This is a genomic window from Loktanella sp. F6476L, from assembly GCF_023015725.1.
In the GTDB taxonomy this organism is placed as follows: Bacteria; Pseudomonadota; Alphaproteobacteria; order Rhodobacterales; family Rhodobacteraceae; genus Yoonia.
Genome location: NZ_JALKAR010000007.1, coordinates 1 through 57,671, shown reverse-complemented (window position 1 = coordinate 57,671; position 57,671 = coordinate 1). Strand labels below are relative to the sequence as shown.

52 protein-coding genes and 2 tRNA genes (1 of these 54 running past the window's edge) are annotated in these 57,671 nt (G+C 54.6%); 33 read left to right on the top strand and 21 right to left on the bottom strand.

Annotation, left to right across the window (positions count from 1 at the left end):
* Both MWU61_RS14315 and MWU61_RS14310 read left to right on the top strand, forming a co-directional pair.
* A protein-coding gene (locus tag MWU61_RS14315) for a TolC family outer membrane protein (protein WP_247129064.1) crosses the window boundary here: on the top strand, positions 1-122 show its final stretch. The gene continues 1,240 nt to the left of window position 1, outside the view; only the last 122 of its 1,362 coding nucleotides appear in the window; its start codon lies off the left edge, out of view; its stop codon occupies positions 120-122.
* A 77-nt stretch (positions 123-199) separates the two neighbouring features.
* Entirely contained in the window at positions 200-1,129 is a 930-nt protein-coding gene (locus tag MWU61_RS14310) for a hypothetical protein (RefSeq protein ID WP_247129063.1), read from the top strand.
* On the opposite strand, the gene MWU61_RS14305 is transcribed toward MWU61_RS14310, so the two are convergent.
* Positions 1,130-2,581 carry a cobyric acid synthase gene (locus MWU61_RS14305; protein WP_247129062.1) on the bottom strand — a complete coding sequence of 484 codons (1,452 nt, stop codon included), beginning with the start codon at positions 2,579-2,581 and terminating at the stop codon, positions 1,130-1,132.
* Between the two features lie 52 nt (positions 2,582-2,633).
* Between MWU61_RS14305 and MWU61_RS14300 the strand changes: the two genes are divergently transcribed.
* A complete protein-coding gene (locus MWU61_RS14300; RefSeq protein ID WP_247129061.1) occupies positions 2,634-3,221 on the top strand; it encodes a cobalamin biosynthesis protein CobQ in 588 nt (195 codons plus the stop codon).
* 78 nt (positions 3,222-3,299) lie between these two features.
* On the opposite strand, the gene MWU61_RS14295 is transcribed toward MWU61_RS14300, so the two are convergent.
* Entirely contained in the window at positions 3,300-3,623 is a 324-nt protein-coding gene (locus tag MWU61_RS14295; protein ID WP_045998630.1) for a DUF6280 family protein, read from the bottom strand.
* 226 nt (positions 3,624-3,849) lie between these two features.
* On the opposite strand from MWU61_RS14295, the gene efp reads away from it, so the two are divergent.
* Positions 3,850-4,413: an elongation factor P gene (efp, locus tag MWU61_RS14290; RefSeq protein ID WP_247129060.1), complete on the top strand. Its 564-nt coding sequence runs from the start codon at positions 3,850-3,852 to the stop codon at positions 4,411-4,413.
* A gap of 71 nt (positions 4,414-4,484) precedes the next feature.
* On the opposite strand, the gene MWU61_RS14285 is transcribed toward efp, so the two are convergent.
* Both MWU61_RS14285 and MWU61_RS14280 read right to left on the bottom strand, forming a co-directional pair.
* Entirely contained in the window at positions 4,485-5,240 is a 756-nt protein-coding gene (locus tag MWU61_RS14285) for a folate-binding protein (protein WP_247129059.1), read from the bottom strand.
* Positions 5,237-6,991 carry an ABC transporter ATP-binding protein gene (locus MWU61_RS14280; RefSeq protein ID WP_247129058.1) on the bottom strand — a complete coding sequence of 585 codons (1,755 nt, stop codon included), beginning with the start codon at positions 6,989-6,991 and terminating at the stop codon, positions 5,237-5,239. The genes MWU61_RS14285 and MWU61_RS14280 overlap by 4 nt, the downstream gene beginning before the upstream one ends.
* 126 nt (positions 6,992-7,117) lie before the next feature.
* Between MWU61_RS14280 and MWU61_RS14275 the strand changes: the two genes are divergently transcribed.
* Entirely contained in the window at positions 7,118-8,308 is a 1,191-nt protein-coding gene (locus tag MWU61_RS14275; RefSeq protein ID WP_247129057.1) for an aminotransferase class V-fold PLP-dependent enzyme, read from the top strand.
* A gap of 159 nt (positions 8,309-8,467) precedes the next feature.
* Here the strand turns inward: MWU61_RS14275 and MWU61_RS14270 are convergent, their stop codons facing one another.
* On the bottom strand, positions 8,468-9,589 hold the full coding sequence (locus MWU61_RS14270) for a pyridoxal phosphate-dependent aminotransferase (RefSeq protein ID WP_247129056.1): 1,122 nt from the start codon (positions 9,587-9,589) through the stop codon (positions 8,468-8,470).
* 90 nt (positions 9,590-9,679) lie between these two features.
* Here MWU61_RS14270 and MWU61_RS14265 point away from each other — a divergent pair, with 90 nt between their 5' ends.
* Positions 9,680-9,838 (top strand): Tat pathway signal protein, encoded by a 159-nt coding sequence (locus tag MWU61_RS14265; RefSeq protein ID WP_247129055.1) that lies wholly within the window; start codon positions 9,680-9,682, stop codon positions 9,836-9,838.
* A 67-nt stretch (positions 9,839-9,905) separates the two neighbouring features.
* Here MWU61_RS14265 and MWU61_RS14260 read toward each other — a convergent pair whose 3' ends face one another.
* A complete protein-coding gene (locus MWU61_RS14260) occupies positions 9,906-12,923 on the bottom strand; it encodes a valine--tRNA ligase (RefSeq protein ID WP_247129054.1) in 3,018 nt (1,005 codons plus the stop codon).
* Positions 12,924-13,101: 178 nt separating this feature from the next.
* Between MWU61_RS14260 and MWU61_RS14255 the strand changes: the two genes are divergently transcribed.
* Positions 13,102-15,402: a xanthine dehydrogenase family protein molybdopterin-binding subunit gene (locus MWU61_RS14255; protein WP_247129053.1), complete on the top strand. Its 2,301-nt coding sequence runs from the start codon at positions 13,102-13,104 to the stop codon at positions 15,400-15,402.
* Positions 15,389-16,483 (top strand): DUF2235 domain-containing protein, encoded by a 1,095-nt coding sequence (locus MWU61_RS14250; protein ID WP_247129052.1) that lies wholly within the window; start codon positions 15,389-15,391, stop codon positions 16,481-16,483. Before MWU61_RS14255 ends, MWU61_RS14250 begins: the two co-directional genes overlap by 14 nt.
* On the opposite strand, the gene MWU61_RS14245 is transcribed toward MWU61_RS14250, so the two are convergent.
* Entirely contained in the window at positions 16,464-16,946 is a 483-nt protein-coding gene (locus MWU61_RS14245) for a PaaI family thioesterase (RefSeq protein WP_247129051.1), read from the bottom strand. The two genes, MWU61_RS14250 and MWU61_RS14245, sit on opposite strands and share 20 nt — an antisense overlap.
* 39 nt (positions 16,947-16,985) lie before the next feature.
* A complete protein-coding gene (metF, locus tag MWU61_RS14240) occupies positions 16,986-17,852 on the bottom strand; it encodes a methylenetetrahydrofolate reductase [NAD(P)H] (RefSeq protein ID WP_247129050.1) in 867 nt (288 codons plus the stop codon).
* A gap of 92 nt (positions 17,853-17,944) precedes the next feature.
* Here metF and MWU61_RS14235 point away from each other — a divergent pair, with 92 nt between their 5' ends.
* Positions 17,945-18,850, top strand: a complete 906-nt coding sequence (locus MWU61_RS14235; RefSeq protein ID WP_247129049.1) for a LysR family transcriptional regulator — start codon at positions 17,945-17,947, stop codon at positions 18,848-18,850.
* Here the strand turns inward: MWU61_RS14235 and MWU61_RS14230 are convergent.
* Positions 18,847-20,826: an EAL domain-containing protein gene (locus tag MWU61_RS14230; protein WP_247129048.1), complete on the bottom strand. Its 1,980-nt coding sequence runs from the start codon at positions 20,824-20,826 to the stop codon at positions 18,847-18,849. The genes MWU61_RS14235 and MWU61_RS14230 overlap by 4 nt on opposite strands.
* 143 nt (positions 20,827-20,969) lie before the next feature.
* Here MWU61_RS14230 and MWU61_RS14225 point away from each other — a divergent pair, with 143 nt between their 5' ends.
* Complete coding sequence (locus MWU61_RS14225; RefSeq protein ID WP_247129047.1) at positions 20,970-21,758, top strand: inositol monophosphatase family protein; 789 nt, start codon at positions 20,970-20,972, stop codon at positions 21,756-21,758.
* Here the strand turns inward: MWU61_RS14225 and MWU61_RS14220 are convergent, their stop codons facing one another.
* On the bottom strand, positions 21,759-22,502 hold the full coding sequence (locus MWU61_RS14220; RefSeq protein WP_247129171.1) for a rhomboid family intramembrane serine protease: 744 nt from the start codon (positions 22,500-22,502) through the stop codon (positions 21,759-21,761).
* Between the two features lie 85 nt (positions 22,503-22,587).
* Here MWU61_RS14220 and MWU61_RS14215 point away from each other — a divergent pair, with 85 nt between their 5' ends.
* Positions 22,588-23,127, top strand: coding sequence for a tetratricopeptide repeat protein (locus tag MWU61_RS14215; RefSeq protein WP_247129046.1), 540 nt, complete (start codon positions 22,588-22,590; stop codon positions 23,125-23,127).
* A 57-nt stretch (positions 23,128-23,184) separates the two neighbouring features.
* Positions 23,185-23,270 (top strand) — tRNA-Leu (locus MWU61_RS14210).
* Positions 23,271-23,281: 11 nt separating this feature from the next.
* On the opposite strand, the gene MWU61_RS14205 is transcribed toward MWU61_RS14210, so the two are convergent.
* The 3 genes from MWU61_RS14205 to MWU61_RS14195 are packed head-to-tail and all read right to left on the bottom strand — an operon-like array spanning position 23,282 to position 27,572.
* Positions 23,282-24,229: a hypothetical protein gene (locus tag MWU61_RS14205; RefSeq protein ID WP_247129045.1), complete on the bottom strand. Its 948-nt coding sequence runs from the start codon at positions 24,227-24,229 to the stop codon at positions 23,282-23,284.
* Positions 24,226-24,750, bottom strand: a complete 525-nt coding sequence (locus MWU61_RS14200) for a 2Fe-2S iron-sulfur cluster-binding protein (RefSeq protein ID WP_247129044.1) — start codon at positions 24,748-24,750, stop codon at positions 24,226-24,228. Before MWU61_RS14200 ends, MWU61_RS14205 begins: the two co-directional genes overlap by 4 nt.
* On the bottom strand, positions 24,747-27,572 hold the full coding sequence (locus tag MWU61_RS14195) for a molybdopterin cofactor-binding domain-containing protein (protein WP_247129043.1): 2,826 nt from the start codon (positions 27,570-27,572) through the stop codon (positions 24,747-24,749). The genes MWU61_RS14200 and MWU61_RS14195 overlap by 4 nt, the downstream gene beginning before the upstream one ends.
* A 453-nt stretch (positions 27,573-28,025) precedes the next feature.
* Between MWU61_RS14195 and MWU61_RS14190 the strand changes: the two genes are divergently transcribed.
* A complete protein-coding gene (locus MWU61_RS14190) occupies positions 28,026-29,615 on the top strand; it encodes a phosphate ABC transporter substrate-binding/OmpA family protein (protein WP_247129042.1) in 1,590 nt (529 codons plus the stop codon).
* Between the two features lie 77 nt (positions 29,616-29,692).
* A complete protein-coding gene (locus tag MWU61_RS14185) occupies positions 29,693-30,628 on the top strand; it encodes a type IV pili methyl-accepting chemotaxis transducer N-terminal domain-containing protein (RefSeq protein ID WP_247129041.1) in 936 nt (311 codons plus the stop codon).
* Between the two features lie 70 nt (positions 30,629-30,698).
* Here the strand turns inward: MWU61_RS14185 and MWU61_RS14180 are convergent, their stop codons facing one another.
* Together MWU61_RS14180 and metG are read right to left on the bottom strand one after the other, a co-directional pair.
* Positions 30,699-31,499, bottom strand: coding sequence for a lytic murein transglycosylase (locus MWU61_RS14180; protein ID WP_247129040.1), 801 nt, complete (start codon positions 31,497-31,499; stop codon positions 30,699-30,701).
* Positions 31,500-31,587: 88 nt separating this feature from the next.
* The gene (metG, locus tag MWU61_RS14175; protein ID WP_247129039.1) at positions 31,588-33,300 is read right to left on the bottom strand and encodes a methionine--tRNA ligase; all 1,713 of its coding nucleotides are present in this window, start codon (positions 33,298-33,300) and stop codon (positions 31,588-31,590) included.
* Positions 33,301-33,463: 163 nt separating this feature from the next.
* Between metG and MWU61_RS14170 the strand changes: the two genes are divergently transcribed.
* The 6 genes from MWU61_RS14170 to MWU61_RS14145 all read left to right on the top strand — a co-directional run bounded on the left by MWU61_RS14170 (position 33,464) and on the right by MWU61_RS14145 (position 38,992).
* Complete coding sequence (locus MWU61_RS14170) at positions 33,464-33,931, top strand: hypothetical protein (protein WP_247129038.1); 468 nt, start codon at positions 33,464-33,466, stop codon at positions 33,929-33,931.
* A 30-nt stretch (positions 33,932-33,961) separates the two neighbouring features.
* Entirely contained in the window at positions 33,962-35,005 is a 1,044-nt protein-coding gene (locus MWU61_RS14165; protein WP_247129037.1) for an aldo/keto reductase, read from the top strand.
* Between the two features lie 119 nt (positions 35,006-35,124).
* Positions 35,125-36,036: a 3-keto-5-aminohexanoate cleavage protein gene (locus MWU61_RS14160; RefSeq protein ID WP_247129036.1), complete on the top strand. Its 912-nt coding sequence runs from the start codon at positions 35,125-35,127 to the stop codon at positions 36,034-36,036.
* Positions 36,033-36,590: a lipocalin family protein gene (locus MWU61_RS14155; protein ID WP_247129035.1), complete on the top strand. Its 558-nt coding sequence runs from the start codon at positions 36,033-36,035 to the stop codon at positions 36,588-36,590. The genes MWU61_RS14160 and MWU61_RS14155 overlap by 4 nt, the downstream gene beginning before the upstream one ends.
* A complete protein-coding gene (locus MWU61_RS14150; RefSeq protein WP_247129034.1) occupies positions 36,587-38,050 on the top strand; it encodes a carnitine 3-dehydrogenase in 1,464 nt (487 codons plus the stop codon). The genes MWU61_RS14155 and MWU61_RS14150 overlap by 4 nt, the downstream gene beginning before the upstream one ends.
* A 36-nt stretch (positions 38,051-38,086) precedes the next feature.
* Positions 38,087-38,992: an EamA family transporter gene (locus tag MWU61_RS14145; RefSeq protein WP_348645586.1), complete on the top strand. Its 906-nt coding sequence runs from the start codon at positions 38,087-38,089 to the stop codon at positions 38,990-38,992.
* Here MWU61_RS14145 and MWU61_RS14140 read toward each other — a convergent pair.
* Both MWU61_RS14140 and MWU61_RS14135 read right to left on the bottom strand, forming a co-directional pair.
* Positions 38,989-39,660, bottom strand: a complete 672-nt coding sequence (locus MWU61_RS14140; protein WP_247129033.1) for an NUDIX hydrolase — start codon at positions 39,658-39,660, stop codon at positions 38,989-38,991. The two genes, MWU61_RS14145 and MWU61_RS14140, sit on opposite strands and share 4 nt — an antisense overlap.
* Positions 39,661-40,056 carry a DUF983 domain-containing protein gene (locus MWU61_RS14135; RefSeq protein ID WP_247129032.1) on the bottom strand — a complete coding sequence of 132 codons (396 nt, stop codon included), beginning with the start codon at positions 40,054-40,056 and terminating at the stop codon, positions 39,661-39,663.
* Positions 40,057-40,240: 184 nt separating this feature from the next.
* Here MWU61_RS14135 and MWU61_RS14130 point away from each other — a divergent pair, with 184 nt between their 5' ends.
* The 4 genes from MWU61_RS14130 to MWU61_RS14115 are packed head-to-tail and all read left to right on the top strand — an operon-like array spanning position 40,241 to position 42,217.
* Entirely contained in the window at positions 40,241-40,732 is a 492-nt protein-coding gene (locus tag MWU61_RS14130) for an EF-hand domain-containing protein (protein ID WP_247129031.1), read from the top strand.
* 55 nt (positions 40,733-40,787) lie between these two features.
* The gene (locus MWU61_RS14125; RefSeq protein ID WP_247129030.1) at positions 40,788-41,375 is read left to right on the top strand and encodes an RNA polymerase sigma factor; all 588 of its coding nucleotides are present in this window, start codon (positions 40,788-40,790) and stop codon (positions 41,373-41,375) included.
* Positions 41,368-41,718: a hypothetical protein gene (locus MWU61_RS14120; protein WP_247129029.1), complete on the top strand. Its 351-nt coding sequence runs from the start codon at positions 41,368-41,370 to the stop codon at positions 41,716-41,718. Before MWU61_RS14125 ends, MWU61_RS14120 begins: the two co-directional genes overlap by 8 nt.
* Positions 41,702-42,217: a periplasmic heavy metal sensor gene (locus MWU61_RS14115; RefSeq protein WP_247129169.1), complete on the top strand. Its 516-nt coding sequence runs from the start codon at positions 41,702-41,704 to the stop codon at positions 42,215-42,217. Before MWU61_RS14120 ends, MWU61_RS14115 begins: the two co-directional genes overlap by 17 nt.
* On the opposite strand, the gene MWU61_RS19790 is transcribed toward MWU61_RS14115, so the two are convergent.
* The gene (locus MWU61_RS19790; RefSeq protein ID WP_281502125.1) at positions 42,206-43,597 is read right to left on the bottom strand and encodes a diguanylate cyclase; all 1,392 of its coding nucleotides are present in this window, start codon (positions 43,595-43,597) and stop codon (positions 42,206-42,208) included. The genes MWU61_RS14115 and MWU61_RS19790 overlap by 12 nt on opposite strands.
* Before the next feature lie 98 nt (positions 43,598-43,695).
* Between MWU61_RS19790 and MWU61_RS14105 the strand changes: the two genes are divergently transcribed.
* Entirely contained in the window at positions 43,696-43,974 is a 279-nt protein-coding gene (locus MWU61_RS14105) for a DUF3572 domain-containing protein (RefSeq protein WP_247129028.1), read from the top strand.
* The gene (locus MWU61_RS14100) at positions 43,965-44,672 is read left to right on the top strand and encodes an HAD family hydrolase (protein WP_247129027.1); all 708 of its coding nucleotides are present in this window, start codon (positions 43,965-43,967) and stop codon (positions 44,670-44,672) included. The genes MWU61_RS14105 and MWU61_RS14100 overlap by 10 nt, the downstream gene beginning before the upstream one ends.
* Here MWU61_RS14100 and MWU61_RS14095 read toward each other — a convergent pair whose 3' ends face one another.
* Positions 44,673-45,722, bottom strand: a complete 1,050-nt coding sequence (locus tag MWU61_RS14095) for a quinone-dependent dihydroorotate dehydrogenase (protein ID WP_247129026.1) — start codon at positions 45,720-45,722, stop codon at positions 44,673-44,675. It lies immediately after the preceding gene.
* A complete protein-coding gene (locus MWU61_RS14090; RefSeq protein ID WP_247129025.1) occupies positions 45,719-46,051 on the bottom strand; it encodes a DUF952 domain-containing protein in 333 nt (110 codons plus the stop codon). The genes MWU61_RS14095 and MWU61_RS14090 overlap by 4 nt, the downstream gene beginning before the upstream one ends.
* 150 nt (positions 46,052-46,201) lie before the next feature.
* On the opposite strand from MWU61_RS14090, the gene MWU61_RS14085 reads away from it, so the two are divergent.
* Positions 46,202-47,764, top strand: a complete 1,563-nt coding sequence (locus MWU61_RS14085) for a bifunctional UDP-sugar hydrolase/5'-nucleotidase (RefSeq protein ID WP_247129024.1) — start codon at positions 46,202-46,204, stop codon at positions 47,762-47,764.
* 114 nt (positions 47,765-47,878) lie between these two features.
* Positions 47,879-48,541 carry an SOS response-associated peptidase gene (locus MWU61_RS14080; protein ID WP_247129023.1) on the top strand — a complete coding sequence of 221 codons (663 nt, stop codon included), beginning with the start codon at positions 47,879-47,881 and terminating at the stop codon, positions 48,539-48,541.
* Here MWU61_RS14080 and MWU61_RS14075 read toward each other — a convergent pair.
* Positions 48,538-48,897, bottom strand: coding sequence for a hypothetical protein (locus MWU61_RS14075; protein ID WP_247129022.1), 360 nt, complete (start codon positions 48,895-48,897; stop codon positions 48,538-48,540). The genes MWU61_RS14080 and MWU61_RS14075 overlap by 4 nt on opposite strands.
* 131 nt (positions 48,898-49,028) lie before the next feature.
* Between MWU61_RS14075 and MWU61_RS14070 the strand changes: the two genes are divergently transcribed.
* The 5 genes from MWU61_RS14070 to MWU61_RS14050 all read left to right on the top strand — a co-directional run bounded on the left by MWU61_RS14070 (position 49,029) and on the right by MWU61_RS14050 (position 57,272).
* Positions 49,029-49,102 (top strand) — tRNA-Gly (locus MWU61_RS14070).
* An 88-nt stretch (positions 49,103-49,190) separates the two neighbouring features.
* On the top strand, positions 49,191-50,984 hold the full coding sequence (locus MWU61_RS14065; protein WP_247129021.1) for an ABC transporter transmembrane domain-containing protein: 1,794 nt from the start codon (positions 49,191-49,193) through the stop codon (positions 50,982-50,984).
* Between the two features lie 115 nt (positions 50,985-51,099).
* Complete coding sequence (locus tag MWU61_RS14060) at positions 51,100-53,034, top strand: acyl-CoA synthetase (RefSeq protein WP_247129020.1); 1,935 nt, start codon at positions 51,100-51,102, stop codon at positions 53,032-53,034.
* A gap of 144 nt (positions 53,035-53,178) precedes the next feature.
* Positions 53,179-53,610: a hypothetical protein gene (locus MWU61_RS14055; RefSeq protein ID WP_247129019.1), complete on the top strand. Its 432-nt coding sequence runs from the start codon at positions 53,179-53,181 to the stop codon at positions 53,608-53,610.
* Between the two features lie 254 nt (positions 53,611-53,864).
* The gene (locus MWU61_RS14050; RefSeq protein WP_247129018.1) at positions 53,865-57,272 is read left to right on the top strand and encodes an ExeM/NucH family extracellular endonuclease; all 3,408 of its coding nucleotides are present in this window, start codon (positions 53,865-53,867) and stop codon (positions 57,270-57,272) included.
* Positions 57,273-57,671: the final 399 nt, after the last annotated feature.

The window sequence follows — 57,671 nt, the reverse complement described above, 5'->3', positions numbered from 1 at the left end:
TGCGCTTGCCTGTGCAGCAGTATGACCCTGCAGCATACTACAATCTGGTCAAGGACGCGCCGACGTCGACATCTGATCAAGGTGCTGCATTGGATCGTGTTTTGCGGGCTATCGGCGATTAACGTCGAGTCTATCCAACATGTTGTTTGATCGGGCCTGAGTGGTTACACTGTGGCTGAGGCGAAAACAGGAACTTTCAATGTCCGATCCGGTCAGCAATCACGATATCGAGGATGTACTTTCCTCCATCCGCAGGCTTGTTGCGCAAGGCAATCAAGAGATTAAGCCGGAAATAGTTGAAAAAACGCTGCGTGCGGTCGAATCCGAACCGATCGATCGGTTGGTTTTGACCCCGGCATTCCGCGTGCCTGACACGGTTACCGATTCGCCAGAATCCGACGTTTTGAAGATGCCGCCCGATTTCACACCGCAGGACGACACACAGAACGACAAAACCGTGCCGGGTTTAAGCACGCTAGATTTTCCAACAGCGCCCCAGCCAAGCATGCACGCTGAAGACACCGTTGACCGTGCAAGTTTGGAAGCAACAATTGCCGAACTCGAAGCCGCCGTCACCGAAGCCGAAGACGAATGGGAACCCGACGGAAGCGAAACGCTGATGGAAAGTAGCGTGACATCTGCGTTTCTGCACAAACTCGACGCGCGACAGTCCAAATCGCCAGAGGACACCGTCGCGGATGCAGTTGCCGATCACATCGCAGACACGATCGTGGATGAAGTGGCGCAAGGACTAGCCGAACAAGCGGAGCCGGTTGAAGCGACGGTCGATGCCGTTGAAGATGTGGCCGTCGCGGAGGACGATGTGGCTTTTAGTCATACGCGTTTTGACGAAGTCTACGATCCGGTCGCAGAAGCGACAGCAGATGCTGCCGAAAAAGAACCTGGTGATGTGTTCGGGGATGAATTGGTCCCAGACGTTGATCCGACTTTTGGTGCGGTCGCGACGCCTGCAAACGGTCAGTTGGTTGATCCTGACGCATTACGCGCGTTGGTCGGTGAAATGATCCGCGAAGAATTGCAGGGCGAGATGGGCGAACGCATCACGCGTAATGTACGCAAACTGGTGCGCCGTGAAATCAACCGCGTGATTACCGAACAAGACGTCTGACTAGACCTCAGCGGCGCAGCTCAGAATCGTATCGACATCCATGTGTGCCTCTAGATGATCGGCAAGCGCGTCTAACGTGCGCTCAACGCTGTCTTCGTAGCCATACGCTGCAGGCGCTGCACCCAAAGTGGTTAGGAATGCGGTGCGAAACGCATCTGCGCTGAACAATCCGTGCAAATAACACCCTTGAATGCGCCCGTCGGCGCTTGCTGCACCTTCGCGACGGCCCGCAACGTCAAGCCATGCGTTGTCGGTATCCGGACCATCAGTGACACCGATGTGGATTTCGTAACCTTGCAGCGACGATCCTGTGTCCAAATGCGTTGCGGTCACTTCGGTTAATCGTTTGTCATCTTGCATGGTTGTGACGACATTCAGTAGGCCAAGACCAGCGACACGGCTGGGCGGGCCTTCGATCCCTTCATCATCAATGATTTCAGTGCCAAGCATCTGATAACCGCCACAAATCCCCAATACACGTCCACCGCGTCTGACGTGCGCCAACAGGTCAATATCCCAGCCCTGCGCCCTGAAATGCGCAAGGTCCGCGATTGTAGATTTTGATCCTGGGATCAGGACCAAATCCGCGTCAGCGGGTAAAGGACGGCCCGCTTGCACGATTTCGACGGTCACTTCCGGTGTTGCAGAAAGCGGGTCAAGATCGTCAAAATTGGCAATTCGATTGAGTTTTGGCACCGCGATCTTGATTGAGCCGCCCTTACGGGATGCGATGTCCATCACATCTTCGGCCGGTAAGCGCCACGCATCTGCGAACCAAGGGATAATGCCGCAGGGCGCCCATCCTGTTTTGTCCGCAATGATGTCCATACCTTCTGAGAAAAGCGTCGTATCACCGCGAAATTTGTTGATTGCGAAGGCTTTAATCAGTGCATTGTCGTCGTCGGGCAAGACCGCATGCGTACCCACCAATTGTGCGATGACGCCGCCACGGTCGATATCACCGATCAGCGCGACAGGGACACCAGCGGCAGCGGCAAATCCCATGTTCGCGATGTCACCAGTGCGCAAGTTAACCTCGGCAGGGCTGCCGGCACCTTCGACAATGATCAGGTCTGCTTGTGTTTTCAAACGATCAAAGCTTTCCAAAACGGCGGGAAGCAAGGTGGCTTTCATCTTGCCGTAGTCGCGGGCTTTCATCGTTGTCAGTCTTTTGCCGTGCACAACGACTTGGGCGCCAACTTCGGATTCCGGCTTGAGGAGAACGGGATTCATATCGGTGTGTGGTTGAAGCCCGCAGGCCCGGGCTTGTAGCGCCTGCGCACGCCCGATTTCACCGCCGTCGCGTGTAACGGCCGCGTTGTTCGACATGTTCTGGGGTTTGAACGGAGCGACGGACAAGCCGCGACGGGTCGCGGCGCGTGCGAGACCCGCTACCAAAATGGATTTGCCAACGTTAGAGCCAGCCCCTTGGATCATGATCGCCTTGGTCATCGCGTCCTCCTGCGCTACGTGTCTAGAAGTACTTGTGGTGCAGGGGAAGAGCATGAACACACCAGCCCATTTGATTTTTGGCTTGACCGCGTTCGGGCGGGCGAATAGACCGGCTGTCACCTGCGCTGCCTTGGCTGGTGCGATCATCCCTGACCTGTCATTGTATCTGATGGCTGGCGCACATCTCATTGTGCTTGGGACTGATCCCCAGATCGTTTTTGGTCAACTTTACTATTCAGACGCGTGGCAAAGCATATTCCGGATCGATAATTCGATGATCTTATGGGGCATCGCGCTGGTTCTTGGGATTATGGCGCGATCACAGGTGGTTATCGCCTTGTGTGGGGCGGCCTTGTTGCACTTGGTTCTCGATTTTGCCTTCCATCACAATGACGGGCGTGCGCATTTTTGGCCTATCTCAAATTGGATATTTGAAAGTCCGCTTAGCTACTGGGACCCAAGCCATTACGGTAATCTCGTTGGTCCGATTGAAGTCTTGGCGTCGTTGGCATGCTGCATTGTACTGTGGCGGCGGTTCGTTGGAAAATGGATGCGCATCTTCATCGTCGCCTTGGCTGGTATGGAAGCACTGCCGGGGATCGTTTTTGCAGTCATGTTTGCCACAAACGGATCGCCATGAAAAAACGCCGCCCCGAGCAGAGGGCGGCGTTCTGAAAAGTCGGCCTGGCAGGGCCAACATAACTTTTGGTCTGGTCGCTTAAGCGGCGCGTGCTTCTTGCTCGGCTGCGTTGCGACGTTCGCTTTCCTCGCGGGAGAGCGCGACAGAGGTGCGGACACCTTTGCCAACAAATTCCATCAAGCCTTCGACCACACGTTCGTTCGGGTCGATGCCAGCGCATGACAACACTTCGCGCCCATCGCGCGAACGTGCCCAGCGTGCGATTTGTTCAGGACCGTTACCATACTTCTTATCGTCCGCGATAGCGTCGTCCAAAGCGGCGAGGACGACTGCAGCAAATAACTTGCGGGCGCGGTTGCCCTGTTCGTTGTTAAAAGCTGTTCCGTCGACAAAATCACGCATCGTGCATCCTTTTGGTTTTTGGTCTTGTAGTTCTCGCGTTCGACTGGTTATGCCCGATTGAATCCGATTCGGGTGGTCTCTTTTGGAATGGCAGTCATGCAATATCCGCATGGCTGAAACAATCAATTGGGCTTATGTAGTCGTCTTGCAAGGGTTCCTTCACCCAGATATAGGGTCCTTCAAGGTTTCATCAACCTTTTGCCGCAATTCTGACACGAAGAGAATCATGCCAAAAATTAACGGAAACGAAATTCGTCCAAGCAACGTATTGGAACATGATGGCGGTCTTTGGGCAGCTGTGAAGGTAGATCACGTGAAACCGGGCAAAGGTGGGGCATTTGCGCAGGTTGAGCTTAAAAACCTACGTGATGGTCGCAAACTGAACGAACGGTTCCGGTCTGCCGATAAAGTAGAACGCGTGCGCTTGGAACAGAAGGATCAACAGTTCCTGTTCGAAGCAGACGATATGCTCACTTTCATGGACAATGAAACTTACGACCAGATCGCACTTCCTGCTGACATCTTGGGCGATCTGCGTCCGTTCTTGCAGGACGGCATGATCGTAAAGATCGAATACTACGAAGAAGAAGCGCTGAACGTGACGCTGCCGACCCGCGTTATTTGCAAAGTCGCCGAGACTGAGCCTGTTGTGAAGGGCCAGACCGCCGCGAACAGCTTTAAGCCTGCGACATTGGATAACGGCGTTCGCGTCATGATCCCACCGTTTGTTGGGCAAGACGAAGATATCGTCGTGAGCACGGAAACGATGGAATACGTCGAACGCGCGTAAACGAGTTTTAGAATTAGAAAAGCCGGCCCACCGTGGCCGGCTTTTGTGTGTCTGGTCGTCGGGTTGGTATTTTAGGCCGACGAAACGGGCGCGGTGTCCAGTAGAGTGAGCGTCGCGTTCTGCGTTGCCATGTCCTTTGCGCGGTCAAACCGCAAATAAGCCAAGCCAGTATCGCCTGCCACGCTATGAAGCGTTCCGGCGGGTTTGCCGTTGCTCGTGATTTCATCGCCGGGCTGCGCGGATCCGTCAATTGTGACCCGCGCCAGCCCCTTTTTCAATTCGGTTTTATGTTTCATGCGAGCCGCGATTTCTTGGCCGACGTAGCATCCTTTTTTGAAATCGATGCCGTTCAGCCGTTCAAACCCCGCCTCAAGAATATAGCTATCGGGCAGCAGTTCGACGCCGGTTTCTGGGACCATGTTTTCAACCCGCAGTGTGGTCCAGTCTGTTTCATCGCTGACATCCGCGTCGCTGTAGACCCGCCAGCCTAGGTCTGGGTGACGCGGATCGGGCAGGGCACCATCTGGTTCAGCTGTCGTCCCTGTTGAAACGACCAATGGCGTTTCGGTCAACTGCACATCCGCGCGTAGCCGATACATGTTTAGTCGTTGCGAAAGTGCTGCCGCATGGCTGGTCGCGACATCAATCAACAGCTCCTCGGCGCGGCCAATGACAAAGAAGTCAGCGATAAATTTGCCTTGGGGGGTCAAGAGAGCGGCGTAAACGATCCCGTTTTGCGCTTTATCGACGTCATTGGTGATCAATCCTTGCAGGAATGAAACGCGGTCCGTGCCGGTCACCGAGAAAACTGTGCGGGGCTGGGTCATTTTGTGGCCTGTGATTGCGCAAACTGAAGATTGTATAGATCGGCATAAAGTCCGCCACGTTCAAGAAGCGCGTCGTGTGTACCTTGATCCACAACGCGCCCTTGATCCATGACGACAATGCTATCGGCGTTGCGGACGGTTGATAGGCGGTGAGCGATGACAAGCGTCGTCCGGCCGACTGATAGCTTTTCGAGAGCGGCTTGCACGAAGGCCTCTGATTTCGTGTCGAGCGCGCTTGTCGCTTCATCCAGCAACAAAATTGGCGTGTCGCGCAATAGCGCACGGGCAATTGCGACGCGCTGGCGTTGTCCACCTGACAGGTTCGACCCACGCGGTCCGGCTGCACTGTTTAGCCCATCAGGCAGCTTCGCAAGGAAATCGCTGACGTGGGCGGCATCTAAAACCTGCTTCAGGTCCTGATCTGATAGGTCGGTGCGTCCTAGCAAAATGTTGTCGCGCAGACTTTCATCAAAGAGCGCCGCGTCCTGCGCCACAACCGAAAACAGGCTGCGCAGATCGGGCAGGGATAGCTCTGCCGCTGGGGTGTCGCCTATGGTGACGGCGCCGTCTTTGGGATCGACGAGCCGCGTGAGCACGTTGAAGATTGTGCTTTTGCCCGCACCCGACGCCCCGACGAGGGCGGTTGTTTTGCCTGCTTCGGCTGTAAACGTGGTGCCTCGCAGAACCGGAAGATCGCCGTAATCAAGGGTAACGTCGGAAAAGGAAATCGCAGGCGCACCCGTCGGCACGGGCCGCGGGGACGCAGGTGACGTCAGGGTTGGTGTTACGTTCAGAATGGCTTGGATGCGGTCAATAGATGCGGCGGCGGCCTGCCACTGGCCGCTCATCGCGCCAAGGCGGCGCAGCGGTTCAAAGGTCAGCGACATCGCCGTGAAGAACGACATGAACTGGCCGACCGTTTTTTCGCCTGCGATGATCTCGGAGCCGCCGAACACAAGAACACCAAGAAAACCGATGCCAGTCATGATGTCGATCAATGCGGGCACCGCTGCTTTGCCTGTGGCTGATTTGACCTCTGCTGACACGCGATCTTTTTGTAGGGCTGCATATTGGTTCGACTGATAGCTCTCGAGTGCGTTCAGCTTGATCGGGTTAATCCCGTGAAACACTTCGTCCAGGCGGGTCGACATACGGCCCGCTAATTCGCGGGCGACGCCTGTTCTTTTGCGTACGTAAGCTTGGGCGGCAAAGGACGGCAAGACCAAGAACGGAATGCCGACCAAGGCGATCAAGGTCCATTGCCAATCAACAGAGATTGCGACGCCGAACAGCGCAACAAGCGCAATCAGATCTCGTCCCAATCCTGTCGCGATACCCGCCCAGATTTGGTTCACGGCAGTCACATCACCCTGAACACGTTCGATCAACTGACCCGGAGGGTTTGACTGGTGGTAACTGCTGTCCAAGTCCATCACGTGGCGCAGCAAGTGGTTGCGCATTTCTGCTGCAGATAGCTGGGTTAGTTTTGTCATCAGAATTTTTTGCCCTGTGCCGCTGATCGCGCGGACAAAAAAGATGATCATGATGCCAATGCCGACCCACCACAATGTGCTCGCTTTGCCTTCAACAAACACATCGTCGAACATGGGCTGGATCATCCAGCTCAGGAATCCCAGCATCGATCCTTCGATTGCCATCAAGGCCAGCGCCCCAATAAATAGGGCCTTATGCGGGCGGAGGTAGTCGCGCCAAAGCCAGGCGAACAATCGGGTTGCTGATGTTTCGGACACTGGGGAATTCCTGTAGTTGCCCAACTGATCTAAGCCGGAAGTGGGGACGGGGCAAGGCAAGCGCTTGACCTCTTTGATGATGGGCGTAGGGTTCGCGCATTACTGTCTCACCGCGAAAGTGTACTCATGTCTCTTGCAAATGGCCGCGCCTATCTGGCGATCCCTGGTCCTTCTGTCATGCCCGATGCCGTGTTGCAGGCCATGCATCGGCCGTCACCGAATATTTACGAAGGTGAATTGCACGATCTGACTTATTCGCTTTTCCCCGACCTGAAATCGATCGCGGGCACAGCGCATAACGTTGCCATCTACATCGGTAACGGTCACGCCGCTTGGGAAGCGGCGCTCGCCAACGTTCTCAATCGCGGCGATACGGTGCTGGTGCTTGCGACAGGGCGGTTCTGCGTGGGCTGGGGTGAAATGGCAAACGGTCTGGGCGTCAACGTTCAAACCATCGACTATGGAGACAAAGACCCAGTCGATCTTGACCAATTAGCGGAAACGCTGCGCGCGGACACCGATCACAAGATCAAGGCGGTTCTGGCCGTGCATGTGGATACTTCGACTAGTGTGAAGAACGATGTGCCGGGGATGCGGCGTGTATTGGACGAGGTCGAACATCCTGCACTGCTGATGGTGGATTGCATCGCTTCATTCGGGTGCGATCGTTTCGAGATGGATGCTTGGGGCGTGGACGTGATGGTAACGGCTTGCCAAAAGGGGCTGATGACGCCTGCAGGCATTTCGTTTGTCTATTTCAACGAAAAGGCTAATGCGGCGCGGGGTGACTGCGTCACAGGTTATTGGGATTGGCGGCCGCGCATTAATCCGGAAGTCTATTATATGAACTTCTATGGGACAGCGCCGACGCATCACCTTTACGGGCTGCGGGCTGCGCTTGATATGATCCTTGCGGAAGGGATCGAGGCTGTTTGGGCACGCCATGCAACATTGGCTCAAGCCGTTTGGGCGGCTTTCGATGTGTGGTCTGTGCCGGGCGGAATCGGTCTGAACATTGCCGATCCGGACCATCGATCCCATGCAGTCACGTCGTGCTTTGCGGAATCTCCTGACGGGGACCGCTTGCGGAATTGGTGCGAACACCAAGCGGGTTTGACGCTGGGCATCGGTTTGGGGCGTACGCCTGCGGATGCCTATTTCCGGATTGGGCACATGGGACATGTGAATGCACATATGATCATGGGCGTACTGGGTACTATCGATGCGGGTCTAAAGGCGCTTGATATCCCACATGGCGATGGCGCCTTATCAGCTGCCGCGACCGTGATTGCGAAAGCTACTCGCGGCGGGGCGTGAAACGGGACAGGCCTTTGTCACAGACATAGGCCGACCCGATCGCCCAAAGAAACCCGAACACAATGCTGATCGTCCATAGCATGATAAACACGAGCACCCCGAAACTGACGAGAAAAGCGCTAGTGAAGTCTTGAACACGTCCGGGGGGCTGGTGCTGGCTCATGCTGGGAATGCGGTCTCTGCGGCTTGTAGTGCCGCGGGCAGCGCTCGAGCGAAGGCCAGCATGTCGGCCGTCGGGCCGCAGCTGACACGGATGCAGCGGTTTTGAGGTGCAACAAAAGGCATACGAACAAAGATATCGCGTGCGGACAACGCTTCAAGTAACGCTTTCGCGAACTCGCCGTCGCGCCCGCAATCAATCGTGACAAAATTGGTTGCTGATTCCAGCGGAATTAGACCGTTATCCAGTGCGGCCGCGGCGATTGCTGCCCGCGAGTCGGCGACCATATCGCGAACCGAAGCGATGTAGTCCTGATCCTGTATCGCAGCCAAAGCACCTGATTGCGCGATGCGGGACATTCCGAAATGATTACGGACCCTGTTGAAGGCGTCAATCACGGCAGGATGGCCGATAGCATAGCCGACACGGGCACCAGCCATGCCGTAAGCCTTTGAAAATGTGCGCATCCGGATGACGCGTGGATCATCTGGGTCAATTTCGGCAAAAGCGGTTTCAGGAGCCAGTTCTATGTATGCTTCATCCAAGACCAGCAATGTACCGTCCGGTACGGAACTGACCATGCGTTTGATGGTCTTCGCGTCGTGGCAGCTGCCCATCGGGTTGTCAGGGTTCGAGATATAGACCAGTTTTGCGTTCACTTCGGCAGCCTTGACGATCAAGCGTTCCGGGTCTTCAAAGTCACCGGTGTAAGGAATTGTATGCAATTCACCGCCGAAGCCCGCGACATGGTAGTTGAATGTCGGATACGCGCCAGCAGAGGTGACAACCGGATCACCTTTGTCGACGTAAAGCCGGACGACGAGGCCAAGAAGCGTGTCGATGCCTTCACCAACCATAATATGTTTCGGATCCACATCGTGGTGGGCTGCAATCGCTTCGCGCAAATCGTGGTTTTCAGGATCGGCGTACATCCACGCCTCTGACGCGGCTTGCTTCATTGCCTCAATCGCTTTGGGGGACGGGCCGAAGCCACTTTCGTTTGCCCCCAGACGGGCGACAAATTTTGCACCACGTGCACGTTCCTGTGCTTCGGGCCCGACGAACGGAACGGTTGCGGGCAGGCTAGTGGCGAGGGCGGTAAGGCGAGGATCATGTGTCATACCAATAGTTACGCGTGCAGGGACGCCCCTTGCAATCGTCTTTTTCATGATTACATGAGAACGGTTCGCAACTAGTTAAGAGGTGCGCAGATGAAGCTGAGTAGACGTGGATTTTTGGCAAGCGCCAGTGCGGCGACTGTCATCCGTGCGGTGCCTGTTGTTCAAAAAACAGGTGGGCGACGGATTTTGACTCTGGTCTATGACAAAACGCTCGGGATGATGCGCGCCGTGGAACGGGTCGTCTATTAACACGGCTTTGTCGCCAGAGGCATCTTTTCAGGATGCCGCCGGCGGATTTTGTTCTGGGCTCAGAAAATCAGCCCAGCTCTTGGAGACGTGCGATTGCCGCGTTCAGCTGTGCTTCTTCGTCTTCGCGCAGGCGTAGGTTTTCGCGGGTTTCCGCGATGACCTCTTCGGGGGCGGATTCCACGAATTTCGGGTTCTTAAGGCGTCCACGTAGGCCACCCAGTTCTTTCCCCAATTTCGCTAGCGACTTTTCCAAACGCGCGATTTCAGATGGCACATCGATCAACCCTTCCAGCGGAATGCCGAAGGTGCCGCCATCCATGGGGATCGTGACGCAACCTTTCGGGAAATCCGTGACCGCTTCCAGGCTTTCAATCCGCGCGAGGCGTTGGATCAACACCTGATTGTTGTCCCAAGCTGATTGGCCTTTGGCGTCCAGACCTTGCACCAGCAGCGGCACTTTTGCGCCCGCAGGTACGTGGACTTGGGCGCGGTTGGACCGCACGGATTCAATCAGGTTGATCACCCAGTTCATTTCGCGGTCCGCATCTGCATCTACTAGATCGGCGCTGGTGTAGGTCGGCCAATCAGCGTGGACGAGCATTTTCGCGCGGCTGTCTGCGAGCCCCCACAGTTCTTCGGTGATGAACGGTTTGATTGGGTGCAGCAGGATCAGGCATTGGTCGAGAACCCAGCGTAGGGTTTTCTGTGTTTCCTCTTTAGCGACTGCGTCGTCACCCTGTAGGATCGGCTTGGAGAACTCCAGATACCAGTCGCAGACCTTGCCCCATGTGAAGGCATAAAGTGCATTGGCCGCGTCGTTGAACCGGTAGTCGGTCAAAGCTTGGTCAACGGTTTCGCGCACCTTCGCCGTCTCGCCGATGATCCATTTGTTGAGCGTCTGGGACACCTCAGGCATCGGTGCATCACCGGGGTTCGGGATCTCGTAATGCTCCGCAAAGCTGAACGCGTTCCAAAGTTTGGTACCGAAGTTGCGGTAGCCTTTGATCCGGTCCTCGGACAGTTTCAGCACGCCGCCAATCGCCGCCATCTGCGCCATGGTAAAGCGCAGGGCGTCGGCGCCGAATTCGTCGACGACCACGAGGGGGTCCACGACGTTGCCTTTGGTTTTCGACATCTTCTCACCCTTCTCATCGCGGACGAGTTGGTGCAGGTAGACGGTGTGGAATGGGTTTTCGCCTTCGACGGCTTGGGCCATCATCATCATGCGGGCGACCCAGAAGAACAGGATGTCTTGGCCGGTAACGAGAACATCGCCGGGGAAGTATTTCGCCAGTTCGTCGGTCTGTTCAGGCCAACCGAGTGTCCCGAACGGCCACAGGCCGGAAGAGAACCAAGTGTCGAGGACGTCGGGGTCGCGGTACAACACGACTTCATCGCCATCGGAGATATCGTCTTCGTCCGTCGACACGCGCACCGGTAGGTCGTAATGCGCAGCAGCCATTGTGACGATTTCGGCTTCAGTTGCGGCACAGAAAACCTTGTTGTTGCCGGGTTCGTAGGACGCGTCGATTCGAACTACACCAGCATCGTCAATCGCACCGGTCGCAGTTGCTGGACCATACCAAACCGGAATCTGATGCCCCCACCAGAGCTGCCGCGAGATGCACCACGGTTCGATGTTTTCAAGCCAGTGGTAGAACACTTTCTCGCCGCTCTCAGGCATGATGGTCACGTCGCCGTTCTTCACCGCATCCAGCGCAGGCCCGACGATCTTGTCGGTGTCCACGAACCATTGGTCGGTAAGCATCGGCTCGATAACCACTTTTGAGCGATCGCCAAATGGCTGCATTATTTTTTTCTGTTCAAACATGGGGACAATTTCCTGCATGTTCGCACCGTCGTCATCTGTTATATTACGCACGGTCATCACGGCGAGACCCTCGGCGGTGATGTCGTCCACGACCTTCTTGCGCGCCTCGAAACGGTCCAACCCACGGTATTCCTCCGGCACAAGGTTCATCGCGGCGATCATCGCTTCGTTGAATTCCTGCTCGCCATTTGCAATCGCTTGAGCAGTTGCGGCTTCCTCAACATAAGGCCGTCCGTCGGCTCGCATCGCCCCTTTGGTATCCATGAGGGAATACATCGGGATGCCGCCGCGTTTGGCCACTTGGTAGTCGTTGAAATCATGCGCGCCGGTGATCTTCACTGCACCAGACCCAAAATCTTTGTCCGGGTATTCGTCGGTGATGATCGGGATCAGGCGGCGTTGCGCCTTCGGTCCTACGGGAATTTCGCACAACATCCCGACGATGGGGGCGTAGCGTTCATCTGACGGGTGCACCGCAACCGCACCGTCGCCGAGCATGGTTTCGGGGCGTGTTGTGGCGATAGAGATGTAGTCGCGCTCTTCTTCCAGCGTGACGTTTCCGTCTTCATCTTTCTCGACGTATGTATATGTCGCACCGCCCGCGAGCGGGTATTTGAAGTGCCACATATGGCCGTCGACTTCGATGTTCTCCACTTCGAGGTCGGAGATGGCCGTTTCGAAATGGGGGTCCCAGTTGACCAGCCGCTTGCCACGATAGATCAGCCCGTCTTCGTACATTTTGACGAAAACCTTGATCACGGCGTCGTGGAAATTGCCGTCTTCGCCTTCGGGCGCATTCGGGGCGCCGGACATGGTGAATGCATTGCGGGACCAATCGCAGGACGCGCCGAGGCGCTTGAGCTGTTCAATAATCGTGCCGCCAGATTCCGCTTTCCATTCCCAAACTTTTTCGAGGAATGCGTCGCGCCCCATTTCAGCGCGTTTCGGCAGGCCATCAGCCGCGAGCTTTTTCTCGACCATCAGCTGGGTGGCAATACCCGCGTGGTCTTGGCCGGGCTGCCAGAGCGTGTCGTAACCCTGCATGCGTTTCCAGCGGATCAGTATGTCTTGCAGCGTGTTGTTGAAGGCGTGACCGACGTGCAGGACACCTGTGACGTTGGGCGGTGGGATCATGATGGTGAATGTTTCATCGCGGGACTTATTGGCCCCAGCTTTGAATGCGTCAGATGCTTCCCACGCCGCGTAGATACGGGCTTCTGCGGATTTCGCGTCGAATGTCTTGTCCATCGCCATAATCGGTGTCCTTTTATCCTAGGCACGTCTTATCCAAAGGGGCGATGGGCGAAAAGGGCTAATGCCCAAGTTATCAACGGTTCCTTCGGACTTGCGCGGGATTGATTGAACACACTGGCATTGTGGCTTGATCCGGCCTAGGTCATCATGCGGGAAGCCATTCGAAGGATGATCAAACATGGAAAAATTCGGTCGCAGCCAATCGGTTAAACGGGTCGAAGATCTGCGGTTCTTGACGGGACATGGCAGATACGTTGAAGACATCGCACCTGCGGGCGCGTTTCGTGCGTTTTTCCTGCGGTCATATGCTGCCCATGCCGATATTTCCGAGCTTGATGTTGCGGATGCACGTGCGCTTGATGGCGTCGCACTTGTTCTGACGGCTGAAGACCTTGAAACCGCTGGCGTGAAACTGTCGATGAAGCCTTCGATCATCAAGAACATTGATGGCACCAAGGCTGCTGATCCCGCACGTCCGTTGTTGGCAAAAGGGCGCGTGCGTCATGTCGGCGAAGCGATTGCGGTTGTGATTGCAGACACTGTTGAGACCGCGAAAGATGCGGCCGAGATGATCGGTCTGGTGCTGGATGATCTTGATGTTCATCTCGACCTTGCGACTGGTGGGGCTGAAATTCATCCGGAAGCTCCGCAGAACCTGTCGTTTACTTATGGAAATGGCGCAGAGGCGGAAACCAAAGCAGCGATTGATGCTGCAGCACATGTTGTGACCGTCGATGTCCCCGACAACCGCGTCATTGCCGCGTCGATGGAACCACGCGGCTGCTTTGCCGAGATAACCGACGGGCGGTTGCACGTTGCTGTGAACGGCCAAGGTGTCTGGGGGCCGAAGTCCGATTTGGCCTATCACCTTGGTATGGATAAGATGGACATTCGCGTCACGAACCCCGACACTGGCGGTGGTTTCGGGATGAAGGCCATGATGTATCCCGAGACAATTGTGGTGGCCCATGCGGCACGCCTTCTGGGAAAACCCGTGCGGTGGATGTCGGAGCGGACAGAGGCGATGCTGACCGACAATGCTGGCCGCGATCTGACGACAACGGCGACGCTGGCCTTGGATGCGGATTACAAGATTACGGGTTATCACCTTGATAGCGTTTGTAATCTGGGGGCCTATAACTCCGGCTATGCGCAGTTCATCCAGACGGATTTATTTTCGAAGGTCCTGATGGGGACTTATGACGTGCAAGCCGCCTACATGCGCACCATCGGGGTTTATACGAACACGACGCCTGTTGATGCCTATCGCGGCGCTGGGCGACCCGAAGCGATTTTTGTGCTTGAACGTGTCATGGACGAAGCGGCGCGGCAGCTGGGTATTGATGCGTGGGATTTGCGGCGTAAGAACTTCATTGCGCCCGATCAATTTCCATACACGACGGCGACGGGCGTGACCTATGACGTGGGCGAATTCGCCAATCTGCTGACGCGGGCAGGGGATGAGGCAGACATTGCCGGATTCGCAGGGCGCAAGGCCGCATCTGCAGCGCAAGGCAAACTGCGTGGTCACGGGCTTTGCTATTACATCGAAAGCATCCTTGGGGCGCCAACCGAAACGGCGCGTATTGATTTCGCGGAAGATGGTGCGCTGATCTACGTTGGTACGCAGTCAAACGGGCAGGGGCACGAAACAGTCTTTGCGCAGTTCCTTGCGGATCAAACGGGCATTCCTGCGGATCAAGTGCGCGTGATCCAAGGTGATAGTGATCTTATTCCGACGGGTGGCGGGACAGGCGGATCGCGGTCTGTGACGGTCCAAAACACGGCGACGCTGGCAACCGTCGAGAAAATCACGACGGCTTTCGCTGCGTTTCTTTCAGATGCCGAAGGCGTTCCCGCGACTGAGATCAGTTTTGATGACGAACGGTTCCGCATTCCCGGGTCGAACCTGACCCCGACAATGCTTGAGGTGGCGGACATGGTCCGTGACGCGGGACGTGACGATCTTTTGTCCCACACTGCGACAATTACCTTGGAAAACCGGAGCTTTCCGAACGGCGCCCATGTCGCGGAAGTCGAAATCGATCCGGAAACTGGCGTGCTCGAGGTGACAAACTACAGCGTCGTTGATGACTTTGGTAACCTTATCAACCCTATGCTGGTGGCGGGTCAGGTGCACGGCGGTGTTGCGCAGGGTATCGGACAGGCCGTTACCGAACGGGTCGTCTTTGATGACTATGGTCAACTGCTCACGGCAAGTTTTATGGATTATGGCATGCCAAGGGCCGATGATGTGCCCATGATTAAATTTGCGACCCAAGGCACACCGTCAAAATATAACCCCATGGGCATGAAAGGCTGTGGGGAAGCGGGCACAGTCGGTGCGTTAGCTGCGGTGACGAACGCGGTTGTCGATGCGTTGTGGGATCAAGGTGTGCGGGACGCGACGATGCCGTTCACACCGCACCGGATTTGGGCGATGTTGCAGAAGGCGAAGGAAAATAGTGCAGCTGCGTGATTGGATATTTGGGTTATTTGGTGCGCAGGCGCAGACGGCCGAAGGACAGCCGCGTCATCGCGGGCAAGCGACCCATGTGATCATTCTGGATGGGACCGCGTCATCGCTGAAAGACGGCTGTGAAACCCACGCTGGGATGACTTACAAGTTGCTGAACGAAGTGGGGCATCAGGCAAACCTGACGGTCCATTACGAGGCCGGAATCCAGTGGCGCGATTGGCGCGGCACATGGGATGTCATGACGGGCAAAGGCATCAATAAGCAGATTGAGCGGGCCTATGGCGTGCTTGCGTCCCGATATCGACTTGGCGACAAAATCGTCCTGATTGGATATTCACGTGGTGCTTATGCGGTGCGGTCCCTTGCTGGCGTCATCGAAATTGTGGGTCTTGTGAAAAACGATTTTGCAACGGTCCGGACCATTCGGACGGCATATCGTCACTATCGAACCGGCGGACGCAGTAAATTTGCGGAACGGTTCCGGGCAGAGCATTGCCATCCCCGTACTGAGACTAGCATCGAAGCCGTCGCCGTTTGGGATACCGTCAAGGCGCTGGGCATACGGGTTCCGATCATCTGGCGCTGGATGAATCCGGCTCAACCGTTTCACAATCACACGCTTGGGCCACAGGTTCGCAACGGGTTCCATGCCCTTGCGCTTGATGAAACACGCGAAGCGTACGCACCAGTGCTTTGGACGTCACCGACAGGCTGGACGGGCAACATGGAACAGGTTTGGTTTCGTGGTGCACACAGCGACATCGGCGGTCAGATTGGCATTTTCCCACCGGCACGGCCTTTGGCGAACATTCCATTGGTCTGGATGTTGAAGAGACTGGAAATGTGCGGTGTGCCGCTGCCTACAGACTGGGGTGCGCGGTTCGAAACAGATGTGAACGCGCCGTCCTTTGGATCTTGGCGCGGTTGGGGAAAAGTGTTTTGGGGGCGCAGGCGGCGATTGGTCGGCATGGACCCATCCGAACGCTTACACGTTACTGTTGATCCTGCACGGTATCGCAAAGTGTTCGTTCGGGATTTTCAGCAAACGCAGCCGGAACGGGCTAGTCCGCAATCTTCATAATCAGGCAGGTGGTTGATCCGGTTGCGTAAAGTTTTCCGTCCTGCGCACCGCGAATTTCGCCGCTCGCAACGCCGGTCGTCCGACCTGCATGATCAATCGTGCCAATAGCAATGATTTCTGTGCCTAACGGAATGTTGCGCGTCAAATTTACCTTGTATTCAAGGGTCGTATAGATCGATCCTTTCGGAACTTTGGTCATCACGGCGCAAGCCATACAGCTGTCGAGCAGGGTTCCGTACCACCCGCCGTGGACAGTCCCCATCGGGTTTGTGTGATCAAATTCGGGCGTGCCACGAAACACGACTTTGCCGTCTTCGACACTATCCAAAGAATAGTTCAGGACCGCAGAAATTGGCGGTCGTGCGACGGTCCCTGCGATGACACCTTGCATGAATTCTAAACCTGACATGGCCAACGTTTCATCACGCGTTGGCAAATCATCTGGCGTTTTGGCTGTGAACATGCGGCATCCCCTTTGGTGGTTCTGCCGCAACTTGTCGGGTCAGGCCACGTTTTGCAATTGGGCTTTCGGGGTGACGCCAAGGGCATGGCAGACGTCACGCGTCAATTCAGGGCGGTTCAATGTGTAGAAATGCAGGTCTTCGACGCCACCGGTCAACAAATCATCACAAAGCTCGGTCGCCAAGGCTGTGGCCAGCAAATCTGCGGTCCCATCGCGTGTCGCGTTTGCGAATGCATCGCTGACGACCTGTGGAATGGATGTACCGCAGCGCCGCGCGAATTTCTCGGCTCCTGACCAGTTTTCGATAGGCAAGATCCCTGGGATGATCGGCGCATCTATGCCCGCTTTTACACAAGCATCGCGGAACCGGAAAAATGTTTCGGCTTCAAAAAAGAACTGTGTGATCGCTGACGTCGCGCCAGCGTCGAATTTGCGTTTCAAGAACGCAATATCAGCAGCTTGATCACGTGCTTCAGGATGTTTTTCCGGGTAGGCGCCAACACGGATGTTGAATTGACCCGTGTCGGCAAGCCCGGCGATCAGGTCAATTGAGGAGCCATATCCTTCCGGATGTGGCGTGAATTTTTCAGCCCCTTGAGGCGCGTCGCCCCGCAGGGCCACAATATCGGTCACACCGTTGTCGGCATAAGATTGCGCGATTTCCAGCGTCTCTGCCTTCGTTGCATCGACACAGGTCAAATGGGCAGCAACATTCATGCCGCTCGATTTGTGGATCGTGGTGACGGCATCGTGGGTCAGTTGACGCGTCGTGCCGCCAGCCCCGTAAGTGACTGAAACAAATGTAGGATCAAGTGGGGCCAGCGTGTTGACGCAGTCCCAAAGCCGGAAAGAACCGGCAAGTGATTTAGGCGGAAAGAACTCGAAAGATACATTTGGCAAAGTCATGAGACGGATCCTTTTGGGTTAATCGCTTGTCTCATTTTGCGGTACATGAGACAATTTCATAACTTTCACCAAGATGATGAGTTGTACTCACAATGCATATCGAGTTCCGCCACCTGCGCACGATCAAAGCTATCCACGATTCTGGTGGTCTCGCGCGCGCTGCCGATCAGCTCAACATAACGCAGTCTGCCTTATCGCATCAGATCAAGGGAATTGAAGATCAAGCTGGGGTGGAGCTGTTCGTCCGGCGGTCAAAGCCACTAAAGCTGTCAGCCGCAGGCATGCGTTTGCTTGTGGCAGCTGAAAACATATTACCGCAAGTCGCCGCGTTGGAGTTGGAATTCGAAGGGTTGATCGCGGGTAAATCTGGACGTCTTCATATCGCGATTGAATGTCATGCCTGTTTTGAATGGCTGTTTCCTGTTTTGGAAGAGTTTCGTAAGGCGTGGCCTGACGTTGATGTCGATATTAGGCCGGGGCTTGCGTTTGACGCATTGCCTGCGTTGCGAAAAGAAGAAGTGGATTTGGTTGTTTCCTCTGACCCCGAAGATTTGCCAGGCACAGATTTTACGCCGCTTTTCGATTACGAACCGGTATTCGTGGCCGCGTCCAATCATCCCCTAGCACAAAAGAAGTTTGTAGAAGCATCTGATTTCGCGGGGGAAACGTTGATTACCTATCCAGTGGACCGCGAACGTTTAGATGTTTTCAGTCAACTGCTTATTCCCAATGGTGTTGAGCCAAAAGCGATCAGACAGGTTGAATTGACGGCTGTCATCTTGCTTTTAGTTGCTTCAAATCGGGGGGTCGCGGTTCTGCCTGACTGGGTTGTGCGGCAAGTGCGTTACAATTCCGACTATGTCACGTTGCCGTTGACAAAAAATGGTGTGACGCGGCGTTTGTATGCGGCGACACGGACGGAAGAAACAAGTCTGCCGTTCATGTCGCATTTGATCCGTCTAGCACGACGAGAAGCGGTTAAATTGCAGCGCAATTAAGCTGCGTCACCCGACCCTTCCGCAGATTTTTGGGTGTTAGTGAAAGGAACGCCAAGGGTGTGCTGCCGCCATAGCGCATTGCGCGCCTCCTTGCTGGGCATCGCTGGACTGTAGTAAAACCCTTGGCACACAGAACACCCCATTTCGCGTAGAAGCGTTCTTTGCGTTTCGGTTTCAACGCCTTCCGCAATAACCTTGACGCCCAACCCCTTCCCAATTCCAAGAAACCCTGCGACAAGTACTTCCGCGGCTTTGTCATGACCCAGTCCGCGCACAAAACCGGTATCAAGCTTCAGTTCGTCAAATTCGAGTTCGCGTAAATGTTTGAACGACGCGAATCCTGTTCCAAAATCGTCGAGCGAAATGCGGATTCCTGCCTGTCGAAACGCTGCGATGGATTCTTGGATGAGGTTCCCGGACCTCGCAATGAAAACGTCCTCGGTGACCTCAAAAGTTAATTTTGCACGCGCACGTGGAAATTTTTCGATAAGGTCCATGACCGCCGCCCGACCTGACAGCGTTGCAAGCGTGACTTCTGGTAAATTGACAGATACTTCGCCTGGATCGAAACCCTGCTCTAGCCAGTCTTCAATTTGCTGCAAGACCAGGCCTGTCGTGCGCATCAGAAAATCAGTTTGAAGCCCTAGTTCATTGATATATGGTAAAAATTTTCCGGGGAGAAGAAGACCGCGTGTTGGATGACGCCAACGGGACAACGCTTCGAAACCTTCAATGAAGCCGGTATCCAGATTGATCTTGGGCTGGTAATACGGGGCAATGTTTTGTTTTTGCATTGCACGCAGGATGGTGACGCGGTCATCCAACGATGCACGCACAGGAAAGCTGTCCCTATCATAGACAAAAGCCACCTGTCCGGGATCGCCTTTGGCCTTGTACATCGCTTGATCGGCGCCAGAAGCAATGCCTGCCAAACTGTCTTGCGTCGACGTGGTAAGCGCAACGCCGACGCTCGCGCCGACTTCCAGACGTTTGTGGTCCACGATGATCGGTTGCTTAATGAGCGTTGCAATTTCGTTGGCGAGCCGCAACGCTTGGACGGCGTTACGAACCCCGGAAATGGCGGTCGCAAATTCGTCTCCACCCAATCTTGCAACGACCCCGCTATTACCGACAAACTTGGTTAACCGTTCTGCAACCGTCACCAAAACAGCGTCACCTGCTTTGTGGCTATAGCTGTCGTTGATCGGTTTGAACCCATCCAAATCGATCAGAAAATAACCTAACTGGTTGCGGTCACGATTGCTGCGCCTGGGCAACAACGCTGTTGCGGCTTCTTCGAATGCGCGTCTGTTCATGAGGCCGGTCAAGTGGTCATGCCGTGTGAGAAATTCCAACTCTGACAGGCGTTTGTCAGCGTCTTTGCGCGCTTCTGCCAACTTCACCAGGGTGTCTTTTTGCGCGGACATCGTTTGAAGCGTGTTGCCTGCATAGACCAAAAGCATCGCGGTCGCCGCGCACCATTCTAACAATGTCGACGCGATAGGCGGGGCCGTATAGGCTTGCCAAAACATGATCGCTGTCATGGCAAATGCGGGGATCATCAAGCTCCAATTGAAGAATGGCAGCGCTGCATATGAGTTCGAAATATGAACATGAATTCCGAATACCCAGAGTAAACTCGCGACCAACAATGCGTCGGATCCATGCCCAGCGAGAACGACCGCAGGAACAAGCATCGGCCAAAGCGTCAGCCAATTGACCGCCCAGATCGCGAGACAAATGCCAAAGGGCAGCGGCGGTCCGGTTAACGAAACGCGGCGATTTACGATTCGCCCCAATAGTTCAGAACAGACGATCACGGCAGACCAGAATACCGCAGCCCTTTGATCACCAAATAACCAGCAGACGGTCATGATCATCATCGCAGCGAAAAGCCGCTTCAGCGCATCACGATTGTTTACATGCACTGCGACACGGGTTTGGTACGAAAAATGGTCAACAAGTGATAAAGACATTGGTGTCCCGCGCTATTTCTGCTGAATACACCACGCAGCTCTCAATTTTGCGTTAAGCGTTGGCCAACAAAATCGACCTCTGCTCTTGTTCCGAAAAGCGTTGCAGCCTATAGCCCCGTTTCATCCTGCAATCGGAGGCCCCCATGTCAGGCAGTGCGAATCTCAACGTGATGATGAAAACGGCGCGCAAGGTGGGCCGGACGTTGCTGAAAGACTTTACCGAAGTTGAACAGCTTCAGGTCAGCACCAAGGGGCCGGGTGACTTTGTCACGCGCGCGGACAAGCAGGCTGAAGAGACTATTCGTGAAGACCTGATGGAGGCCCGCCCAAGCTACGGCTTTCTGGGTGAAGAAGGATCCAGCATTGAAGGCGAAGATCCGACGCGCCGTTGGATCGTTGACCCGCTGGATGGTACTACCAATTTCCTTCACGGTTTGCCGCATTGGGCCGTTTCCATTGCGTTGGAACACAAAGGTCAAATCGTGGCTGGCGTCATCTATGATCCCGTGAAGGACGAAATGTTCTATGCCGAAAAAGGGCAGGGCGCATTTATGAATGAAAGCCGGATGCGGGTATCCGCACGTCACCGGATGAACGAATGCTTGTTCGCTACGGGGCTGCCGTTCGCGGGTCGCGCCGATTTGCCAGAAACGTTGCAAGACCTCGCGCGTATTTTGCCGGCAACGGCTGGTGTGCGCCGGTTTGGCGCGGCGTCTCTTGATCTCGCTTATGTTGCGGCTGGTCGTTACGATGGGTTCTGGGAACGGCGCCTAAAGGTTTGGGATATTGCCGCAGGCATTATCATCGTCAAAGAAGCTGGCGGTCTGCTGGAACCAATGGACCCTGAAGGCGACGAACTGAACGACGGCGCGTTGATCGCAGCAAACGAAGCTGTTTTCTCGACTTTCGCAAAAGTCGTTCGCAACGGTTAATCAACGTCTTTTGACGACTGGGATAGACGATTTCTGAAAACGATACTGTGCGTCGGGATGTGGCGGATGACCATCTGTGGCATCCCAATATCCCGCAGCGCCGCGTTTCAGCCACATCGGTAGGGTCAGCACGAAACCGATGATAAATCCGCCTGCATGTGCCCAGTAGGCGACGCCGCCGCCATTTGGATCGGCTCCAACGCCGCCGACCAGCTGTAGCAGGAACCAAAGCCCAAGCATGATCCATGACGGCACCGGGAATATCTTGAAGAACACAATCAGGATCAACAAAATATCGACTTTGGCCTTCGGGAACATCAACAGATAGCCGCCCATCACGCCTGCAATCGCGCCAGATGCGCCAACAGTGGCGACCTGTGACATTGGCCCCGATGCGTATTGCGCCAGATCAGCACCGACGCCGGACAATAGATAGAAGGCAAGGAATGGGATCGGTCCCATTTCTTCTTCCATGTTGTCCCCAAATATCCAGAGAAACAGCATGTTCCCAGCAAGGTGCATAAAGCCCGCATGCATAAAGATCGATGTCACTAAAGATGGATAGTTTTCGCCTGCGTTAATCCGTGCAGGGATCATCGCGTAATCATAGTAGAAACGATTCAAGGTCGCATCGTCCGTCAACGCCACAAGGCCATACAAATAGACGATCACGTTGATCGCGATAAGCGCGTAGGTCACGTAAGGTGTGGATTCAGACGGGTTGTGATCGCGGATTGGAAACATGTGCCGACGTTCGGCGAATGGGGCAGCGAGGTCAAGCGCGGCATTGTGACTTGATGGATTTGATCCGCGCAACAGATCATAAGGCATGAAATGGATCATCTTTTGCAGCCTCTTTGCCACGCCCGCGTTTGCTGAAACCTGCCCTGCCGCGGCAGATCATTCAGTGCGACAAGCGGAAATTATTGCTTCGTTACAGGGGCTTTGGGATGGAACCGGCGCGCGACCATTAAGACAGGAGCTGTGGAATCTGTGGACCGACGCACCTGATGTGCGGGCCCAAGAGCTGCTGGATCGTGGGATGCGTCAACGCGAAGGATTCGATTTTCTAGGGTCGCGCGACACGCTGGACCAGTTGATTGAATACTGCCCGGATTACGCCGAAGGGTACAACCAACGTGCATTTTCAAGCTTCTTACGGCAAGATTTTGATGCAGCTTTGTACGATCTCGACGCAGCTTTAGCGATCATGCCGACCCACATAGCGGCTTTGTCGGGCAAAGCGCTGACGCTGATGGGCATGGGCCGCGTAGAAGAAGCACAAGTGATTTTGCGAGAGGCACTGGCGCTGAATCCGTGGCTTGCCGAACGCAGTCTTATTGTTGAACCAGATGGCGAGGAAATCTAACGCACGACCCTTGCCCCTGCGCAAATGACCGCATAGACAAAAGCCATTCAAGCACGTGCCCGCGTGGTGGAATGGTAGACATCGGAGACTTAAAATCTCTTGGCCGAAAGGCCGTGCCGGTTCGAGTCCGGCCGCGGGTACCACCTTCCCAATCTCAGTATTTTGGCAATTCGGTCAGTGCACACATCTGTTGATCCGGATTTTCGCAGCACGACTTGATGTCCGCAACTGAGGTGCTGTGAAATGTGCTCCACGCGGCGCGCGTGAGGCCGTGTTCGGGAGGCATCGCATGTGACAGCGGGTATTGTTGCGCCAAAGGATCAGCCCCTTCAGGCACTGTGGCACCTGTCATCCAGTCGGTCAGTGTGTCGCAGGTTGTCTGCCGCCCGATCCGGTGGCAGCCAAGACAAGTATTGTCCCTTAGATCAAACGTCTTGGTTGGCCATTGATCAAAGCCGAATTCAGCACCGACATGGTAATAGGGCCCTAGCGGATTGGCTGGGATTTCGTCCCAGACCTGACCGACGAACGGTGAATACATGAACGGATCGTTGTCATGGCAATTTCCGCAGCCGTCGGTGACCAATGCGTCGGGATCAGCCCAGATCGCAGGTGCTGCGGGATTGGTTGGCGACACAACCTGCGTCCCGTCAATCGGCGCGTCAGGATCATCTGCTTTTGCTTGGAACCAGCAGGTCGCCCCTGTGCCGGGATTATGGGCGATAATGTCGATTTCATCGAAGGCGAATTCATTGGCAGGGCGGTTGTGTTTCTGTCTGCACATAGCCGAAATTTGTGCGGCATCAGTGGAAAGGTTCAGAATGCGTGACCCCGGCACACACTGCCCGTCCGACTCATGTCCGTTGCTGAGCAGGGCTGGCCGGTCGCAGTCCATGCCCGCCTGAAATGTATCGTAGGTGACAGGTTGACCGTTAACCGTCACGGGCACCACTTCGCCATCGCCGCAAGAAAAATCCGGAATATCCGCGATCTGTTCAACGCATTGCAAAACATAGACTTCGTGCTCTTCACTTTCGAAGGCCCAAATGGCGGTGACCGTCAGTAAAAGAGCCGCAAGCGCAGCAAGGATCAGAGACTTCATTGCGCGGCCTCCCCGTTGATCACGGCCAAAGCTGTTTCGCGCAAAGCTTCTTGGTAGCGGACATAACCGGTGCAGCGGCAGATATGATCACCGATCGCGTCTTCGATAGCTGCGTCTAATTCGGCCTCGGTCACTGGTGCGGTCGTAAGCCAGTCGAGGAAAATTTGAGACGCCATCACGAACCCGGGTGTGCAGTATCCACATTGAAAAGAGAAATGTTTGAGAAACGCTGTTTGAATGGGCAGCAAGGCATCGCCGCCCGACACGCCTTCGATTGTTGTGATATCGGCACCGTTCACCGTGGCAAGGGCGGTGGAGCAACTGACGATGGGTTCCGCGTTTGGGTTCGGGGCCTTGGTCATCGACACCGTGCAGGCGCGACAAATTCCCATACCGCAGCAAAATTTGGTGCCGGTCAAGCTGGGCGTCATCATCTCGTGCATGTAGTCGAGCAGCTTGATGTCACCTGCGTCATCCTGAACAGACTGCGGCTGTCCATTGATCGTGAAGGAAATGGTCATGACTGTAATCCTTCCAAGACTTTTTCGGATGTGATGGGCAAAGACGTAAGGCGCACGCCTATGGCGTCCTTGATCGCGTTTGAAATCGCAGGCGGGATCGAACACATGACAGCCTCGGCGATGCCGCGACCCTGTCCATTATCGCCGGGCGTTTCAGGCATAATGTGCAGTTCTTGGGATCGTTCGCCTTCAACGTAAGATGTTTTGATTGGCACATCCTGAAAACGGGCGACATGATATCGGTTCAGGTTCCAGGTGCCATTTGCAGGACCTGACATGCCGGGCGGTAGGTCTTCGTGTAGTGTGTAGCTTATCGCCATTGCGACGCCGCCTTGGCTTTGGCCTGATACCAATTCGCGCACATGTACGCGGCCTGCATTCAAAACGCTGACTACGTTTTCGACTTGGACCCGACCTGTGTCGGTATCCACAGTCACGGCGACAATGTTGACGCAAGGAGCCCAAACAAAGCGGGAGAACGCTTTTGTATACGCTTGTGGCCCGAACCCATTTTGCCGTTTGATCGGTTGGGCTTGTGTGTCACCATCCAGATAAACGGCAAGACCGTCCAAGATCAGATGTTCGGTACCGCCGCCAACATTATAGTCACCTTCGGCCCATGTATTCTGGAAATAGGCATGGCCGAGCGTACCGCGCGGCAGGTTCATCTCACCTGCAATTTTCGCGATATCGGTCAACGTGATCGGGTCAGTTGCGCCATTCACGAGCGTAAGCGCGCCGTCGATCCAGGTGACGTCCGCTGCTGTAAGGTCTGGCAAGCCCCAGACCTGTCGGGCAACTGGCAACACAGTCGCAATAAAGAAGGCTTTCGCCGTTTGCTGGACCACGTGCACTTGATGCAGTGCGGTTAGGCAGGCGGATGACGATCCCACGCCCTTTGCCGTCCAACTTGGATTGTCCCAACGCAGGCCGTCAGGGTCATCGGTCGTAAGGCCGGTTTGCCCAAACAACGTATACCCACCCATATCAACCTGCGTGGCGTTTGACCCAAGGATATCGCCAATGACGACGCCAAGGGTCGTTGCTGATCCGTTGCCCATGTCAACGGCATCGGATTGTACGCAGAACGTACCGTCGTCTTGCAGCAGCACAGCAGCTACTGTGCCATCGCCCGACGTGCCGTAGGCCTGCAACGACATTGCCATTCCCGTCCCATAGGATTTGCCAGCCGTTTTGTTCTTGAGTTTTAGGTCCGCGCGATCATGCCAAAGAGGATGTTGCTCCGCGACATCCAGCATCTGACTGAGCTGCAGCTCCTGATCAATCGGTCCACCAACGACCGTTGTTTCACCTTTTTTGATGATGTTCTTGCGACGCAACGCAATCGGATCCCATTCTTGATTACGTGCGATATCGTCGAGCGCCGTTTCAATCGCAAAGAACGCCTGTGGGCCACCGAACCCGCGCTGCGACCCACCCGAGATATTTTCGGAATGGATCGCATCCGCATAGATGTTCGCCATCGGTGTCTTGTAGGCGCCACCAGCGCAAAGGGCGGCAAGGCTGGCGACATAAGGGCTTAGGTTTTTGCGTCCACCCCCATCAAACTGCATCGTCATTGCGATATTCTGCAGCATCATGTCTGGTCCGACCGACACCTGTCCCTCCAGCGTTGCGGCGTGTCGTTTCAGGCCAACGCGGAACTGTTCGAACCGATCATACATCAGTTTTACGGGGCGTCCGTCCGTGAAGGCGGCCGTCAATGCCAGCATCAACGAAAACGGAGATTTATCGCGGCCGCCAAATCCTCCGCCCGGGTAGCAACTGGTCAGTTCGACCGCGCTTAATTTAAGGGGGGCGTCATCTTCTTCATTATACATCGACAAAATGTCTTTGACGTCGCCATCAGGAGATTGCGTGCCGAGAACTAATCGCAACGTTTTTTCATGCGTGGTTTCGTCCAGCCAAGCAAGTCCTGCCTCAGGTTCCATGAACATCGGATCCATGGCCCGCATGTCGCAGGCTAAGTCTTGTTGGATCAGGCCATCAATTTGAGAAAGGCGATCGTCAATCTTTTGGCGGTATCCGTTGACTTCGTAAGGATATGTGTAGGCGTTGGCCGTTGCGGAATCGAATGTCTCGCCGTCCAAGGCGTATTTGACGTAGGTCGTCTTGGGGTCGAATGCGACACCTTTTGGGGGCAAAGGCCCCTCGGGATCGCCGTAGGACTGGAATTGGTTGTCTTGGAATTGCATCGCTGTGCGGGCGGCATGATAACTTGGAAAGTCATCGAAGATCAGCAAAGCCACGGCTTGCCCCAGAAAGTCCGGCACATTGCCGGGCTGAACGATCAGATCGTAAACAACTGCGCTGGGACGATCAAAACCTTCGGGGTCGGGTGTGATGCTGGCCAACGCTTCGACCTGTTCGTCGATATGTAAATCACGCGAAGAACTGATTTGCGGAGATCGCTGGGCGTCGCTGAGTTGGTCACCTAGGATCAGCTTGCCCTTTTTGGCTGCGGGCGGCAGTGCGTAGGACTTGATCCCCAGAAAGACCTGTTCAGTCGTAAGCGCACGCAAGAACATCGCATAGCATTGTTTCGTCGGCCAGGGCGTGCCCATATCGGCGGCGCTGAAATCCCGCGCGTAGACTTTTTGGCCCGTCACCTTCGCGACACCATCAATCCGTTGGGTCGCAACGCCGGGGGAAGGTGATGCAGTATTCCCAACTTGGGCCTGACTTGGCTGTCCGGCAGAACTGGGCAGGGGCAAGAAAGACGCGGCAACGATACCTGCCGATGTCTGTAAGAAACGCCTGCGGCTGATGTGGGATGACTGGGCTGACGGTATGTGTTTCATCTAAGTGCTTCCAACGTTGATTGATTTGGAAAACAGCAACTCTGTATTCAACCAAAGCATGTGCGAAGTTGACCTGACGGTATGTCGCATAGCTTACACTTGGGGCTGACAATGCCCCTAGATCGTGCGAATTATCGAGTGGGATGGTACAAAACTACGTCCAATTGCGGCAAGTATAATACAAATTTGCCATAATTGGGGTATTTTGGAATGCCACCAAAAATTTAATGCATAAATATATTCAATAAACTCAAGGGTTGTAAGCCTCTGACGCCCCGTCAGACGCAAACTGGTGAACAATCTGTGAAATCGACGAGAACTGGTCTCATTTTGTACGCAATTGGTACCCAACACTATGTCTCATTGCCGGGCTACCGGTCGAAACCAAGACGACACAATATGTGAATTCATCACAACGTTGTCTGGTGGGTAAATCTTGTGAGGAGACAAACAATGAAGAACTCAGGTTTTTCTATCAAGGCAGGTGCATTCTGCATTCTATCTATCGTAGGCGCAGCGGTTCTACCGACCAACGTCATGGCTGGCGACGTTACACTGAAGTCCGCCGACGGTACTGTGAACTTGACCGGCGAATTTCTGGCATTTGAAGACAACAGCTACATGGTACGCACACCACTGGGTGACCTGCGGATCGCAGCGACCCGGGTGACGTGTGAAGGCGAATCTTGCCCGGTTTTCGAAATCGATAGCGCGGATGTCCAAATCGCAGGTTCCGATACGCTGGGTAACGGTCTTGTCCCTCTGCTTTTGGAAGGCTACGCGGGCAATATCCAAGCCGCAGCCACGATTAGTGCTGGTGCAGACAACAACATTGTTGCTGAATTGATCGGCGATGACGGCTACGGCGATGATCTGGGATCTTACCTGGTCAAATCGGCTGGCTCCAACGACGCATTCAGCACATTGCTTGAAAAAGAGGCACACATCGGGATGTCATCCCGCCGCATTCGTCCGGATGAAGCTCGTGCATTGCGCGACGCTGGTGCTGGCAACATGGTGAGTCCGTCGCAAGAACATATCGTCGCGGTCGATAGCCTTGTTGTGATTACGCACCCAAGCAACCCGATTAACACACTTACAACCGAACAGCTTGGCAAAATCTACTCCGGTGAGATCAAAGATTGGTCCGAGGTCGGTGGCACACCAGGCAAGATTCTGGTTGTGGATCGCCCAGAAGGGTCCGGTACGCGGGCTGTGTTTTCCAATGCCATTTTTGGCGACAAGCCAGAGCTTGAATTGGCTCCGCTGGAAGTTCGTATCGCGAACGACAACAGCAAAGTTTCAGAACTGGTCAACGAGCACGAAAATGCGATTGGTTTCGTAGGATACGCCTTCCAACGTGGTGCCAAGCCGCTGACGTTGATTAACGAATGTGGCCTTTCGATCCGCGCCGACGCGTTCTCTGCACGGACAGAAGAATATGCGCTGCAGCGTCGCTTGTACCTTTATAACCGCGCAGATGCTGATTCAGAGCAGATGTCTGATTTCCTGACATACGCAACGTCGCCTGCGGCCGATGCTGTCATCTCGAAGTCGGGGTTCATCGGCCTGAGCATTGATCGCCGGATCCAATCTTTGGACAGTGACCGTGGACGGGCTCTGCTGAACACGAATGTCGATGCTTACGAAGGCGCATTCATGCGGGATATGCTGGCGAAAATGGTCGAATATGACCGTCTATCCACAACTTTCCGTTTCCGGACTGGATCATCCGCATTGGATGAACGTGGTTTGGTCGATATGCAGCGCTTGGCTGATTACTTGAAAGCCGAACCTGACGCAGAAGTTCTGTTCGTTGGCTTCACAGATGATGTTGGCGCATTTGATAGCAACCGCAAATTGTCTGAGGATCGTGCAAACCAAGCGTTGGCACAATTTGAACAATTCCTTGGTGATGACATTGCCGGATATACGCTCGATTCAGCTGGCTACGGCGAAATTGCGCCATCGGGTTGTAACGTGTCCAGCGAAGGCCGTCGCATCAACCGTCGTGTGGAAGTTTGGGTGAAAACAGCTGGCTAAGCCACGCTATTCCCCCAATTCCAGACTGTTCCAGAGCCGCAATTTGGCTGTGAACAGTCTTAGACAAAGGAAACAATATGTTTGAAAAAACCACATCAGAAGGTGCGACGTCACACGTCAAGTTGGCTCATGTCTTTAAAGGTGCCGTAGCTGCGATCAGCCTATTGGCCGCATCTCCGGCCATGTCTGCGGACATCACAAAAGACGTCGGTTCAAGTGAAAGGGTTAACCTTTCCGGTCAGCTTGGCACGTTGTCTGAACGCATCACGGCCGCGGCCTGCAATCTGAGCGCAGGCGTTGCCACAACCGAAGCTGCTGCAGTTCTGCATATCTCGACGCATCACTTCAGCCGCATCAACCAAGCGCTTTTGGCGGGCAACCGTGGCTTTGGTATCTTGGGCGAAGAAACGCGTCCGCGGACCTTGCGGGCGATCGAAGATCTCAACGCGAAATGGGAACCATTGCAAGAGCTTGCCAATGGCCTAGAAGCCGCATCGAATGATATCGGTGCCGTGGAAAGCCTTGCTGAGCAAAGTGATCCATTGCAGCGTGAAGCCCAAATTCTCGTGTCAGAGATTACGGGCCAATACGCTGATCCGGTCGCCTTGCTACATGCTGATGCCTTGCTTTTGGAAATCGCAGGCCGCCAGCGTATGCTGTCCAACCGGATGTCGAAGAACGTATGTCTGATCGCATCAGACGTGCACGACGAAGAAGCCATGGCTGAATTGAGCGAGACGATTACATTGTTCGAAATCTCGCTTGGTGCATTACAAAACGGCATGGAAAGCGTGGGCGTTCGCCCGCCGCCAAACGATGCCATCGCCGCTGGCCTTCAGGTTGTTGCGGATGAATGGGCGACGATCCGTCCTGTTCTTGAGGCAACTCTAGGTGGTGCAGAACTGACTGACGAGATGCGTGCAGAGGTCTTCCTCGCCTTCCTTGGCATGGAAGGACGCATGAACAACGTTGTGACGCAATACATGAAGAACTCGAAGCAAGTCTTCGGCTAAGGTTCGAAAAGTGAAAACAGAAACGGCGGCGCAGGTGATGCGCCGCCGCTTTGCGTTGAATTTCTTCAATTTAACCGTCGATGCGTACAGCCGACAATGCAATCGCTTTCTGGTAAACCGTCGCAGCATTCCATTCATTCAGAACGCGGAAGTTTTGTGTACCTTCCTGATATGGCTGACCTGGCTGCCATCCTTTTTGACGCAAGAAATTGGCGGTGGATGCAAGCGAATCCGAAATAGAATAGAGATCAACGCGGCCGTTACGGTCTGCGTCAACACCGTAGGTCAATGCGTTGCCGGGCAGGAACTGTGTATGTCCCATTTCGCCGTGGGCAGCACCGCGTTGATTAGGCGCAAGGCCCCCGCGATCAACCAGCTTGAGCGCTGCAATCGCATGCGGCACGAAAAATGCAGAGCGGCGGCAGTCGTAGGCGACCGTTGTGATAGAATCAACGACAGGGGTGTTGCCAAGGTTGCGACCAAAACCAGTTTCCATGCCGTGAATCGCAAGCAAAATGCCCGCAGGAACGCCGTAAACCTGTTCGAGGGACGCGTAGAACGCCGGATTTTGCGACTTCACGCGGCGGGCTTGCCCTGCGAAGCTATCAAGCGATCCTAGACGGATGCGAATGAAATCATCGAGCGCATATTTCACACCGCGCTGGTTCCGGTCTGCGGCAATTGTAGACGTAGAATAGGATGCGTTTGCAAGGGCTTGCAGACCAGCCTGACCAACGCCGTTGGCAGCGGCTTCGGCGGCAAAGGCCTGTTTCCAAGCAGCAAATCCGCTCGCGTCGTTCCCGCAAGTTGCTGCCATAGCTGTGCTTGCCATGAGCGCAATGCCGACGGCGGTCGAAAGTGTCTTAAACATAAATATCGTTCCCCAACTCAGTAAAGTTGGGCGAACTCTATCACGTAGAGGCAGGGTGCCAAGGTCAGGCTTTCCCTATCATTCCCCGTTAATCGCGCGTTCCAGCAAAGCGTTCGGCCCATTCCGTGCGTTCATCGTCCGTGATCTTGCGGAACAGATTTTCGGGCACGTCAAACGCGTGCCCGACCGGTAGGGCATTGAGCGCGACTGTCATGTCTGTTGGCCAAGCGTCATCTTCCGTCTTCATGGCCGTCAACATCGCGGCACTTGCGTCCGGAATAAACGGTTTCGAAAGGATCGCATAGATGCGGATCAGGTTCAGGCCCACGCGGACCTGCATCGCAGCCGTTTCTGGTTCGCTTTTGAACGTGGTCCACGGCGCGTTGGCTTGTAGGTATTCGTTGCCCAACACCCAGATTGCGCGCAATTCAGCCGCGGCTTTGCGGACTTCAACAGTGTCCATGAAGCCTTCATAGGCTTGCACGCGTGCAGTCAGATCAGCGATCAATTGCTCCTCTGCTGGCCCAAAGGCGACGCCATCTGGCACGGCTTCGGAGAATTTCGAGCGGCAGAATTTGGTGATCCGGCTCACAAAGTTTCCAAGCACATCTGCGAGGTCTTTGTTGGTATCGGTTTGGAACTGGTCCCACGTGAATTCTGCGTCAGACGATTCCGGTGCGTGCGACAAAAGCCACCAGCGCCAGTAGTCGGACGGCAGCAATTCGAGCGCCTGATCCATAAACACACCACGCCCGCGCGAGGTTGAGAATTGGCCGCCATCATAGTTCAAGTAGTTGAAAGATTTGATGTAATCGACCAGCTTCCAGTCCTGGTCCATGCCCATGATCGTGGCCGGAAACGACAGCGTGTGGAATGGCACGTTATCTTTGCCCATGAATTGGGTGTAGGTAACGTCGTCCGCACCTTTGTCAGTGCGCCACCAGCTTTCCCAATCGCTGCCTTTGCCCGCATCAACCCATTCTTGGGCGCAGGCGATGTATTCGATTGGCGCATCAAACCACACATAGAAGACTTTGCCTTCCATGCCCGGCCAATCCTCTGTCCCGTTTTTGACGGGAACGCCCCAATCAAGATCGCGTGTGATCCCGCGGTCCTGCAGCCCGTCGCCGTCATTGAGCCACTTCTTCGCAATAGACGTCGTCAGGACAGGCCAGTCTTTCTTGCTTTCGATCCAATCAGCCAATGCACCTTTCAGTTCTGACTGGCGCAGGTACAAGTGTTTGGTCGTACGGACTTCCAGATCAGTCGATCCAGAAATGGTGGAATGGGCATCAATCAGATCGGTCGGGTCCAATTGCTTCGTGCAATTGTCACATTGATCGCCACGCGCACTGTCAAAACCACAATTCGGGCAGGTGCCTTCGATATAGCGATCCGGCAGGAAACGACCGTCAGCGATGGAATAGACCTGTTCTTCGGTCACTTCGCGGATCAGCCCTTGTTCGGCCAAGCGTCCGGCAAAAGCTTGTGTGAGCGCGTGGTTTTGCGGTGATGAAGACCGGCCAAAATGATCGAACGACAGACCAAAACCATCTGCAATCTTGGCCTGCACATCATGCATTTCAGCGCAATACTCCGCGACGGGCTTGCCGGCTTTTGCGGCGGCTAGTTCTGCGGGCGTGCCATGTTCGTCGGTTGCACACAAAAACAACACCTCATGGCCGCGTCCGCGCAAGTAGCGGGCGAACAAATCTGCAGGCAATTGACTGCCTACTAGGTTACCAAGGTGCTTGATCCCGTTGATGTAAGGAATAGCTGAAGTGATCAGATGACGGGCCATAATTCGTGTCCTTTGCGGTCTTGAAGGACTTCTAACCGCGTCGGCGCGTAGATGCCAGTCGGATGCCATACTGTCGTGCAGTTTCGCGAATGTCGGCGGTGTCGCTTTTCATTTTGATCTTCGCAGGATTATATGGCCCCAAATCCATTGCAGGAGATGATCAATGAAAATCCAAGCAGTTTTGGCCGCAGTCGCAATTTCCATGGCAGCACCGGTCGCTGCCCAAGACCTTTATGTTGGGGCAGGGCTTGATTACGGCTACCCACATTCAGGCGATAAAGAATTCTTCGGGTCTTTGATGGCGGGCGTTGTATTTGATGTGGGTCCAGTGGGGATCGGCATCGAAGGGGACACGGGCCACCAGTTTGGCGACGGCGACGGGCGCGAAACATCGCGGGTCCGTGGCCTTGTGACCTATGACTTTGGGCGTTTTACGGGGATCGCAAGTGCGGGCGCCGTTCAATACAAGATCGGCAACAGCGTCACGGACGGTGAAACTTACGGCTTGGGCGCGCAAATGCCTGTGACGGATCGTTTTGACGGACGTTTTGAGATGATCCGCGATTTTGTTGGCGGTGATTTTGGAACCGATGTGACAACAACGCGGTTGTCGATGTTGTACAAGTTCTAATTGGACCTCGGAAAAGGACGCTCCCCTCTTATGAAAATGCTTAAGCTTGGCCGCACCGATATTGAAATTAGCGATTGGTGTCTCGGCACGATGACCTATGGCAACCAAACGCCTGAAATCGACGCACATCAGCAAATGGATATGGCCTTGGACGCTGGTATCAATTTCTTTGACACTGCCGAGGCGTATCCGGTGAACCCAATCTCAGCGGAAACAGCTGGGCTGTCAGAAAGCATTGTTGGAAATTGGATCAAATCAAGCGGGCGGCGCGACGACGTTGTAATCGCCACGAAAGTTTCCGGACCAAATCCGGGATGGGTGCGCGACGGTCGTGGCTACGATGGTGAGGTGATCAGAGAGGCGGTTGATGCGTCGCTGAAGCGTCTCCAAACGGACGTCATTGACCTGTACCAGATGCATTGGCCGGTCCGTGGGTCTTATATGTTCCGCCAGAACTGGACGTACGATCCGTCGGGTCAGGATCGCGCGCAGACCATGGATCATATGATGGACGTGCTAACCGCACTTGATGACATGGTGGAGGCGGGCAAAATTCGCAGCATTGGCATGTCGAACGAATCCGCATGGGGCATGACGCAATGGACCCGTCTTGCGGAAGAAAACAACCTGCCGCGCATGGCGTCCGTGCAAAACGAATATTCGTTGATGTGCCGTCTTTACGATACTGACATGGCGGAAATGGCCGTGAACGAAGATATCACGTTGTTGTCGTTTTCACCACTGGCTTGCGGGCTTTTGTCTGGCAAATATCAAGGCGGCGCTGTGCCTGATGCGAGCCGCTTGTCTTTGAATGGCGATCTGGGTGGGCGCATGACGGATCGCACATTGCCTGTCACACAGGTCTACCTTGATCTTGCCGCGAAACATGGCTTGGACCCAATGCACATGGCAATGGCATGGCAACGCACACGACCGTTCCCCGTTTCTGCGATTTTTGGAACGACGACGACGGCACAATTGAAGCATCTGCTTGATGGGCTTTCCTTGAGCTTGTCGGATGAGACTTGCCAAGAAATTGATGCGACGCATCGCACACATCCGATGCCCTACTGATCACACGTCAACGGCGCATGTTTTTCACCAAACGATAACCACAAAGCCGGGCACGTTTCCCGCTTGTCACGCGCGTTGAAATCGCGGACGGTCATCCCAACAAAAGTGGGAGATATTGCATGCCGTTAGAGATGAACCGTGAGGTGTTTATCACCTGTGCCGTGACGGGGTCGGGCAGCACGCAGGATCGCAGTCCCCATGTGCCGCGGTCGCCTGAACAAATTGCGGCAAGCGCCATTGATGCCGCCAAGGCGGGTGCCGCAGTGGTTCATTGTCATGTGCGTGATCCGGAAACCGGTGTGCCTTCCCGCGATTTGGCGCTGTATCGCGAGGTGACTGATCGCATTCGCGACGCAGAGGTCGACGTTGTCTTGAACCTGACTGCGGGTATGGGCGGCGACATCGTATTTGGTGGAACGGACGCGCCGTTGCCGCCCGTTGCTGGCACCGACATGGTGGGTGCCGCCGAGCGTGTCGCGCACGTGGCCGAATGCTTGCCAGAAATCTGTACGCTTGATTGCGGCACAATGAACTTCGCAGAAGCCGACTATGTCATGACCAATACGCCCGGCATGTTGACTGCCATGGGCCGGATGATGACGGAACTGGGCGTCAAACCCGAAATCGAAGCCTTCGACACCGGACACCTTTGGTACGCCAAACAATTGGTCAAAGACGGTGTGCTAGCACCCGACGCCTTGGTGCAGCTTTGCATGGGGGTGCCTTGGGGCGCGCCCGATGATCTGAATACGTTCATGGCGATGGTCAATAACGTACCTGATACGTGGACATTTTCAGCCTTTGGGTTGGGACGATCACAGATGCCATATGTCGCGGCGTCTGTTCTTGCAGGTGGGAACGTCCGTGTTGGTTTGGAAGACAACCTGATGCTCGACCGCGGCGTTCTTGCGACCAATGCGCAGTTGGTCGAAAAGGCTGTGGGCATCGTCGAGAACCTTGGCGCACGGATCATCGGCCCTGACGAGGTACGCAAAAAGTTGGGGCTGACAAAACAGGCCCCACGATCATGAAGCGGCTTCTATTCGCAATCACTTTGGCCGGATGTTCAGCCCCGTTACCCGACGAACCCGTTGGTGCACTGTTCGAAGTCTATCGCGATACAGACGTGCAAATCGCATCAAAGGCGCTGTTCGAACCTGAAAAGTACCTTGGTACTTGGTACGAAGTTGCACGGTTCCCCGTGCCATTCGAACGCGGTTGCGCGGGCGTGACAGCGGAATACGGACAGGGCGATAATGGTCAGATCACGGTATTGAACACCTGCCGCAATCTTGACGGCACTGTCCGGTCGACCATTTCAGGTTTTGCGGACATCGTCGGGCCAGGGCGGCTTGCTGTGACGTTCCCGACCTTGCCGTTCGGGGCGTCCGATTATTGGGTTTTGTGGACCGACGATGGATACCGCACTGCTGTCGTAGGCGCGCCCGACGGCAGGTCTGGGTGGATCCTGAATAGGGATCCGGACATCCCTGCGGACCGCTTGAATGCCGCGCGAGAAGTGCTTGATTTTAATGGATATGACTTGTCGCGACTTGTCATGGTACCGCAAGGAAACGTGGAATGACACGCATAGCAGCAATCATTGGTGGCGGGGTTATTGGCGGCGGGTGGGCTGCGCGATTCCTGCTGATGGGATGGGACGTACAGGTCTTTGATCCCGATCCGGAAGCCAAGCGCAAGATCGACGAAGTTCTCGCAAACGCGCGGCGTTCATTGCCGGGCTTGTATGATGTAGCACTGCCCGACGAAGGGCAGCTTAGCTATCATGATAACGTCCCTGACGCGGTACGGGGTGCGTGCTGGATACAGGAAAGCGTGCCAGAGCGGTTGCCGTTAAAACACAAGGTCTACCAGTCTCTTCAAGAATACTGTGAAGGCGACGCAATCATCGGGTCATCGACGAGCGGCTTCAAGCCCTCCGAATTGCAAGAAGGGGCAACACGACCAACCCAGATCGTAGTTACACATCCTTTCAATCCCGTCTATTTGCTGCCGTTGATTGAACTGGTTCCATCGGATCAGAACTCGCCTGAACTGATTGACAAGGCCAAAGAAATCCTGACCGGAATTGGGATGTATCCGTTACATGTGCGCGCGGAAATCGACGCGCATATCGCCGACCGCTTTCTAGAGGCTGTCTGGCGCGAAGCGCTTTGGCTTATCAAGGACGGCGTGGCAACGACAGAGGAAATCGATAATGCGATCCGTTACGGTTTTGGTCTGCGTTGGGCGCAAATGGGCCTGTTCGAAACCTATCGCATTGCCGGTGGCGAAGCGGGCATGCGTCACTTCATTGAACAGTTCGGCCCGTGTTTGTCATGGCCTTGGACGAAGCTGATGGATGTGCCTGACCTTACAGACGACCTGATTGATCAGATCGCATCGCAATCTGACGATCAGTCAGGTCACCACACCATCCGCGATCTTGAACGCATTCGTGACAACAATCTAGTGACGATTTTGCGGGGCCTCAAGGCTCAGGATTATGGCGCTGGAACGCTGTTGAAAGCGCAAGATGTCAACATGAATACCTTGGCGCGAAGTATTGATGACATTGTTGAATTGGCTGAACTTGTCACCACGGTACAACGCGCTGTTCCGCTTGATTGGACAGACTACAATGGGCACATGAACGAAGCGCGGTACCTGCAAGCCTTCGGGGACGCCACGGATCAGTTGATGCACAACATTGGTTGCGACGCTGATTATATCGCATCCGGTGGTAGCTATTTTACTGCGGAAACGCACATTCGTCATATTGATGAAGTGCATGCAGGCACGAAGATTAAGGTCGAGACGCAAGTCCTTTCTGGAGAAGGGAAAAAGCTTCATTTGTTCCACCGTATGATGGAAGGTGATCGACTGATCGCCACAGGTGAACATATGCTCATTCACGTCAGTCTTGAGACACGCAAAGCCAGCTTGCCTGACGCGCGGGTTTCAATCCCGCTGGCAAAACTTGCGGCAGCGCATGCTGATCTGCCTTTGCCTGAAGGTGCTGGGGCGGCAGTTGGTGTGCGCTGATGACAACGCTGACCTCGCCCGCTTTGGTGTGACAGCGTGATCGCAACTTGGGTATGGATCACGTGCCTCGCCGCGTTTTCGCAAGCGCTGCGGTTCATGTTCCAAAAGAAATTGAAGGTCGCGGGGCTTTCGACGGCGGGTGCTACCTTTGCGAGGTTCTTCTTTGCAGCACCCTTTGTGGTCGCCATTGCCGTTGCATATGCGACGGCGACCGGACAAGGTTTGCCGGAGGTGCCGGGCGTTTTCTGGTTGCACGTCATTGTCGGCGGGGCGTCGCAAATTCTGGCAACGATGTGTGTCGTCGCATTGTTTTCGCATCGAAATTTCGCAGTCGGGATTACGTTCAAGAAAACCGAAGTCCTGCTGAGCGTTCTCATCGGGTTCATCATTCTTGGCGATGTAGTCACACTGTCTGCGTTGATCGCAGTCCTTATTGGGCTTGGCGGCGTATTGCTATTGGCTGACCCGCCAGAGGCAACCGGTCCATGGCGCAAACGCATCCTGAATAGAGCAGTCTTATTAGGACTGACGTCGGGCCTGTTTTTTGGACTGTCCGGCGTCAGCTACAGAGGGGCGTCATTGTCCATTGCGGAAGGTGACACCTTTTACCGCGCGATTGTCGCGATGGCCTTTGTCGTTATTTTTCAATTTCTTGCTATGACCCTTTGGCTCAGGTTGCGCGAAAAGGGACAAATCAGGGCGGTGCTACGTGCGTGGCGCGTCGTCAGTCTTGTTGGCCTCACCAGCATGATCGGCACAATGTGTTGGTTTTCAGCTTTTACGTTGCAATCCGCCGGATACGTGAACGCGGTCGGGCAAATCGAATTGCTGTTTTCAATCGCGATCGGGGCGCTCGTCTTTGGCGAAAGAATTTCGCGTCGTGAGTGGCAAGGTCTGATCTTGCTGACGGGCAGTATCGTGATGTTGGTCTTGGTGGCCTAAAGCGGGTCAGCGTTGCCTAATCTGGAAATCAGGTGTGCTTCGTCATCGTTCCGAAAGAAAGGAACTGATGCGATAGGGCCGTCTCGGTCAATGTGATCAATCAATTCAGCCAAAACGACTTTCGTGATGAAGGGTAGGTCGAACCGGCGCGCATCTTTTAGTGGGACCCACTGCAGATGGGACAATTCATCTTCAGCGGTCGAAAAATCATCCGGATCAGATGCGAGTGCGGCCGCATCGGCAAGGAAAAAGCGGGCGTCAAAACGACGGGGCCGACCATGCGGCGTGACCGCACGGAAAAAGAATGACAGCGGAGATGGATCAGGTCGAAAGCCTGTCTTGGCAAAGTCTGCCCAGTCCGCTGGCGCATCATCCCAAGGTTCCGATGTCCCCAAAATCTGACCGGTTTCTTCCCAAAGCTCACGAATGGCCGCCGCCGTTAAGGCCGTCGCGGGTAAGTCAGATTCGGATTGAAGGCGGTTTTCACACGTTGGATTTAATGGCGGCAAAGTGAGGTGCGCGTCACCTGGATCAACAGCGCCTCCCGGAAAGACAAACTTACCGGGCATAAACGCCGCTGAACTGCCGCGCTGTCCCATTAGAACGGACGTCCGATCCCGCAAAACGATGACCGTAGCCGCATCACGGAGCGCCGATTTATCCATCATTTACTCTGCCTGACCGAATCCATGCATCCGTTTGGCCCATTGAATGCCGACAATCATGCCTTTCAGGCGCGGAAGCAGAAAGAGCGACAGTGCGACGCTGCCGACCGTAAAAATCGTGGCCATCACCAATGGTTCGGGACGAAACCACGCCCAAACAAAGTGAATGCCAAAACCCAAAATATGCGCCACGATCAGAATGGTCAGATATGCAGGGCCGTCGTCAGCACGGTGGTGCGACAGTGTTTCAGAGCAGACCGGACATTGATCCGCAACCTTAAGATAGCCATCAAACATATGTCCTTCGCCGCAATTCGGGCATTTGCGCTGCAGTCCGCGCCACATCGCAGGCTTCATCGGGCGATCGGCCATGTCGGTCGTTTGAGCAATGTCAGTCATCTGATTTCCTTTTCACGTAATACATGCGCCTTTGTTCGACGTTTGAAAAGGGACGGACGCCTTTATGCGGCAGGATGCCTCGGGTCAGTGAAAAAAACTTAAAAAGTTGCGACGGAAGTTTTTTGTGCAGTCGTTTGAAAGACAGATCCGGCGGTAATCCGGCAATGACTGAAAAGGAAAAGTTATGAAAACTCCAGTATTGATGGCAGCGATCGTTGCAGGCTTTGGTTTGGTTGCAACTGGTGCACAGGCACAGGAACGCCCTGATTTTGCAACATTGGACACGAACGGTGATGGCTCAATCACAGTGGAAGAACTTGCAGCACAGGGCGAACAACGCTTTGCGACCGCCGACACAGATGGCAACGGTGCCCTGTCCGAAGCAGAGCTTCTGGCGCGTGCGTCGGAACGTTCAGAAGGGCGCGCAGCACAGATGGTCGAACGTATGTTGGAACGCCTTGACGAAAACGGCGACGGCGAAATCCAGCAATCCGAATTGCCAGAACGTGACGGTAATCGTACCGAGCGGGCATTCGAACGCGCCGATTCCGATGATGACGGCGTGATCAGCGAAGATGAATTCGAAGCTGCTTCTGAACGCGGTGGTCGTGGTGGTCGTGGCGAACGCGGTGGCAAAAATGGCGGGCGTCATGGTCACGGCGGCGGTCGCGGCTGATCTGAACGCAAAGAGGGGTTGTTTGTGCCGATAAAATGATGTGGCCTCACACCTGATGACAGACACGATCGATCCCTCGATGCCAGATGCGGCATTGCTTGCGGCTTATGCGGCAGGCGATTCCGGTGCGGCGCAGGCCCTAGCGTCCCGGCTGTTGCCGGGGGTTTTAGGGCAGGCCACGCGCATGTTGTCTGATCGGATGGAAGCCGAAGACGTTGCCCAAGAGGCGATGATGCGACTTTGGAAAATCGCGCCAGATTGGCGTGATGGCGAAGCGCAGATTTCGACTTGGTTGCACCGTGTGGCGGCCAATCTTTGCACGGATCGCCTGCGTAAAAGGAATAGAGGCGCGTCCGTCGGGATGGATCAGATCGCAGAACCGGCTGATCCAACACCGGGTGTGGCCGATCAATTACAAACCACCGCGCGGATGGCTGCCTTATCCGACGCGATGGCGCAATTGCCGGAACGACAAGCGCAAGCCGTGTCATTGCGGCATCTCGAAGGGCTCGCGAACCCTGAAATCGCGCAGATCATGGACATTAGCGTGCGGTCCGTGGAAAGTTTAACTGCACGTGGAAAGCGGGCCCTTGCTAGTCTTTTGGCAGGACGCCGCGCAACACTGGGGTACGACGATGACTGATCAGAATCAGACCGAACTTGATGATTTGCTCGGACAAACGGCGCAGATCAAACCGACCGTTCCCTCAGATTTGATGGCAAGGGTCTTGATCGATGCTGCGCAAGTACAACCGCGCAATATTGCCCCCTCGCAGCAAACGCTTTGGGGCGCAGTTCTTGATATGATCGGCGGCTGGCCAGCAATCGGTGGGATCGCCATGGCTGGCGTCGCTGGGCTGTGGATCGGTGTTGCGCCACCTGTTGGTCTGGAAAATATGGCGACGACCGTGCTGGGTTCAACGCAAACTGTCGATTTGTTCGGCGGCGATATGTTGGGTAGCTTCAGTGATGGAGTGGATGGGTAAGATGCAGCAACAGGCGAAACCACGTCGCGTTTGGCGCATCGTTCTTGTGATGTCGCTGGCGGTAAACCTACTGATGGTTGGGTTGATTGGTGGCGCGTTCTTGCGGAGCGGCGTGTCGCCGCCCGGTGCATTCGACGTGCGACTAGGCGCATTTGCCGCTGCTCTTTCGCCGAAAGATCGGCGCGAGATCGGGGATCAGTTGCGGCGCGGTGACGGCAAGCTTGGGCAATCGCGCGCGGAACGCCGCAAAGCCTTTGAAGACTTGATCTTGGTGCTCGAGAGCCGGCCATTCGATCCAGAGGCATTGTCGCGCATTTTTCAAAGCCAGCAGGAACGCCAATTTGAACTTCAGGGCAAGGCACTGGCAGCGTTCGTCGTGCGCGTATCTGAAATGACTTTCGAAGAACGTACTGCCTTCGCAGGGCGCCTGCGTGAAAGCAGTGAACGCCGCGGAAATCGCGATGATCGGCGATCGCCGCCGCCTAACTCAGGCGGCTGAGTGGGTTAGCGAAACGCGGTCGCGGCCGGATGACTTTGCAACATACAGCGCACCGTCGGCTTGGTGACACATGTCGTCCGCTCCTATGATGTCGGTGCTTTCGACGCCGCCGACGGCGACGCCGACTGAAATGGTAACGCGCAATGGGTGCCTATTCGCCCCGACGCTGAAGTGTTTTTGATTGACCAAGCGACACAGACGGTTTGCGGCAGTCTGCGCTTGTTCTGGCGTGCTATGGGGAAGTGCGACCAGAAATTCTTCGCCGCCGACGCGCGCAATCAAATCAATTGCGCGTAGGTTGTTGCGCAAACGATCGGCAAGTTCGACTAGTACGGCGTCACCTGCCGCGTGCCCGTGTGTGTCATTGATGGCTTTGAAGTGATCGATATCGATCATCATCACTGCAAATTCCTGTCCTGTTTTTTTCGACTGCTTGGCAATTTCAGTCAGGTAAGGGGTCGCATACCTGCGGTTGTACAGGCCAGTTAACGGATCGGTGACCGCCGCTTTAAGTCCATCCCGAACGGTGGTGCGCAATTGTTCCTGTTGCCGCTTGCGTCGGGCCAGCGCGACACACCGAATGCCCAATTCATCAGACGCAACACTTGTTGTGATGACATCGTCCGCGCCAAGATCCAACGCCATAGCGGCTGTTTCGACGGCATCGGATGATAAGCTAACAAGTTGGGAAATATGGCGTGTTTGATCACGTGATCGCAAGTCTGCAACAAGACGGAACAAGTCCTCGCGCGGGTTGCGCATGGTCGTACTGTCAATGACGAACAAGTCTGGGCTCTGTGAGATTGCGGTCGTTCTTAGAACTTCATCAATGCCAAGGACCGTCACGCCCAACGAATTGATGCGGTTAAGGCGCGCTGTCAAACCTGTGCTGAGCACGGGGTTTGCGGTAAGCAATGTGATACGTGGTGGGCGTTCGAAACCTGCGACAACCTCTTCAAAGCCCAATGCGCGTTGTGTCCCTTCGCGCATCCAAAGTTCTGCAGGCGTGTGCCGCTTTCGTAGTAAACTGCGGATACGTGCGTGCAGCAATGCATCGTTAATTGGGCTGGGCAGAATATCATCTGCGCCTGCGTCCAGCGCCGCAAATCTGGCACGTGCGGTGTCGGCAATGCCTGTCCCGACAATGGAAATATCGGAAGTATCAGGGCAACTTTTCAGCGCCCGACAAAAAGCGTGGTGATCTTCGACATGATCAGCAAGATTGATGACAATCAGATCCGGGCGTTGTTCGATAAATGATGCTTTGGCTTCATCTTGGGTTGCGCATGCGACAACATCATATTGCGCCGAAAGAAGTTTCACTTTCATCACGATACGATTAGTCGCGACCGTATCGATAATCAGTATTCTACCTGACATCGTATTTCCTTTATCAAGGGCTTGTTCCACCCGGCCCCTGCGGTCAATTTGATGCGGAATAGTTAAAATATTGTTGCCAACAAAAGTGAGCACCGAAAATGAGCCCAGACACCGCAGAAACGATTGCTTTACAGGCGCTTGGGTGGCTTGTCGGGAACGAGGACCTTTGCCCCACGTTTCTGGGTGCGACAGGAAGCTCTGTCGAAGACCTAAAGGCGCGGGCAACGGATCCAGCCTTTCAAGCTTCGGTTCTTGAATTCATAACGATGGATGATTCTTGGGTCATGGCGTTCTGTGACACGATCAATTTGCCTTATGATCAACCCCTTATGGCACGATATGCTTTACCAGGCGCGGAGGCCGTCCATTGGACCTGAACGTAGCTGGCATCATTTTTGACAAGGACGGCACCCTTTTTGACTTTAATAAAACGTGGGGCGCGATCACGAAGACATTAATCGAAAATGAATGTGCCCATGATCTTTCGCAGACGCCTGTATTGGCCGATGCACTAGGGTTCGATCACGCAAATGCTGTTTTCCGCCCCGGAAGCATCGTGATTGCATCGACAGCAGAAACCGTGGCCGAAGCAATCCTTCCGTTCACGTTGGATCAGGACAAAGACGCTTTGATCGACCGGATGACGCAGGCAACGTCGGACACGCCTCAGGTGCAAGTGACTGACCTGCAATATCTATTCTCTGATCTGCGTCGCCGCGACTTGAAGCTAGGAATCGTGACCAACGACGGTGAAGCACCCGCGCGGGCAAATCTTGCTCAGGCAAATGTAACGGACTTTTTCGGGTTCATTGCTGGGTATGATAGCGGCTTTGGGGAAAAACCCGCACCTGGGCAGCTATTGGCGTTTTGCGAACATGAAAATCTAAAGCCCGCCGAATGTGTGATGGTCGGTGACAGTTTGCACGATCTGCACGCTGGTCGCGCTGCAGGCATGCGAACCGTTGGGGTTTTGACTGGGCCCGCGCTGCACGCGGAGCTGTCTCCGTTTGCGGATATCGTGCTCGATTCTATCGCAGACCTACCGAATTGGTTGGACCAGCTGCGTAACGCCTAATTAGGTCCAGTCTGCGCGCCCGGCACCCACGGCATCGATAACATGCGCAAATCCATCACGTTCCAAAAGCGCGTCAAGACCACGAGTGATGTCGTCGACTAGGGAAATCCCGCCATAAACCAAAGCGGTGTATAGCTGCACGGCACAAGCACCGGCCCTGATCTTTTGATAGGCTTGTTCAGCCGAACCAATACCGCCGACACCGATGATGGGCAGAGGGGTCAGACCGCTTAACTGAGCAAGAACGCGCGTGGACTTTTCGAACAAGGGCTGACCGGAAAGCCCGCCTTTTTCGCCTTTGCTTGCACTTTTCAGGCCATCGCGATCCAAAGTGGTGTTCGTAGCGATAATCGCGGAAAGCTGCGCATCGGTCGCAACGTCGGCTACGTCTGCGATATCACCGGGCGTCAAATCGGGCGCGATCTTTAGGAAAATCGGCACGCGTCGTTCGAGTTTGTCGTTCGCCTCCATGACGCCATTTAGAAGCGCGGAAAGGGCTGCTTTACCTTGCAGGTCGCGTAGCTTTTCGGTGTTTGGCGACGATACATTCACAGTCGCAAAATCCAAATGTGGACCGCAATGGGTCAGAACGCGCGCGAAATCAGCGGCGCGGTCGTCGCTGTCCTTATTCGCGCCAAGGTTGAGACCGATGATGCCATCAGGGCGAGCGGCCAAACGCGGCTCAATCGCGTACATGCCTTCGTTATTAAATCCAAAGCGGTTGATCGCAGCCTGATCTTCGGTCAGCCGGAACAAGCGCGGCTTGGGATTGCCTGGTTGCGCGCGCGGCGTGGCGGCACCGACTTCGAGAAAACCAAAACCCGCACGGGATAGCGCGTGCAAAGCGGTCGCATTTTTGTCGAATCCTGCGGCAAGCCCGACCGGATTGGGTAATTCCAAGCCAGCCAGCGACGTCTTCAAGCGGTCTGATGAAAATGGACCCGACCGTGGCCCCAGTCCTGTGTTCAATGCGGCGATGGCAGCGCCATGCGCTATTTCAGGATCAAGTTTATGGAGCGCCTTGAGGCCGTATTCTTCGAGTATTTTCATGGCTCTGCCGGAAATTGATGGACGCTGTCGATGATTGGAAGCGGCTTGTGCCACACCACGTCATCCAACGTCAGTTTGCGGAAAAGATGTGGGAACAATGCGCCGCCACGTGATGCTTCCCACTTGAGATCGCGCATACCTTCGGCCTCCACCGCGACAAGGACCAGATCAGCCTCGTCCGCAAAGTAGAGAGCGGCAGTTTTGGCGACTGTGTCTGCCCCCGAAAAGTGGACAAATCCATCAGCAACATCAATTGGTGCGCCGGACGTTTCGCCATTCTTCACAAGGTCCGCCCACTCGGGGCCCCGAAATATTTTGTAAATCAGCATGAAGGTCATTTGGCGCTTTGCACGCAAATGGTCAAGGTGATCAAATGTTACGCATCAGTCATAACTTGACCCTAGGGGAGGGTGAGGCGGTGTTTGACTCTGGCTAAAGGCGGGGTCACGATGCTGTTAATTCAACTTGGGGGACCCAAAATGCTTTCACGTATCCTGACATCAACATGCGCATTGGCGCTTACTGCTGGTGCAGCATCTGCAGACTATTCGCTGCATGTAATCCACATCAACGATCTTCACAGCCGGATTGAACCAATCAGCAAATACGATTCGACTTGCGGTGCGGAAGACAACGCAGCGGGTGAATGTTTTGGTGGCGTGGCCCGCGTTAAGACAATGATCGACCAACTGCGCGGTGAACTGGCCGATCAGAACGTGATCGTTCTGGACGCTGGCGACCAGTACCAAGGTTCACTGATGTACACGACGTACAAGGGCGACGTTGAGATCGAATTCATGAACAACATCGGTTTTGACGTGATGGCCGTCGGAAACCACGAATTCGATGACGGTGACGAAGGTCTAGCGAAGCTGGCCGATGGCGTTGATTTCCCCGTCATCTCGGGCAACATCGACGTCAGCGCGTCCAACGTTTTGGCGGGTAAAGTCAGCGATCATGTGATCCTTGAAGTAGGTGGTCAGAAGATCGGCATCATCTCGGCGCTTGCATCTGACACGGCAGAAACATCTTCACCGTCTGACGCGGTTGTTTTCTCGGACGAGATTGAAAGCCTGCAGGCTGACGCAGATGCACTGGCCGCTGAAGGCGTCGATATTATCATTGCGCTGAACCACGTTGGCGCAAAGGGTGACATGGCAATTGCTGAAGCTGTGACAGGCATCGACGCCGTTGTTGGCGGCCACTCACACACGCTGTTCTCGAACACCGAAGAAGGCGCGATGGCGTACCCAACAATGGTTGGTAATGTGCCTGTCGTACAAGCCTACGCATATTCGAAATACGTTGGTCACCTAGAGCTGACCTTTGATGACGAAGGCAACGTGACTGGCGCAACCGGCGACACGATCTTGTTGGATGCATCTGTTGCTGAAGACAAAGCGATTGTCGCACGCGTTGCCGAATTGGCTGGCCCAATTGAGGAAATGAAAGTGCGCGTTGTTGCTGAAACTGCAGACGCGATCGAAGGGTCACGCGATGTTTGCCGTGCCATGGAATGTGCAATGGGTAACCTTGTTGCGGACGCCATGCTGGACCGCGTTGCGGGCCAAGGCGTTCAGGTTGCGATCCAAAATGGTGGTGGTTTGCGGTCCTCTATCGATGCGGGCGAAGTCACGATGGGCGAAGTCCTGTCTGTCCTGCCATTCCAGAACACGCTGTCTACGTTCGAAGTAACCGGTGAAACCATCGTTCTTGCACTGGAAAATGGTGTGAGCCAGATGGAAGAAGGCGCAGGCCGTTTCCCACAGGTTGCAGGCATGTCCTACACTGTTGATCCGGCAGCAGAGGCAGGTGCGCGTATTTCTGACGTAATGGTCGGCGGTGAGCCAATCGATCTGGCCGCAACATACGGCGCAGTCTCCAACAACTACGTGCGTAACGGCGGTGACGGCTATGCAATGTTTGAAGGGGCTGCAAATGCGTATGACTTCGGTCCGGACCTTGCGGATGTAACTGCTGAATATCTGGCTGAGAACGGCCCATACACGCCGTACACAGACGGTCGTATCACAGTAAAATAAACCCAGTTTTCTGGTAAACTTAGCGCGTCGCGGGCAACCGTGGCGCGCTTTTCTTTTGGCAGACCCTTTATGGAGACGTTACAGTAAGACGAACGAAACAGGGGGCGGTGCGACATGTGCGGGCGAATGGCGATTACTTTGCCGCATGAGGCGGTCGTCGAAATGTTTGGGGCAGTGCCGGCAAACGACCTGCCAGACACGCCAAATTACAACGTTTGTCCAACCGTCAACGTGCCTGTCGTTACATCGGACGATGGTGTGCGCCGCCTGCGCCCGATGCGGTGGGGCTTCATCCCTCATTGGTACAAAAAGCCGAACGGTGGCCCGCTATTGATCAACGCACGAGCAGAAACGATTGCGGAGAAACCCGCGTTTCGGGCTGCATGTCGCGAAAGGCGGTGCCTGCTTCCTGTAACCGGTTTTTATGAATGGTATCGCGACGGCGATGCCAAACCATTGCCGTGGTTTATCCAGCGTCAGGATGGAGAACCGCTTGTAATGGCTGGTATCTGGCAGGACTGGGAACAGGACGGGGCGGTGATTTCGACTTGCGCGATTGTCACGACTGGCGCGAACGAAGCGATGGCCCGTATTCACCACCGAATCCCGGTGATTCTGACAGCCGAAGATTGGCCGCTTTGGTTGGGCGAGGCGGGAAAAGGGGCGTCCAAAATCATGAAAAGCGCGCCCGAGGACGCGCTTTTGTTTCATCGTGTTGGAACTGAGGTCAACAGCAACCGCGCAGCAGGTGCGACGTTGCTGGATCCGATCGCTTAGGAATCAGGGGCAGAACCTGACGCGATGTTAAAGTAGTTGCCTGATTTGTACCCTGAACCGAACAGGTACGGCGTTTTGATCGTCCGACCATTAATTGTGGAAACGTTCAGGTACGCATGGTTGCCAACAGCAATCTCGTTGATCAGAATGGAACCACCAGTGGTGTCGACACCTACTGTGTAGCCTGTTTTGTTGACGAATTTGATACGTGTGGCTTCATCTGAGTATACGGTGTTCGGGAAATACCCTTTTTCGTAAACGTATACAGTGAAGTCCTGCGCGAGCGCTGCGGTGCCCGCAAACGCGGTCACGCTGGCAAGTGCCGCGGTTTTTAACAATGTTGACAGACGTGTCATGGCGCGAATCCCTTTAAGCATTACAATCCCCCGATCCGGGCCAGATATGACGGTGAAATCAGGCAAGAATGAGGCAACATTGAGACGGCTTGACGCTGTCGTTGCCTTGGCCTATCTGAACGTTACAGCGCGCGGGCGTTGTGTAATGGTAAGACCTCAGCCTTCCAAGCTGATGATACGGGTTCGATTCCCGTCGCCCGCTCCAAATTCCCTTATTTAACAGTTCATTTGGATCATCTTGTGATCTGGACAGCCTCCTATTATGTCGGGTGAAACAACGCCGGGACAGATTGATGGCTGACGCACCACCACCAAGCGACGAAGAACGAAAGTCATCCAAGGAAATCGGCGCATTGCGTCAATTGTGGCCGTTCATGAGACCGTATCGGGCCATGATGTTTGCCGCATTGGGCGCGTTAAGCTTAACGGCCTTGGTTTCGTTGATTCTACCTTTGGCCGTCCGTCGCGTGGTCGATAATTTTGAAGGTGCCGCGACCTCCATTCTTGACCAATACTTTGGCGCGGCCCTTTTGATCGCAGCGCTTTTGGCTGTCGGGACTGCGATGCGGTACTATCTTGTGACCCGCTTAGGGGAACGCGTTGTTGCTGACATTCGCAAAGCCGTCTTTGACCGTATGATCGGGATGTCGCCTGCGTTCTTCGAAAAAGTCATGACTGGTGAAGTCCTCAGCCGGATTACCACCGACACGACATTGATTCTTTCCGTGATCGGTTCGTCCGTGTCCGTTGCACTGCGTAACGTGCTGATCTTGCTTGGCGGTCTGGTGTTGTTGATGATCACGTCAGCTAAACTGACTGGCCTTGTGTTGTTGATCGTCCCTGCCATCGTGATTCCGATTGTTGTTTTGGGCCGCCGCTTGCGCAAGTTGAGCCGCGAAAACCAAGATTGGATCGCCGCCAGTTCCGGTAACGCGTCAGAGGCGCTTTTGTCTGTGCAAGCTGTCCAAGCGTTCACGCACGAAAAGATCAGTCGCAATCGTTTCGATGACATGACCGAGAAAAGCTTTGTGTCTGCGAAACAGCGCATCGGCACGCGGGCATGGATGACGATGATCGTGATATTCCTGATTTTCGCGGGCGTTGTTGGTGTTCTGTGGATTGGGGCTCGCGACGTGCGTGAAGGGCTGATGACCGTCGGCGAATTGGTGCAGTTTGTGATCTACGCCGTCATGGTCGCGGGGGCCGTTGGCGCCCTGACTGAAGTCTGGAGCGAATTGCAGCGCGCAGCAGGTGCGACCGAACGCTTGGTTGAATTGCTTGGCGCTGAAGACGCGGTCGCTGACCCCGAAAATGCGGTTGCCGTGCCTGACGTACAAAATGGCGCGATCACCTTTGACGACGTGATTTTCCGCTATCCAGGGCGTCCGACAGTGTCTGCCCTTGATGGAATCAATCTGACAGTCAAACCGGGTGAAACTGTTGCCTTGGTTGGGCCATCAGGTGCAGGCAAGACAACAATTATTCAGCTGATCCAGCGGTTCTATGATCCGTCCGAAGGGGCCATTTCCATTAATGGCGTCGACTTGCGTGACATGGATCGTGCCGCGTTCCGCCAACATATGGCGTTGGTGCCGCAAGATCCGGTGATCTTCGCGGATACAGCTCGCGAGAACATCAGGTTTGGTCGCCCGACTGCGACGGACGGCGAAGTCGAAATGGCTGCAAAATCCGCCGCTGCGCATGACTTCCTGACCGCTTTGCCGGATGGCTATGACAGCTATGTCGGTGAACGTGGTGTCATGTTGTCAGGTGGACAAAAGCAACGCATCGCAATAGCGCGTGCGATTCTACGGGATGCGCCGATCTTATTGTTGGACGAAGCGACGTCAGCTTTGGATGCGGAAAGCGAACGGGCGGTGCAGGCGGCTGTTGATGATCTTGCCAGAACACGGACGACATTGATCGTAGCGCATCGGTTGGCCACCGTGAAAAAGGCGGATCGTATTGTTGTGTTCGACGCAGGCAAGATCGTCGCGGAAGGCACACATGACGCATTGGTTGCGCAAGACGGGCTATATGCCCGCTTGGCAAGGTTGCAATTTACTGCGGGTGCCGTTGCGGAATAATTGCCCGCAACGCCGCGTTAGACTTGCACGAAAACCACAAAGACCACATCCTGTACGGCAGGGAGGCCCGCAGCGTCATAAGCTATGGGTAAAAAATAACGGGAGGAAACCTGGAATGCCTTATGCAAACATGGCAGACCGCAATGCAATTGTGGATGAAATGCCGTGGGAAGACAGGGATTTACCTGTCACAACGTTCGGTCAATTGTCGAAGACCGCAGCGGCTTTTCCCAATAGACCTGCTGTCACATTCCAGATGTTTTCGGACCCCGGTGCGCCGGCTGAGACGCTGTCTTGGTCCGAATTGCAGGCGCAAGTCGCGCAATCCGCCAATATGTTCCGTGATCTCGGCGTTGGTGAAACCGATGTTGTCGCATATCTTTTGCCAAACACATCCGAAACAATTCTGACATATCTTGGCGGGCAGGTTGCGGGCATCGTGAACCCAATCAACCCGCTGCTTGAGGCTGAACAGATTGCGGCGATCTTGCGCGAAACCGGTGCGAAGGTGCTTGTGACGCTCAAGGCATTCCCGAAAACGGATGTGGCCCAAAAAGCGGCAGAAGCTGTCGCAATGGCGCCGAATGTGAAAGCGGTCGTTGAAGTCGACCTGCTGCGCTACCTGACCGGATTGAAAAAGTTTATCGTGCCTTGGATTCGTCCAAAGTTCGAAGTCAAACATTCCGCCAAAGTTGTTGATTTCCGTAAGGAAATGGCAAAGCACGGCCGCGAATTGGCATTTGCCGATAGCACCGAAGATCGTGTCGCGGCCTATTTCCACACGGGCGGTACAACGGGCATGCCAAAAGTTGCCCAACACCGCTATTCCGGCATTGTTTACAATGCTTGGTTGGGTGCGCGTTTGTTGTTCACTGAAAAAGACGTGCAGATTTGCCCGCTGCCGATGTTCCATGTGTTTGCGGCTATCGTGTCGCTCGGTGCGTCGTTGGGATCAGGGGCGCATGTCGTTTTCCCAACACCGCAAGGCTACCGTGGTGACGGGGTATTTGATAACTTCTGGAAGCTGATCGAGCGCCACAAAGTGACGTTTATGATCACCGTGCCAACGGCATTGTCCGCGTTGATGCAACGTCCTGTTGGCGACGCTGACATCTCGACATTGCGGATTGCATTCTGCGGGTCGTCACCGTTGCCGCTCGAACTTTACAAGCGGTTCGAAAAAGTCGTGAATGACGCGACCAAAGACAAACCCGGCGAATTGTCGATTTGCGAAGGTTACGGTCTGACCGAAGCGACATGTTTGGTTTCTATCAACCCGCCTGACGGTGAAAAGCGTGTCGGGTCAATTGGTTTGCCATTCCCGTATACCGATGTGCGTATCGTATCTGTTGCGACCCAGCTTGACTGTGGTGTTGATGAAATTGGCGAAATCTGTGTTGCGTCGCCGGGGGTTTATGATGGCAAAACCTACACAGAAGCGGACAAGAACAAAGACTTGTTTTATCCGGGTTCTGAAAATCCGGCCCATGAGAATGTGCAATACCTGCGCACAGGCGATTTGGGGCGCATTGATGAAGACGGGTATCTTTGGATCACGGGTCGCGCAAAGGATCTGATCATTCGTGGCGGTCACAACATTGACCCGGCCGAAATCGAAGAAGCATTGGCAGGTCACGAAGCGGTCGCATTTGCTGGCGCAATTGGTCAACCAGATGCCCACGCCGGTGAAGTACCTTGTGCCTTTGTTGAGTTGGTCGATGGCGCAACCATCACAACCGAAGAACTGATGGCTTACGCAAACGAACACATCCACGAACGTGCGGCGCACCCAAAGCATTTGGAAATCATGGATGAGCTGCCGAAAACGGCCGTTGGTAAAATCTTTAAGCCGGACCTGCGGAAACGGGCGATCACACGCATCTTGAACCAAGCATTGGCCAAAGCGGATGTCGCAGCGAAAGTTGATAGCGTCGTTGAAGACAAGAAGCGTGGTTTGGTAGCGCAGCTTGCAAAAACCGGCACTGTCACAGACGAAGATGTTCTTAAGGCGCTGGGATCATTTACGAACCCTTGGGCTTGGGCTGAATAAACGTCTACAGAGAAAAAGGAACGCGGCCCCAAATGCGGGCCGCGTTTTGCGTTTGGCGAGACGCCGCGCGTGCGCGAAACTTCCCCCTGACAAATTGTCTGCGGCCGATCATGTTAGTGTTCAAACAGCTACGATAGGTTTTTGATGCTCAAGAAAATGATATTGCTCAGCGTTGTGTTGCTGTCGGCGTGCAATGATCGCCGTCCTTTGCCGACAACGGGAACCTATATCATTCGCAATGATGGCGGCGGCCAATTGATCAGCGCCGAAACAGATCGTGCTGTTCTCAAACTTTGGGGTGGTCCGGTGCGGATCGAAGGGTACTGCAATTCGGCCTGTCTCATGTTTACGACGCTATCGAATGCGTGCCTTGCGCCGGGGCTGAAGCTTGGCTTTCACGGGGCGAACGTGAACGTTGGATTTGTCGGAAACCCGCAAATTACCAAGTACTTGCGCAACGGTGTGCAGCGCAAATTTGTGGACGAATGGCAGCACATACCTTTTACCGAAATCCACCGGATTACCGCCGAGGAATACGTGCAACTTGATCCTGAGGCAAAAATTTGCGCGAACTGACCGAGGCAGGGCAGTTTGGTCTAGGTTGACGTTAGGTTCTGGGCGTTTCCATGAAAATACGTTGCTTTTGTTAACCACTTCCAGTTGCATGTCTGTGTTGTGGGAGGGCGCAACGCGAAACCGAAAACCTATGCGACAGTTCTGCTTTTGCTGCTTCGAATAGTTTTTGTCATTCAGCTGTCACGAACATCTCCCACTTTGCATATTGAAAAGCGGTTTGAATTCGAGCCGCTACATCTTTGGAGAGAAACGACATGTCCATGGTATTAACAGGTGTTTTTGATGGCCCGCTCAGTGGGGGACTCCCGAAGGGTGTCGAGGTTTATGTGACGGCCGACATTGCTGATCTGTCTGCCTATAGCATCGGTTTTGCCAACAATGGTGGCGGAACAGATGGCGAAGAATTCACATTCCCTGCCTTTGCGGCCGCTGCGGGCACGTATTTGTATATCGCAAGCGAAGCGCCTGGTTTCGAAAGCTTCATGGGATTCGCGCCCGACTACACAACGGGTTTTGCCGCAATCAACGGCGATGATGCAGTTGAGTTGTTTGAAAACGGAACGGTCATCGACACCTTTGGTGAATTGGATGTCGACGGAAATGGGACCGCTTGGGAATATCTTGACGGCTGGGCCGCGCGCAATCCAGGCACTGCTGCCAATCCGACGTTTGATATCAATAACTGGTCATTCTCAGGGCCCAATGCGTGGGATGGTGAAACGACGAACGCAGGTGCCGCCACTGGGTTTGCCACGGGGTCTTACGATACGGTGACGCCGCCAACGCCAACTGCGACATTTGTCATCAATGAAATTGACGCCGATCAGACAAGCACCGACAGCGCGGAGTTTATCGAAATTTATGATGGTGGCGTTGGAAACGCGTCTTTGGATGGTCTGTCCCTGGTGCTGTTTAACGGGAACGGCGACGCGGCTTACAATACGATTTCACTCGATGGTTTGACGACGAACGCTGAGGGATACTTTGTCATTGGTTCTGAAGATGTGCCGAACGTGGATTTGGTCGCCTTCACATCGAATGGCATTCAGAACGGGGCCGATGCGGCAGCGCTTTACACAGGCACACCACCTGCAACCGCGACGACTGAAAATCTGGTTGATGCGATTGTCTATGGCACGTCTGATGCTGATGACACGGGCCTTTTGACGGGGCTTGGCCAGACTGTGCAATATGATGAAAACGCGAACGGCGCAAAAGATACCGAAGTTCTAGCGCGTGATCCTGATGGTAGCGGTGCATTCACTGCACAGGCTGCAACGCCGGGTACGTCTAACTTCATCGCACCGCCTGCAGTTATTACCTTGATTTCTGAAATTCAGGGCAGCGGCGGCACGCAAGACATGGCCGTTGTTGGCGTGGATGATCGTAGTGCGCTGGTCGGTCAAACTGTCACTGTATCCGCCATTGTGACCGCCGATTTCCAAGACGGTTTGCTCGGCGCTCAGGGTGATATGAACGGGTTCTATATCCAAGAGGAAGAAGTTGACTACGACTTCAACGACCTGACATCCGAAGGCATCTTTATCTTCGACGGATCGAACCCGGATGTTGATGTGAACATTGGTGATCTTGTCGAAATCACCGGTACGGTCAGCGAATTCTTCGGCCAAACCCAGATTTCAGCGACTGACATTTCTGTCGTTGCCGTCGATCAAGTGGTCCCAGACGCCGTAGAGGTCACATTCCCAACCGCGAGCGTCATGGATGACGGAAGCGGCAACCTTGTCGCCAATCTAGAGGCCTACGAAGGTATGCTGGTGAATATCCAGCAGGACATGACGATTTCGGAAATGTTCAATCTTGATCGCTTTGGTCAGTACAACGTCACTTCAGATGGTCGGCTTGTTCAGTATTCCCAAGCGAACGATCCGGATGCAGCGGGCTACGCGCAGCATCTGAAAGATGTCGCTGCACGGACATTGGTGTTGGACGATGGCCAATCGGCCCAGAACCCTGAACAGATCAAAGTCATCGATGGCAACGACGGCATTCTGGATTCGTCCGATAACTTCCGCATGGGTGATACGCTGTCGTCGATCACTGGCGTGGTGAACTATTCGTTCAGCGAATTCCGCATCAATGCGGCCGAAGGCGAGTACACAGAGGTCAACACGCGCCCCGATACCCCAACAGAACTGGGTGGAAACTTTAAGGTCGCGAGCCTGAACGTGCTGAACTACTTCACCACAATCGACGAAACCGGCGTGACGACGGACATCGGTCTTGATCCACGTGGTGCTGACACGCCTGAAGAATTCGAACGTCAGGCCGAAAAGTTGGTCAATGCAATCGTCGCAATGGACGCCGATGTACTGGGTCTGATCGAGATCGAGAATGATTTCGCTGGCGATACCTTCGCAATCCAGGATCTTGTGGACCGTGTGAATGCCGAACTGGGCGACGAGGTTTATGCATTCGTTGACCCGGGTCAGGAATTTGTCGGCGGCGACGCGATTGCCAACGGCCTGATCTATAAAGTCGATAGTGTTGGCCTGAATGGTGACATGGCGATTTTGGAAACCTTCGACGGACGCAATTTCCTTGATCCCCTGAACGCAGGGCGTGACCTGAACCGCGCGGCCATCGCACAAACTTTTGAAGATCTGGACACAGGCGAAACGATCACGGTGTCTGTGAACCATCTGAAATCGAAAGGGTCGTTGTCAGGTTTGGCAGCGGACGAGGACCAAGGCGACGGTCAGGGCAACAACAACGCGACACGTTCAGAGGCCGCAGATATTCTGGCTGACTGGTTGGCAAGCGATCCAACAGGGCAGGGGGCTTCAAACTCCCTTATCTTGGGTGACCTGAACGCCTACGCGAAAGAAGATCCGCTGTCTGTCTTGTCTGACGCAGGCTATACGGACCTTGCCGCACAAGAACTCGGCGATGACGCTTATTCTTATGTTTTCGACGGTCAGATCGGGACGTTGGACTACGCACTTGCCAATGATGCACTTGCAGACAAAGTCGTCGGTGTCACCGAATGGCATGTGAATGCGGACGAAGCGGATGCCTTTGACTACAATCTGGACTTTGGCCGCGATCCCGCCTTGTTTGACGGGGACACGCCTGCGCGCAATTCAGACCATGACCCTGTTATTGTCAGCTTCCAGTTTGACCCTGTCTACAATCTGGTCGCAGGCACCAATAAGCGCGATGTCTTGATCGGCACCGAATGGCGCGATCAAATCGATGGCTTGCGCGGCAATGATTTCATCAAAGCACAAGCTGGCGACGACCTGATCACTGGTGGTGCTGGTAACGATAAGATCTTTGGCGGAACAGGTGCCGACGATATCGATGCGGGTACGGGCAATGACTTTGTATTTGCAGGGGAAGGTGATGACGTCATTCATGCAGGTGACGGGAAGCGTGACTTCATCTTTGGTGGGGACGGCGCGGACACGTTTGTGTTCTCGGAAGCCTTGGCCACTGACAACACCAAAGACCGGACGATGATCCTAGACTTTGATGTCAACGAAGATGTCATTGATCTCGGCGGTGCAGAGATCGGAAGCATTCGCGATGGCTTCTTTTCAGTGGACATCACGCTGGACGGCGGACGGGACAAGATCACGCTCTGGGGTGTTCACGACGCGGATGACATTGTCTTCCTCAACGAAATGGCGATCACCTAGGGCGCAGCCTTCTATAAAGCGACGTGTCACCCGAAAGGGTGGCACGATTCGACGGGCTAGGCATTTCACTGCCCGCGATTCTTCCCCGCCGCTGCCTGATTCAGATCGGATTCACGATTATTGCGCTAGGTGACTTCCGAAAATCGATATTTGTGGGAAATTCTAGCAGAAATGATACCGGCAGGATGCGAATACCCCCCCCCGCAACCTGCTAGAATGCCTAATTTTGCGGCAAAACGAGAAAACTGAACTTTTCTTCAAAAAACTGCTTGCGGCTCTCGGGAGGTAACACTAAAAGCCCCCTTACCGGAGACGCAGACAAGCAGACACGGTGCAGCGGACGGAACGAAGCGAAGACGCGGAGTTGCTGAAGTTGGGAAAATTCCGAAGGTACTGATG

Coding starts and splice junctions, on each gene's coding strand:
- MWU61_RS14220 (WP_247129171.1), bottom strand. CDS start 22,502: ATGTTTCCAATCCGCGATCACAACCCGTCTGAATCCACACCTTACGTG.
- MWU61_RS14285 (WP_247129059.1), bottom strand. CDS start 5,240: ATGACCCAGCCCCGCACAGTTTTCTCGGTGACCGGCACGGACCGCGTT.
- MWU61_RS14265 (WP_247129055.1), top strand. CDS start 9,680: ATGAAGCTGAGTAGACGTGGATTTTTGGCAAGCGCCAGTGCGGCGACT.
- MWU61_RS14225 (WP_247129047.1), top strand. CDS start 20,970: ATGTCAGGCAGTGCGAATCTCAACGTGATGATGAAAACGGCGCGCAAG.
- MWU61_RS14105 (WP_247129028.1), top strand. CDS start 43,696: ATGAGCCCAGACACCGCAGAAACGATTGCTTTACAGGCGCTTGGGTGG.
- MWU61_RS14050 (WP_247129018.1), top strand. CDS start 53,865: ATGTCCATGGTATTAACAGGTGTTTTTGATGGCCCGCTCAGTGGGGGA.
- MWU61_RS14080 (WP_247129023.1), top strand. CDS start 47,879: ATGTGCGGGCGAATGGCGATTACTTTGCCGCATGAGGCGGTCGTCGAA.
- MWU61_RS14140 (WP_247129033.1), bottom strand. CDS start 39,660: ATGATGGATAAATCGGCGCTCCGTGATGCGGCTACGGTCATCGTTTTG.
- MWU61_RS14195 (WP_247129043.1), bottom strand. CDS start 27,572: ATGAAACACATACCGTCAGCCCAGTCATCCCACATCAGCCGCAGGCGT.
- MWU61_RS14060 (WP_247129020.1), top strand. CDS start 51,100: ATGCCTTATGCAAACATGGCAGACCGCAATGCAATTGTGGATGAAATG.
- MWU61_RS14160 (WP_247129036.1), top strand. CDS start 35,125: ATGCCGTTAGAGATGAACCGTGAGGTGTTTATCACCTGTGCCGTGACG.
- MWU61_RS14275 (WP_247129057.1), top strand. CDS start 7,118: ATGTCTCTTGCAAATGGCCGCGCCTATCTGGCGATCCCTGGTCCTTCT.
- MWU61_RS14260 (WP_247129054.1), bottom strand. CDS start 12,923: ATGGCGATGGACAAGACATTCGACGCGAAATCCGCAGAAGCCCGTATC.
- MWU61_RS14190 (WP_247129042.1), top strand. CDS start 28,026: ATGAAGAACTCAGGTTTTTCTATCAAGGCAGGTGCATTCTGCATTCTA.
- MWU61_RS14200 (WP_247129044.1), bottom strand. CDS start 24,750: ATGACCATTTCCTTCACGATCAATGGACAGCCGCAGTCTGTTCAGGAT.
- MWU61_RS14090 (WP_247129025.1), bottom strand. CDS start 46,051: ATGCTGATTTACAAAATATTTCGGGGCCCCGAGTGGGCGGACCTTGTG.
- MWU61_RS14295 (WP_045998630.1), bottom strand. CDS start 3,623: ATGCGTGATTTTGTCGACGGAACAGCTTTTAACAACGAACAGGGCAAC.
- MWU61_RS14180 (WP_247129040.1), bottom strand. CDS start 31,499: ATGTTTAAGACACTTTCGACCGCCGTCGGCATTGCGCTCATGGCAAGC.
- MWU61_RS14230 (WP_247129048.1), bottom strand. CDS start 20,826: ATGTCTTTATCACTTGTTGACCATTTTTCGTACCAAACCCGTGTCGCA.
- MWU61_RS14130 (WP_247129031.1), top strand. CDS start 40,241: ATGAAAACTCCAGTATTGATGGCAGCGATCGTTGCAGGCTTTGGTTTG.
- MWU61_RS14085 (WP_247129024.1), top strand. CDS start 46,202: ATGCTTTCACGTATCCTGACATCAACATGCGCATTGGCGCTTACTGCT.
- MWU61_RS14300 (WP_247129061.1), top strand. CDS start 2,634: ATGAACACACCAGCCCATTTGATTTTTGGCTTGACCGCGTTCGGGCGG.
- metG (WP_247129039.1), bottom strand. CDS start 33,300: ATGGCCCGTCATCTGATCACTTCAGCTATTCCTTACATCAACGGGATC.
- MWU61_RS14150 (WP_247129034.1), top strand. CDS start 36,587: ATGACACGCATAGCAGCAATCATTGGTGGCGGGGTTATTGGCGGCGGG.
- MWU61_RS14255 (WP_247129053.1), top strand. CDS start 13,102: ATGGAAAAATTCGGTCGCAGCCAATCGGTTAAACGGGTCGAAGATCTG.
- MWU61_RS14155 (WP_247129035.1), top strand. CDS start 36,033: ATGAAGCGGCTTCTATTCGCAATCACTTTGGCCGGATGTTCAGCCCCG.
- MWU61_RS14170 (WP_247129038.1), top strand. CDS start 33,464: ATGAAAATCCAAGCAGTTTTGGCCGCAGTCGCAATTTCCATGGCAGCA.
- MWU61_RS14185 (WP_247129041.1), top strand. CDS start 29,693: ATGTTTGAAAAAACCACATCAGAAGGTGCGACGTCACACGTCAAGTTG.
- MWU61_RS14120 (WP_247129029.1), top strand. CDS start 41,368: ATGACTGATCAGAATCAGACCGAACTTGATGATTTGCTCGGACAAACG.
- MWU61_RS14305 (WP_247129062.1), bottom strand. CDS start 2,581: ATGACCAAGGCGATCATGATCCAAGGGGCTGGCTCTAACGTTGGCAAA.
- MWU61_RS14235 (WP_247129049.1), top strand. CDS start 17,945: ATGCATATCGAGTTCCGCCACCTGCGCACGATCAAAGCTATCCACGAT.
- MWU61_RS14165 (WP_247129037.1), top strand. CDS start 33,962: ATGAAAATGCTTAAGCTTGGCCGCACCGATATTGAAATTAGCGATTGG.
- MWU61_RS14245 (WP_247129051.1), bottom strand. CDS start 16,946: ATGTTCACAGCCAAAACGCCAGATGATTTGCCAACGCGTGATGAAACG.
- MWU61_RS14065 (WP_247129021.1), top strand. CDS start 49,191: ATGGCTGACGCACCACCACCAAGCGACGAAGAACGAAAGTCATCCAAG.
- MWU61_RS14115 (WP_247129169.1), top strand. CDS start 41,702: ATGGAGTGGATGGGTAAGATGCAGCAACAGGCGAAACCACGTCGCGTT.
- MWU61_RS14310 (WP_247129063.1), top strand. CDS start 200: ATGTCCGATCCGGTCAGCAATCACGATATCGAGGATGTACTTTCCTCC.
- MWU61_RS14205 (WP_247129045.1), bottom strand. CDS start 24,229: ATGAAGTCTCTGATCCTTGCTGCGCTTGCGGCTCTTTTACTGACGGTC.
- metF (WP_247129050.1), bottom strand. CDS start 17,852: ATGACTTTGCCAAATGTATCTTTCGAGTTCTTTCCGCCTAAATCACTT.
- MWU61_RS14075 (WP_247129022.1), bottom strand. CDS start 48,897: ATGACACGTCTGTCAACATTGTTAAAAACCGCGGCACTTGCCAGCGTG.
- MWU61_RS14095 (WP_247129026.1), bottom strand. CDS start 45,722: ATGAAAATACTCGAAGAATACGGCCTCAAGGCGCTCCATAAACTTGAT.
- MWU61_RS14270 (WP_247129056.1), bottom strand. CDS start 9,589: ATGACACATGATCCTCGCCTTACCGCCCTCGCCACTAGCCTGCCCGCA.
- MWU61_RS14135 (WP_247129032.1), bottom strand. CDS start 40,056: ATGACTGACATTGCTCAAACGACCGACATGGCCGATCGCCCGATGAAG.
- efp (WP_247129060.1), top strand. CDS start 3,850: ATGCCAAAAATTAACGGAAACGAAATTCGTCCAAGCAACGTATTGGAA.
- MWU61_RS14055 (WP_247129019.1), top strand. CDS start 53,179: ATGCTCAAGAAAATGATATTGCTCAGCGTTGTGTTGCTGTCGGCGTGC.
- MWU61_RS14125 (WP_247129030.1), top strand. CDS start 40,788: ATGACAGACACGATCGATCCCTCGATGCCAGATGCGGCATTGCTTGCG.
- MWU61_RS19790 (WP_281502125.1), bottom strand. CDS start 43,597: ATGTCAGGTAGAATACTGATTATCGATACGGTCGCGACTAATCGTATC.
- MWU61_RS14215 (WP_247129046.1), top strand. CDS start 22,588: ATGAAATGGATCATCTTTTGCAGCCTCTTTGCCACGCCCGCGTTTGCT.